Origin of the sequence: Rhizobium sp. rho-13.1, assembly GCF_007000305.1 — a bacterium.
In the GTDB taxonomy this organism is placed as follows: Bacteria; Pseudomonadota; Alphaproteobacteria; order Rhizobiales; family Rhizobiaceae; genus Rhizobium; species Rhizobium rhododendri.
This window is the reverse complement of sequence record NZ_SCFL01000010.1, coordinates 57,270-114,940: the sequence shown is the minus strand read 5'-3', so window position 1 is coordinate 114,940 and position 57,671 is coordinate 57,270. Positions and strand designations below refer to the sequence as shown.

The 57,671-nt window shown below is 61.0% G+C and carries 45 protein-coding genes (1 of these 45 only partly in view); 24 read left to right on the top strand and 21 right to left on the bottom strand.

The window, feature by feature from the left end; all coding sequences use genetic code 11:
* The 9 genes from EQW76_RS20510 to EQW76_RS20470 all read left to right on the top strand — a co-directional run.
* Positions 1 to 500: the 3' portion of a PspA/IM30 family protein gene (locus EQW76_RS20510; RefSeq protein WP_143123149.1), read on the top strand. 187 nt of this gene lie to the left of the window's left edge; 500 of the gene's 687 nt are visible here — the last part of the coding sequence; its start codon lies off the left edge, out of view; its stop codon occupies positions 498 to 500.
* A gap of 30 nt (positions 501 to 530) precedes the next feature.
* Complete coding sequence (locus EQW76_RS20505) at positions 531 to 812, top strand: YiaA/YiaB family inner membrane protein (protein WP_142830901.1); 282 nt, start codon at positions 531 to 533, stop codon at positions 810 to 812.
* A gap of 92 nt (positions 813 to 904) precedes the next feature.
* Positions 905 to 4,300, top strand: coding sequence for an acyl-[ACP]--phospholipid O-acyltransferase (locus EQW76_RS20500; RefSeq protein WP_143123148.1), 3,396 nt, complete (start codon positions 905 to 907; stop codon positions 4,298 to 4,300).
* A gap of 350 nt (positions 4,301 to 4,650) precedes the next feature.
* Positions 4,651 to 5,514, top strand: coding sequence for an ABC transporter substrate-binding protein (locus EQW76_RS20495; RefSeq protein WP_161990976.1), 864 nt, complete (start codon positions 4,651 to 4,653; stop codon positions 5,512 to 5,514).
* 64 nt (positions 5,515 to 5,578) lie between these two features.
* Positions 5,579 to 7,195, top strand: a complete 1,617-nt coding sequence (locus tag EQW76_RS20490; protein ID WP_143123147.1) for an ABC transporter permease subunit — start codon at positions 5,579 to 5,581, stop codon at positions 7,193 to 7,195.
* A gap of 46 nt (positions 7,196 to 7,241) precedes the next feature.
* Positions 7,242 to 8,483, top strand: a complete 1,242-nt coding sequence (locus tag EQW76_RS20485; protein WP_143123146.1) for an acetamidase/formamidase family protein — start codon at positions 7,242 to 7,244, stop codon at positions 8,481 to 8,483.
* A gap of 98 nt (positions 8,484 to 8,581) precedes the next feature.
* A complete protein-coding gene (locus EQW76_RS20480) occupies positions 8,582 to 10,879 on the top strand; it encodes an acetamidase/formamidase family protein (protein ID WP_143123145.1) in 2,298 nt (765 codons plus the stop codon).
* A gap of 34 nt (positions 10,880 to 10,913) precedes the next feature.
* Positions 10,914 to 11,300, top strand: coding sequence for a RidA family protein (locus EQW76_RS20475; RefSeq protein ID WP_143123144.1), 387 nt, complete (start codon positions 10,914 to 10,916; stop codon positions 11,298 to 11,300).
* 160 nt (positions 11,301 to 11,460) lie between these two features.
* The gene (locus EQW76_RS20470) at positions 11,461 to 12,228 is read left to right on the top strand and encodes a transporter substrate-binding domain-containing protein (protein ID WP_143123143.1); all 768 of its coding nucleotides are present in this window, start codon (positions 11,461 to 11,463) and stop codon (positions 12,226 to 12,228) included.
* 38 nt (positions 12,229 to 12,266) lie between these two features.
* On the opposite strand, the gene EQW76_RS20465 is transcribed toward EQW76_RS20470, so the two are convergent.
* The 3 genes from EQW76_RS20465 to EQW76_RS20455 all read right to left on the bottom strand — a co-directional run bounded on the left by EQW76_RS20465 (position 12,267) and on the right by EQW76_RS20455 (position 16,902).
* Positions 12,267 to 13,655: a dipeptidase gene (locus tag EQW76_RS20465; protein WP_202617189.1), complete on the bottom strand. Its 1,389-nt coding sequence runs from the start codon at positions 13,653 to 13,655 to the stop codon at positions 12,267 to 12,269.
* A gap of 56 nt (positions 13,656 to 13,711) precedes the next feature.
* Complete coding sequence (locus tag EQW76_RS20460; protein WP_143123142.1) at positions 13,712 to 16,126, bottom strand: FAD-dependent oxidoreductase; 2,415 nt, start codon at positions 16,124 to 16,126, stop codon at positions 13,712 to 13,714.
* A 119-nt stretch (positions 16,127 to 16,245) separates the two neighbouring features.
* Positions 16,246 to 16,902, bottom strand: coding sequence for a TetR/AcrR family transcriptional regulator (locus EQW76_RS20455; protein WP_142830917.1), 657 nt, complete (start codon positions 16,900 to 16,902; stop codon positions 16,246 to 16,248).
* A gap of 171 nt (positions 16,903 to 17,073) precedes the next feature.
* Between EQW76_RS20455 and EQW76_RS20450 the strand changes: the two genes are divergently transcribed.
* The 7 genes from EQW76_RS20450 (at position 17,074) to ugpC (EQW76_RS20420) (ending at position 24,937) form a co-directional block, all read left to right on the top strand.
* The gene (locus EQW76_RS20450) at positions 17,074 to 18,666 is read left to right on the top strand and encodes an ABC transporter substrate-binding protein (RefSeq protein WP_143123141.1); all 1,593 of its coding nucleotides are present in this window, start codon (positions 17,074 to 17,076) and stop codon (positions 18,664 to 18,666) included.
* 184 nt (positions 18,667 to 18,850) lie between these two features.
* Positions 18,851 to 19,546 (top strand): FadR/GntR family transcriptional regulator, encoded by a 696-nt coding sequence (locus tag EQW76_RS20445; protein ID WP_143123140.1) that lies wholly within the window; start codon positions 18,851 to 18,853, stop codon positions 19,544 to 19,546.
* Positions 19,543 to 20,709: a PLP-dependent transferase gene (locus EQW76_RS20440; protein WP_143123139.1), complete on the top strand. Its 1,167-nt coding sequence runs from the start codon at positions 19,543 to 19,545 to the stop codon at positions 20,707 to 20,709. Before EQW76_RS20445 ends, EQW76_RS20440 begins: the two co-directional genes overlap by 4 nt.
* Before the next feature lie 40 nt (positions 20,710 to 20,749).
* The gene (locus tag EQW76_RS20435) at positions 20,750 to 22,009 is read left to right on the top strand and encodes a sugar ABC transporter substrate-binding protein (RefSeq protein WP_143123138.1); all 1,260 of its coding nucleotides are present in this window, start codon (positions 20,750 to 20,752) and stop codon (positions 22,007 to 22,009) included.
* Between the two features lie 93 nt (positions 22,010 to 22,102).
* Complete coding sequence (locus EQW76_RS20430; RefSeq protein WP_142830927.1) at positions 22,103 to 23,038, top strand: sugar ABC transporter permease; 936 nt, start codon at positions 22,103 to 22,105, stop codon at positions 23,036 to 23,038.
* A 4-nt stretch (positions 23,039 to 23,042) separates the two neighbouring features.
* Complete coding sequence (locus tag EQW76_RS20425; RefSeq protein ID WP_143123137.1) at positions 23,043 to 23,873, top strand: carbohydrate ABC transporter permease; 831 nt, start codon at positions 23,043 to 23,045, stop codon at positions 23,871 to 23,873.
* A gap of 5 nt (positions 23,874 to 23,878) precedes the next feature.
* Positions 23,879 to 24,937 carry a sn-glycerol-3-phosphate ABC transporter ATP-binding protein UgpC gene (gene ugpC / locus EQW76_RS20420; RefSeq protein WP_143123136.1) on the top strand — a complete coding sequence of 353 codons (1,059 nt, stop codon included), beginning with the start codon at positions 23,879 to 23,881 and terminating at the stop codon, positions 24,935 to 24,937.
* Positions 24,938 to 24,983: 46 nt separating this feature from the next.
* Here ugpC (EQW76_RS20420) and ugpC (EQW76_RS20415) read toward each other — a convergent pair whose 3' ends face one another.
* From ugpC (EQW76_RS20415) to EQW76_RS20400, 4 genes are all read right to left on the bottom strand, one after another.
* A complete protein-coding gene (gene ugpC, locus EQW76_RS20415) occupies positions 24,984 to 26,054 on the bottom strand; it encodes a sn-glycerol-3-phosphate ABC transporter ATP-binding protein UgpC (RefSeq protein ID WP_142830933.1) in 1,071 nt (356 codons plus the stop codon).
* A gap of 25 nt (positions 26,055 to 26,079) precedes the next feature.
* Positions 26,080 to 26,928 carry a carbohydrate ABC transporter permease gene (locus EQW76_RS20410; RefSeq protein ID WP_142830934.1) on the bottom strand — a complete coding sequence of 283 codons (849 nt, stop codon included), beginning with the start codon at positions 26,926 to 26,928 and terminating at the stop codon, positions 26,080 to 26,082.
* Complete coding sequence (locus tag EQW76_RS20405; protein WP_143123135.1) at positions 26,921 to 27,859, bottom strand: sugar ABC transporter permease; 939 nt, start codon at positions 27,857 to 27,859, stop codon at positions 26,921 to 26,923. The genes EQW76_RS20410 and EQW76_RS20405 overlap by 8 nt, the downstream gene beginning before the upstream one ends.
* A 72-nt stretch (positions 27,860 to 27,931) precedes the next feature.
* Complete coding sequence (locus tag EQW76_RS20400) at positions 27,932 to 29,245, bottom strand: extracellular solute-binding protein (RefSeq protein WP_202617188.1); 1,314 nt, start codon at positions 29,243 to 29,245, stop codon at positions 27,932 to 27,934.
* Positions 29,246 to 29,448: 203 nt separating this feature from the next.
* On the opposite strand from EQW76_RS20400, the gene EQW76_RS20395 reads away from it, so the two are divergent.
* Genes EQW76_RS20395 through EQW76_RS20385 form a run of 3 tightly spaced genes read left to right on the top strand, consistent with a single transcriptional unit; the run spans position 29,449 to position 32,451 of the window.
* Positions 29,449 to 30,654, top strand: coding sequence for an ROK family transcriptional regulator (locus tag EQW76_RS20395; RefSeq protein ID WP_142830937.1), 1,206 nt, complete (start codon positions 29,449 to 29,451; stop codon positions 30,652 to 30,654).
* A 37-nt stretch (positions 30,655 to 30,691) separates the two neighbouring features.
* The gene (locus EQW76_RS20390; RefSeq protein ID WP_143123134.1) at positions 30,692 to 31,792 is read left to right on the top strand and encodes a Gfo/Idh/MocA family oxidoreductase; all 1,101 of its coding nucleotides are present in this window, start codon (positions 30,692 to 30,694) and stop codon (positions 31,790 to 31,792) included.
* A gap of 17 nt (positions 31,793 to 31,809) precedes the next feature.
* A complete protein-coding gene (locus EQW76_RS20385; RefSeq protein ID WP_142830939.1) occupies positions 31,810 to 32,451 on the top strand; it encodes a ThuA domain-containing protein in 642 nt (213 codons plus the stop codon).
* Between the two features lie 135 nt (positions 32,452 to 32,586).
* On the opposite strand, the gene EQW76_RS20380 is transcribed toward EQW76_RS20385, so the two are convergent.
* The 9 genes from EQW76_RS20380 to fdhA all read right to left on the bottom strand — a co-directional run bounded on the left by EQW76_RS20380 (position 32,587) and on the right by fdhA (position 45,138).
* The gene (locus EQW76_RS20380; RefSeq protein WP_143123133.1) at positions 32,587 to 33,810 is read right to left on the bottom strand and encodes an MFS transporter; all 1,224 of its coding nucleotides are present in this window, start codon (positions 33,808 to 33,810) and stop codon (positions 32,587 to 32,589) included.
* A 186-nt stretch (positions 33,811 to 33,996) separates the two neighbouring features.
* Positions 33,997 to 35,010, bottom strand: coding sequence for a ribosome small subunit-dependent GTPase A (gene rsgA, locus EQW76_RS20375; protein WP_244615393.1), 1,014 nt, complete (start codon positions 35,008 to 35,010; stop codon positions 33,997 to 33,999).
* Between the two features lie 121 nt (positions 35,011 to 35,131).
* Positions 35,132 to 35,794, bottom strand: coding sequence for a DUF2161 family putative PD-(D/E)XK-type phosphodiesterase (locus tag EQW76_RS20370; RefSeq protein ID WP_143123131.1), 663 nt, complete (start codon positions 35,792 to 35,794; stop codon positions 35,132 to 35,134).
* 97 nt (positions 35,795 to 35,891) lie between these two features.
* Positions 35,892 to 37,520: a Na+/H+ antiporter gene (locus tag EQW76_RS20365; RefSeq protein ID WP_143123130.1), complete on the bottom strand. Its 1,629-nt coding sequence runs from the start codon at positions 37,518 to 37,520 to the stop codon at positions 35,892 to 35,894.
* A 131-nt stretch (positions 37,521 to 37,651) separates the two neighbouring features.
* Positions 37,652 to 39,625, bottom strand: a complete 1,974-nt coding sequence (locus EQW76_RS20360; RefSeq protein ID WP_143123129.1) for a heavy metal translocating P-type ATPase — start codon at positions 39,623 to 39,625, stop codon at positions 37,652 to 37,654.
* The gene (locus EQW76_RS20355) at positions 39,622 to 40,662 is read right to left on the bottom strand and encodes an SPFH domain-containing protein (RefSeq protein ID WP_143123128.1); all 1,041 of its coding nucleotides are present in this window, start codon (positions 40,660 to 40,662) and stop codon (positions 39,622 to 39,624) included. Before EQW76_RS20355 ends, EQW76_RS20360 begins: the two co-directional genes overlap by 4 nt.
* 1 nt (position 40,663) lies before the next feature.
* Complete coding sequence (locus EQW76_RS20350; protein WP_143123127.1) at positions 40,664 to 41,689, bottom strand: SPFH domain-containing protein; 1,026 nt, start codon at positions 41,687 to 41,689, stop codon at positions 40,664 to 40,666.
* Positions 41,686 to 43,704 (bottom strand): protease modulator HflK, encoded by a 2,019-nt coding sequence (locus tag EQW76_RS20345; RefSeq protein WP_143123126.1) that lies wholly within the window; start codon positions 43,702 to 43,704, stop codon positions 41,686 to 41,688. The genes EQW76_RS20350 and EQW76_RS20345 overlap by 4 nt, the downstream gene beginning before the upstream one ends.
* Before the next feature lie 249 nt (positions 43,705 to 43,953).
* A complete protein-coding gene (gene fdhA, locus EQW76_RS20340; protein ID WP_142830947.1) occupies positions 43,954 to 45,138 on the bottom strand; it encodes a formaldehyde dehydrogenase, glutathione-independent in 1,185 nt (394 codons plus the stop codon).
* A gap of 282 nt (positions 45,139 to 45,420) precedes the next feature.
* Between fdhA and EQW76_RS20335 the strand changes: the two genes are divergently transcribed.
* Positions 45,421 to 46,602 (top strand): acetate/propionate family kinase, encoded by a 1,182-nt coding sequence (locus EQW76_RS20335; RefSeq protein ID WP_143123125.1) that lies wholly within the window; start codon positions 45,421 to 45,423, stop codon positions 46,600 to 46,602.
* A gap of 128 nt (positions 46,603 to 46,730) precedes the next feature.
* Positions 46,731 to 49,103 carry a phosphoketolase family protein gene (locus EQW76_RS20330; RefSeq protein ID WP_143123124.1) on the top strand — a complete coding sequence of 791 codons (2,373 nt, stop codon included), beginning with the start codon at positions 46,731 to 46,733 and terminating at the stop codon, positions 49,101 to 49,103.
* Positions 49,104 to 49,140: 37 nt separating this feature from the next.
* Here EQW76_RS20330 and EQW76_RS20325 read toward each other — a convergent pair whose 3' ends face one another.
* Positions 49,141 to 49,872 (bottom strand): response regulator, encoded by a 732-nt coding sequence (locus tag EQW76_RS20325; protein ID WP_143123123.1) that lies wholly within the window; start codon positions 49,870 to 49,872, stop codon positions 49,141 to 49,143.
* 133 nt (positions 49,873 to 50,005) lie between these two features.
* On the opposite strand from EQW76_RS20325, the gene EQW76_RS20320 reads away from it, so the two are divergent.
* From EQW76_RS20320 to EQW76_RS20310, 3 genes are all read left to right on the top strand, one after another.
* Complete coding sequence (locus EQW76_RS20320) at positions 50,006 to 50,746, top strand: helix-turn-helix domain-containing protein (protein WP_224128394.1); 741 nt, start codon at positions 50,006 to 50,008, stop codon at positions 50,744 to 50,746.
* 16 nt (positions 50,747 to 50,762) lie between these two features.
* On the top strand, positions 50,763 to 52,679 hold the full coding sequence (locus EQW76_RS20315; protein WP_143123122.1) for a PAS domain-containing sensor histidine kinase: 1,917 nt from the start codon (positions 50,763 to 50,765) through the stop codon (positions 52,677 to 52,679).
* A gap of 94 nt (positions 52,680 to 52,773) precedes the next feature.
* The gene (locus EQW76_RS20310; protein WP_143123121.1) at positions 52,774 to 53,328 is read left to right on the top strand and encodes a hypothetical protein; all 555 of its coding nucleotides are present in this window, start codon (positions 52,774 to 52,776) and stop codon (positions 53,326 to 53,328) included.
* 28 nt (positions 53,329 to 53,356) lie between these two features.
* Here the strand turns inward: EQW76_RS20310 and hemN are convergent, their stop codons facing one another.
* Genes hemN through EQW76_RS20290 form a run of 4 tightly spaced genes read right to left on the bottom strand, consistent with a single transcriptional unit; the run spans position 53,357 to position 57,587 of the window.
* A complete protein-coding gene (gene hemN, locus EQW76_RS20305) occupies positions 53,357 to 54,700 on the bottom strand; it encodes an oxygen-independent coproporphyrinogen III oxidase (RefSeq protein WP_143123120.1) in 1,344 nt (447 codons plus the stop codon).
* Positions 54,697 to 54,837 (bottom strand): cytochrome bd-I oxidase subunit CydX, encoded by a 141-nt coding sequence (gene cydX, locus EQW76_RS20300; protein WP_143123119.1) that lies wholly within the window; start codon positions 54,835 to 54,837, stop codon positions 54,697 to 54,699. The genes hemN and cydX overlap by 4 nt, the downstream gene beginning before the upstream one ends.
* Before the next feature lie 12 nt (positions 54,838 to 54,849).
* The gene (cydB, locus tag EQW76_RS20295) at positions 54,850 to 55,998 is read right to left on the bottom strand and encodes a cytochrome d ubiquinol oxidase subunit II (RefSeq protein ID WP_143123118.1); all 1,149 of its coding nucleotides are present in this window, start codon (positions 55,996 to 55,998) and stop codon (positions 54,850 to 54,852) included.
* A 23-nt stretch (positions 55,999 to 56,021) separates the two neighbouring features.
* Positions 56,022 to 57,587 (bottom strand): cytochrome ubiquinol oxidase subunit I, encoded by a 1,566-nt coding sequence (locus tag EQW76_RS20290; RefSeq protein ID WP_202617192.1) that lies wholly within the window; start codon positions 57,585 to 57,587, stop codon positions 56,022 to 56,024.
* Positions 57,588 to 57,671 lie beyond the last annotated feature (84 nt).

Genomic DNA, 57,671 nt, shown 5'->3' with positions numbered 1-57,671 from the left:
TTGTCGTCTCGCGGATCGCCGATCTCGAGGCGCGGACCATGGCGGCTCTTGAAACGGGGCATGATGTGCTGGCCCGGGAAGCGGCCGAGGCGATCATCCAGCTGGAAGCGGACAGGGATACATCAGAAAAGGCCGAAGCCCAGTTCACAGCTTCTATCGGCAAATTAAAGAGCCTGGTCCGGGCGGCAGAAGCGAGGTTGCAGGAACTGCAGCGCGGCCAGCGCATCACACGTGCGACAGGCCAAGTGCAAAAACTCAATAGCCTGATCCATGGTGTCGGCTCAGCCTCGCTCGACGAGGCCGAACAGACGCTGGCCCGGCTCAGCGAGCGCCAGATGCGGAATGACATCGCCACCTCGGTCCTGCGGGAATTGGATGGCACGAGAAACACCGCTTCTGTCCTCGAAAAACTCGCGGATGCGGGTTGCGGCGCGCCGCTGCGTGTTTCCGCTGACGAGGTACTGGGCCGCCTGCGCACTCGCATGAACTCCGCCGCTTAAATCAACATCAACTGACAAAGGACGACGACAATGAACGACAGTTTCCAGAAGCACTCGTCAAGCTGGATCAGCTTTTCTTATGTCTCATTCGCTTCTGCTGCCATCATGCTGGCGGTCGGGCTTTACATGATGCCCCTCGATCTCTGGGGGAAGGGATACCTGACGATGGGTATCGTCATGCTGGTCCAGACAACCGTCAACATCACCAAGACCCTCCGCGACAATTCCGAAGCTGAAAAGCTGATCCGCAAGGTCGAGGATGCCCGCACCGAGAAGCTCCTGGTCAATTTCAACCGGTCTGGCGAGAACTAGTTTCGTTAACTACACGACAGAGTTGTTAGGTGCGGAAACCGTTGCGTAACAACTCTGTGGCCCTCTCTCCACTCATCTCCAGGAGTACCGACATGCAACGCAATCTGATGACCTCAAGGAAATTCGCGCCACTTTTCTGGACGCAATTCCTGACCGCGTTCAACGACAATTTTCTCAAGCAGACGCTGGTTTTCGTGATCCTCGTGCAGATGGCGGCAGAGGGGGCCTCGCTGGTCACCCTGGCCGGCGGCATCTTCATCGTGCCGTTCCTGCTGCTTTCCGCCATTGCCGGCGAACTGGCGGATAAATACGACAAGGCGAAAATGGCGGAGCTTCTGAAACGCTGGGAGATTGCCGTCGCTGCCATCTCGGTCGTCGGCATTGCGTTCTCCTCGATCTCGATCCTGATGATCGCCCTTCTCGGCTTCGGCATCATCTCAGCTCTGTTCGGGCCCATCAAGTACGGCATTCTGCCCGATCATCTTCATCGCAACGATTTGCCCAAGGCCAACGCCTGGATCGAGGGCGGCACCTTTATCGCCATCCTGACCGGCACCATCGTTGCGGCGCTCGCCTTTACCAAGGGCGATAATGTCTGGGTGTTCGGGCCGATGATGATGGGCCTGTCGTTGCTTTGCTGGTTTTGCGCCCGCCTCATCCCGCCAACAGGGGCAAAGGCGCCGGATCTGGTTGTCGACCGGAATGTCCTGCGCTCGAGCATCCGCCTGATCAACGAACTGCGCGCCGATACACGGATCTGGCGCTCCGCCCTGATGAACTGCTGGTTCTGGTTTGTCGGCGCCTTCGTCATGTCGATGCTGCCGGTCATGATCAAGGAGATCCTCGGCGGGTCGGAAATTATCATTCCGGTCTATCTCGGCGTCTTTGCAATCTCCATTGCCATCGGCTCCGCTATTGCCGGCTGGATGTCGGCCGGCCGCGTGGTCCTTTTGCCGGCTCCGATCGGCACGCTGATCATCGCTCTGTTCGGCCTCGATCTCGCATGGAACCTCTGGGGCCTCACCTCCATAACCCAGGCCGAGACGATTTCCGCATTCTTCGCCGGGCCGAACACCATCCGCGTGGCCATCGATCTTGCCGGCATGGCAATCGGCGGTGCCTTCCTCGCTGTTCCGACCTTTGCCGCCATGCAGAGCTGGGCAGACGAACATCGCCGTGCCCGCGTCATAGGGGCTGCAAATGTGCTGTCCGCGCTGTTCATCGTCGTCGGGCTTGGACTCGTTGCCCTCCTGCAGGTGGTCGGCATGTCGATCCCGGCCATCATCCTGACGCTGTCGATCATCAACGCCGGCGTTGCCTGGGTGATGCTTAGAACGCTGCCCACCAACGCTTTTCGGGATTTGATCTCAATCCTCTTCCGTGCCTTCATGCGCCTTGAGGTCGAAGGGCTGGAGAACATCAAGAAGGCTGGACCCGCGCCGATCATCGCCTTGAACCATGTTAGCCTGCTCGACGGCGCCCTGGCGCTTGCCATCACCGAGGAGGAACCTGTCTTTGCTATCGATACCAATATTGCCCAAGTGTGGTGGGTGAAGCCATTCCTCAAAATGTGCAAGTTCCTGCCGCTCGACCCGACCAAGCCAATGGCGACGCGGTCGCTCATCAAGGTCGTTCAGGACGGCAACCCGATCGGCATTTTCCCCGAAGGTCGGCTGACCGTTACCGGTAGCCTGATGAAGGTCTATGACGGCGCCGCCATGGTGGCCGACAAGACCGGGGCGATGATCGTGCCCGTGCGCATCGATGGCCTCGAAAAAAGCTACGCCTCCTACATGAAGGACAACCACGTCCGCCGCCGTCTCTTCCCGAAGGTCAAGGTGACCATTCTGGAGCCGGTAAAGCTTGAAGTCGCCGCTGATCTCAAAGGCAAGAAACGCCGCGTTGCTGCTGGTGCGGCGCTCTATCAGATCATGTCGACGCTGATTTTTCGCACGACGAATACGGATGCTACGCTTATCGAACGCGTCATCCAGACAGCAATCACCATGGGCGGAAAGACGCTGGCGGTCGAGGATCCGATAGCTGGAAAGCTTTCCTATTCCAAGCTTTTGACGGGGGCTGCCGTTCTCGGTGCGCGCTTCAAGACCATGTTTCCGAATGAAACTACGCTGGGCATCATGCTGCCCAACGCCAACGGCACGGCAGCCACCCTGCTCGGCGTCATGTCAGCGGGCAAGGTTCCGGCCATGCTGAACTTTACAGCGGGTGCGGCTAATGTCTTGTCCGCCTGCAAGGCTGCGGAGGTCAAGCACGTGCTCTGTTCGCGGGCCTTCGTAACCCAGGGCAAGCTCGGCGCCCTCGTCGAGGAAATGCAGCGCGAGGTGAAGTTCGTCTGGCTGGACGAACTCCGCACGACGATTTCAACCTTCGAAAAAATCCGTGGGCTGTTCAACAAATATCGCCCGCTCGTCCGTCGTTCGCCAGAAGACCACGCCGTTATCCTGTTCACGTCGGGCTCTGAGGGCTCGCCGAAGGGCGTGGTCCTCACTCACCGCAATATCCTGTCGAACGCAGCACAGGCAGCAGCGCGCATCGACTTCCACCCGGGCGACAAGGTTTTCAATGTCTTGCCTATGTTCCACTCGTTCGGGCTGACGGCGGGAACCGTGCTGCCGCTGATTTCCGGCGTACCGGTGTTCTTCTACCCGTCGCCGCTGCACTACAGGATCGTGCCGGAACTGGTCTACGTCTCCAACGCCACGATCATCTTCGGCACCGATACCTTTCTCAACGGCTATGCCAGAACGGCGCATCCCTACGATTTCCGGTCCATTCGCTATATCTTCTCCGGGGCAGAACCGGTGAAGCCTTCGACCCGCGAGACGTATACCGAGAAGTTCGGGCTCCGGATTCTCGAAGGCTACGGCGTCACCGAGACTGCACCGGTGATTTCGCTGAACACCCCGATGTACAATCGCTCCGGAACGGTCGGTAAAATCCTCCCCGGCATGGAATGGAAACTGGAGCCTGTTCCCGGCATCGACGAGGGAGGCCGTCTTCACGTGCGCGGCGCCAATGTCATGGCCGGCTATCTCAGGGCTGAAAACCCCGGTGTCCTCGAGCCCCTGAAGGACGGCTGGCACGATACCGGCGATATCGTCACCATCGACGACGACGGTTTCGTCAGGATCCGCGGCCGCGCCAAGCGCTTTGCAAAGATCGCCGGCGAAATGGTTTCCCTGGCGGCTGTCGAAGCACTGGCCGGAGAATTGTGGCCCACCGCGCTTTCCGTTGTCTCGGCGCTGCCGGACGAGAAGAAAGGAGAACGGCTGGTCTTGCTGACAGATGCGCCTGCCGCCAGCCGATCGGCCTTCTCGGCGTTCGCGAAGTCCAAAGGAGCAATGGACATGATGGTTCCGGCCGAAGTCACCATCGGCGTGGTCCCGGTGCTGGGCTCCGGAAAAGTCGATTTCGTGTCCGCGCGGAAGCTTGCCGAGCAGAGGTCACAGCCTCAGCAGGTCGCTTAGCTGCTCATTCGTCCCTCCAGTGAAGACGCGGGGCAGGTCTCACTCCTGTCCCGCACATCCTGCCCGCTGATTTGAAGCCGCAAATTCGAAGAGCGTAAAACGGCGTCAGGACGGCTAATTAGCGGCCATGCATCGCCTAAATAATATGCGCAACATGAGAGGCGCGATTTTTTAGGCATAAATCTACAATAAATCGTGTGGCTTGCGACAATCGCTCCCATCGGCAACATCGCTAAGCTTCCCTCCGTCGAGTGCAGAACACTGCACCACTCACAAGAACGGAGCGGGAAATGATGAAGCTGAAAAATGGGAGCCGCAAGGCACTGAAGCCATGGCTGGGCCTGTGCATCATGGCGCAGTTGTTTGTAGCGACGGTGACCGGCGCAACGCTGGTTTCAATGGGAGGTGCCGAGGCGGCTTCCGCGACGCCTGCCGCCTGCGCCGATCTGCAAGCCAAATACCCGGCCCTGAAAGGCAAGACGCTCGTCAATGCCATCAATCCGCATACGCCCGGCTACGAGACGATCGACCCGAACAATCCGGACGCCTATATCGGCTTCGACGTCGATTTTGGCGAAGCCATCGGTGATTGCCTCGGCTTCAAGCTGACTTACAAGCCGGTGACCTTTGCCGCGTTGCTGACCACGGTCCAGGCCGGCCAGGCTGATATCGTCATCTCCGACATCTACGCAACGAAGGACCGCGCCAAGGCCGCCGACTTCGTGACTTACCTGAAGGTCGTCGACGGCGTGCTCGTCGCCAAGGACAATCCGAAGAAGATCACCGGCATCAATATCTCGCTGTGCGGCGCGGTCGCGGCTGAAAACACCGGTTATGTCGAGGTGCCGCTCATCCAGGCGCTGGAAGCAGAATGCAAGGCTGCCGGCAAGCCGGCGCCTGAAATCCAGCTCTACGACAATAACGACAATTGCATCCAGGCGATCCTCGCCGGCCGTGCCGATACTTACATCAACGACGCCAACACCGTCGATGGCGCGGTCAAGGCCTATCCGGACAAGCTCAGCAAGGCCACCGCAGTGACGCTGCCCTATTCGGTCGGCATCGCTGTGCCGCGCAACAATGTCGCATTTCGCGATGCAGTCGTTGCGGCCGTGACGGAGATCCAGAAGTCGGGCCTGCAGCTGGAGCTGATGAAGAAGTGGAGCCTGCCGGCAGACCAGATCGAAGCGCCTTCGCTCATTCTGGCCGACTAATGCACCTTCTCCCGGCCGGGCTCATTGGCCCGGCCGCTTTTCCCTGGACATTGCGAAGGCCATCATGGATCTTTTCCTCCACTATCTCAGCCAGCCCTACCTCATGACCGGGATCGTCTACACCCTCCTGATCACGGTTTTCGGTCTCGCCGGCGGCTTGGTCATGGGCCTTCTTCTGGCCGGCATGCAATTGAGCCGGTTTCGCGCCCTTTCGCTGCTTTCCCGCACCTACGCCATCATTTTCCGCGGCACGCCGCTCATTCTGCAGATGATCTTCTGCTACAACGTTTTGCCGATGATCGGCATCAAGCTGACGGCCATCGAGGCAGCCAGCCTTGCCCTTGCTCTCAATGAAGCGCCGTTTATCGCCGAAATCATCAGGGCCAATGTCATCGGCGTCGATCGCGGCCAGGTGAGTGCCGCGCAGGCCTTGGGCATGACGCCAGGTGCCATCATGTGGCGCGTGATTGCGCCGCAGGCGATGCGATCAATGGTGCCGGCGCTCGGCAACGAAGCCGTCAGCGCGCTGAAGAATTCGTCGCTTGCCTCTGTCGTCTCCGTGCAAGAACTGACGCTTCGAAGCACACAGCTGGCGTCTGCAACGTTCGACTTCTTTTCGATCTTCTGCGCCTCCGGGCTGATGTACCTCATACTGACCGGCGCGATTGCGATCATCCAGATTGTCGTCGAAATGCTTCTGGATCTCGATCGCCCCAAACCCAAGGAACAGATAGCACGGTTTTTCCGCGCGCTATCCCCGGGCCGCGCTGTGATAGCCACCACCGCGACGCCGGCTGCTGTGGGCACGGATATTCCGGCAGCGGAACGCGATCCGTTGCCGCCGGCCTCGCCGAAAGTGACGGCGGCGGCGCGCGGCATCGATCGACAGGCCCGCGCCGCACGGCTGGCCGGAAACCAGGTCGCGGTGGACGTGCGCGGCCTGCACAAGGCCTATGGCCCGAATGTTGTTCTCGACGGCATCAATCTGACAGTCAAGGCCGGCGAAGTCGTGGCCCTGCTCGGACCAAGCGGCTCCGGCAAGAGCACCTTGCTCCGCTGCATCAACCGTCTCGAAGGCTGGGAGGAGGGCTCCATCGAGGTCGGGGGAAGGTCTCTGGCGTTGAATGAAAGCGGCAGGACCCTGTCGCCACGGGCAATCGCGCAGATGCGTGCCAGTGTCGGTGTCGGCATGGTGTTCCAGCAGTTCAATTTGTTCGCCCATCTCACGGCCAGGGAGAATGTCGCCGATCCGCTGCAATGGGTTCAGCGGCTTTCACGCCTCGACGCAAATCGTCGGGCCGAAGCGCTGCTGCAGAGAGTGGGTCTGTCACACCGAGCCGATGCCCTGCCGCGCCATCTGTCCGGCGGCCAGCAACAGCGTGTCGCCATTGCCCGCGCCGTTGCTCCCGGTCCGACCGTCCTTCTGCTGGACGAACCGACTTCGGCACTCGATCCGGAACTGGTCAACGAAGTGCTCGAAGTCATTCGCCGCCTTGCTGTCGAAGACGGCCTGGCGATGATCATCTCCACCCATCAGCTCCGTTTTGCTGCCGAAGTCGCAGATCGCGTTGTCTTTCTCTCCGGCGGCTCCATCGTCGAGGAAGGACCGGCCGAGGAAATACTGAACAGGCCCCGGCATCCGCTGACGGCGCGCTTCCTTAGTAAGATGGAAGGCGAGTGAACCTGCGGTTCCTGCCTTCCAGTCTGTATTCTCAAAGAGGTCTTCCATGACGAACCATCATTTGCCAGCGACGTCTTCCACCGTCCACTGGGGCTATTTCAGCAAGACGCTTGCCCCCGTGCTGACGCTGAAATCCCATGACCGCGCCACCATCGAAACCATCACCCACCATGCCAATGACGACTATGATCGCATGATTGCCGGAGATGCTGAGGCAGAAGAGATTTTTCGCTGGACGAGCGAGGAGAAGACCATGGGCCGTCGTGGCGCCGGCGCTACCGAGGGTCCGTTCACCCATGGCGCCGGCGAAGGCCTCGGCGTGCATCTGCTGACGGGTCCGATTGCCATTGAGGGTGCAGAGCCCGGCGATGTGATCGAAGTCCGGATCCTGAATGCCTATCCACGACCCAGCGCCAACCCCGCCTATGAAGGCCGCTATTTCGGCTCCAACCCCTCGGCAAACTGGGGCTTTCAGTACAATGATTTGGTCGAGGAGCCGAAGCAGCGGGAAGTGGTGACGATCTACGAGCTCGATATGAAGGAGCCCGCCACCGTCTCGGCCGTATACTCCTACCTTTGGACGCCGCAGACCGATCCGGATGGCATTGTCCATGCGACGATCGATTATCCTGGCGTCAGGGTGGACCACAATACCGTTGTCAAGAAAGACGGGGTTCTCGCAGGTATCAAGGTGCCGGCCCGCCTGCATTTCGGCACGATGGGGCTGGCTCCGGCCGAAGCCGATTTCGTCAGCACGATCCCGCCGAACTATACCGGCGGCAACATGGACGATTGGCGGATTACCTCAGGCGCTCGGATGTATTATCCGGTCGCGGTGCCCGGCGGCCTGTTCTCCGTCGGTGATGCCCATGCCTCACAAGGCGATAGCGAGTTGAGCGGCACCGCGGTCGAGATATCGCTGACGGGAGAGTTCGAGTTCATCCTGCATAAAAAGGCAGACCTGCCCGGCACCGTGCTCGAGGGGCTGAACCATCCGCTGCTGGAGAATGACGACGTCTGGTCGGTCTACGGTTTCAGCTACGCCAACTATCTGTCCGAGCTCGGTCCCGATCACCAACAGGAAATTTTAAAGCGGTCCAGCCTCGATCTCGCCATGCGCGATGCCTTTCACAAGCTCCGCCGCTTCCTGATGACGGCGCATAATCTGTCGGAGGACGAGGCAATTTCGCTAATGTCGGTGGCTGCGGATTTCTCGGTGACGCAGGTCGTCGATGCCAATTGGGGGGTCACCGGTTCGATCCGGAAATGCGTGTTCGCCAGCAAATGACGAGCAGGCTGGCATTCTCTTCTTCGCATGTGCAATATGGATCCGAAGGGATCCAGGCGGGGGCTGTTGCAGACCCTGCCGCCACTGCAGATCAAGGGATGACCATTAGGCAATTTCTCAGCGAAGCCTATCCGACACGCTCTCGTAAAGGGGCGTGGCAGGATATCCTGTCCGAGTTCGGCCTTAGATCCGATGCTGCCGATCAGGGGCTGGAAAGCTTTGCCACTGCCTCGCTGAGGGGCGATCGTCAGTCGTTGCTCCTGGCGCGCCTGACCGCCGGCGACCAGACGTTGTCACCGCTCGTCCGGCGACCCGGCGGCCCGATTGCACTGATCTCCCTCGACGAAAGCCTTGAGATGCGGCTCGGCAGCGAGACGCTGTTGATCGAGGCTGGTTGTCTGGTGATCGTGCCGGCTGTCGGCGAGTGGCAGCTATGCCTTCGCAAGAGCGCCCGGATGATCGTTCTTTCCATTGCGGACAGCCTGTTTCCCGGCCACAAGGCCGGCCTGCAGACCTTGAAGGCGCCGCGGCATTACGTGGCCACAGGGATTGCGGCAATCTTCATAAAGACTGTCGAGACGGCCGCTGGCGAGATGGATAGCGTCTCGGAGTTGGAATGGCGATCGCTCGAAGGCGCCCTTGCGGATCTGTTTGTCGCCATCGTGCTGCAGGCCGAGACACATGACGCCGCCGCAAGCCCCGGTTCCGCGGCGCTATTTCATCGCGTCACGCTGGGTATCGAGCGCCATCATCACGAGCCGGAATTGACCGCACTGCGCATTGCGCGCCTCGAAGGCATTTCGGAACGCTACCTGCAAAAGCTGTTCTTGCAGAACGGCGAAAGCGTCAGCAACTATATTCGTGAACGCCGTCTCCAGCGTGCGAGGGCAGCGCTCGTCGCCCCCGGCGAGATACGTCTGCCGATTGCCGAAATCGCCTATAGCTGCGGTTTCGGAGATGCAGCCAATTTCAACCGTCTGTTCAAGGAGCGCTTCGGCCTGCCGCCGGGCGCATTTCGCAGCCGGCACCTGGAGAAGCTGGCTGCCAACACGAATGCAGAGCAGCGTGGCTGGCCGTTGAGCGCGCTGGTCGCCAAGCGGCTCCAGCAACGATCTATCGACACGGGCGATGCATTTGCCGATAGCGATGGCAGCGAGGCCGAGGCAGGCTCATCGGTCCATCACGTTCTCGCCGCCTCTGCGACCGTGCACTGGGGCTATTTCAGCCGGGCGCTGCCGCCTGTCCTCGAGATCCGCTCGGGCGATACCGTTGAAATCCAGACGTTGACGCAGCACGCCTCCGACGCGCCGGAACTGATGATCCACGGGGATGCGGGGGCCGAGGACGTGTTTTACTGGACTGCCCAGAAAAAGTCCGTAGATCGCCGGGGTGCGGGTCCGATCGACGCCTCGATTTACGGCCGCGGTGCGGGCGAAGGCTTCGGGGTCCATATCTGCACGGGGCCGATCTATGTGAAGGACGCGGAGCCGGGCGACGTCATCGAGGTCCGCATCAATTCGATTTCGCCACGACCGTCCAACAGCCCCGGCTATGAAGGACGAGCTTTCGGCAGCAGCGTCGCTGCCTGGTGGGGTTACCATTATAACGAGTTCATTCAGGAGCCCAAAGCGCGTGAAAATATCACGATCTACGAAGTCTTCGCAGACGAAGGCTATGCCGAGGCGCTGTATTCCTATCGCTGGCAGCCGCAGGCCGATCCCTTCGGGGTCGTTCACCGAACCTATGATTATCCGGGCGTTCCGGTCGATCGAAGCTCGGTCGAGATTTGCTCGCCTGTTCTGGAGGGCGTCCGCATCCCGCTCAGGCCGCATTTCGGCGTAATCGCAGTGGCACCACGCGAAGCGGAGCTGGTCGATTCCGTGCCACCCTCCTATTTCGGCGGCAATCTCGACAATTGGCGGCTCGGCCAAGGATCCGCCGTCTACCTGCCGGTATCGGTGCCGGGTGCGCTGTTGTCGATCGGCGATCCCCATGCGGCGCAGGGCGATGGCGAACTCGGCGGGACAGCCATCGAGTGCTCGATGACCGGCGACGTCACCGTCATCCTGCACAAGAAGGGCGAGCTCTTTGTGGAGTTGAGCTATCCCTTGCTCGAAACGCCGACGGAATGGATTTTGATCGGTTTCAGCCACCCGAACTACCTCGCGGAATTCGGCAAGAAGGGACAGGGAGAGGTCTACGCAAACTCTTCGCTCGATCTGGCGATGAAGGACGCGTTCCGAAAAGCCCGGCGTTTTCTCATGGAAAGCAAGGGACTTACGGAAGACGAGGCGATCGCTCTGATGTCTGCAGCGGTCGATTTTGGCGTGACACAGGTCGTCGACGGCAACTGGGCTGTCCATGCAATCATCAGGAAATCCCTCTTCAAGGTATAAATTTCAAAGTCTTCAAGGATAAAGGAAATCGATCATGCAGTTCCACATGATAGCCGGCGGCCCCAAGCCCGTTGCACCGTTTAGCCATGCCGTCGAAGTCGATGGCACGGTGTACGTAACAGGGCAGATGCCCGACACGCCGGAAACGCCCGGCCAGCTACCGGAGGGCATCGAGGCCCAGACACGCAACGTCATGGCAAATCTGCTCACCGTCCTCTCCGGCCTCGGTCTCGGTCTGGAGCACATTGCGATGGCGCGCATCTACCTGACGCATTTTGACGACGACTATGCCGCCATGAACGAGGTTTATCGCAGCTATTTTCCAGATGGCCGCCTTCCCGCCAGAACATGCGTCGGCGTGACCGGCCTCGCCTACAACGCCCGCATCGAGATCGACCTCGTCGCCAAGCGGCCGTCTTGATGGGATAGCGCAGGCGGGTGGGGTAGGGGGCTACCTACATGTGATGCAACAGGGTGACAGACCATTCCATTCATTGATTGGAATGAATCTTGCGTCCCTATCCCTCATAAGGTGCCGAACTCTTTGATCGAGCACCAAAATTGATGGGAAGAGATATTTTATGAAGTTTTCGATTGCGATGGCTTTTGTCGGCCTGATGGCGGCGGCGCCTGTTTGCCATGCGCAGGATGGTGCATTGGCTGCCATCAGGCAGGCTGGTATGCTCAAGGTAGGTACGACGGGCGACTATAAGCCGTTCAGCTACAAGGGTGCGGATGGCGCGCTGGTCGGTGCCGATATTTCCATGGCAAAGGACCTGGCGGCAAGCCTCGGCGTCAAGGTGGAATTCGTGACGACCACCTGGAAAACCATGCTGGACGACTTCAAGGCGGGCCAGTTCGACGTTGCGGTGGGCGGCATTACCGTCAATCCGGCACGCGCCGAAGTGGGTGACTTTTCATTGCCAAACGTCAGCGACGGCAAGCGACCCATCGCTCGTTGCGCCGACAAGGACAAATACACGACGATCGAAGCCATCGACCAGCCTTCGGTGAGGGTGATCGTCAATGCCGGCGGCACCAATGACAAATTCGCCCATGAGCACTTTACCAAAGCCGCGATTGACGTTCTTCCCGACAACAAAATGATTTTCGACGAGATTGCTGCCGGCAAGGCCGATGTCATGGTAACGGACGGAATTGAAGCCGACCTGCAATCGAAATTACACAGCGGCGTCCTTTGCCCGGCGGCAGTCAAGGAGCCTTTCACGCACTTTCAAAACGCCTATTTGTTGCGCAAAGATCCTGAGTTGAAGGCGGCTGTCGATGCTTTTGTAAACAAGGAACTGGCGAGCGGAGCATGGAAGCAGAAACTCGACGCCGCCATGTAGGGAGAGGCGATGCAAGTTCGCCCCCACGTTTGCCTGTTTTACGAAGAAGATCGGGTCCAGTTCTGGGCTTTCTCAAAAAGCCGCCCATAGACTTGCTGGCCTCGGCGAAAGACGTCGAGGCGGAAGAATTCATTAGGGGCATGCAGGTTCTCGTCGCCGTGGGAAAAGCCGAGCATGACCGCATGTAGCCCAAGAATATCGATAAATGGCGAGAATGCCGGGATCGAGCCACCGGCCCAGATACGGTAGGGGGCCTTACCATAGACTTCCTCGAGCACATCCCCTGCCAGTACGCTTGCCGGGTGGTTGTCCGGAATGCTGAATGCACGGGCTTCCCGCTCGGTCGCGGAGAACTCCACGGCAACCCCCGGCGGGCAATGGGCTTCGACATGCTTGCGGATCGCCTGCATAAGTTTCTCCGACGATTGTGCATGAACGATCCGGCAGGTGAGCTTGGCACTGGCCGAGGCAGGCAGGACGGTCTTTGCGCCTTCGCCCTGCCAGCCGGATGTCAGGCCATTCACATCCAGCATAGGCCGTGCACCGATGCGCTCCAGCACGGAGTAGCCGGGCTCCCCGTGGGTCGAAGGGGCGCCCGTTGCGTCGAGATAGTCATGCTCGTCGTAGGGCAACAAGGCTATGGCGTTCCGCATTTCCTGCGTCAGGGGAACGACGTCATCGTAGAAACCTTCGATCGTCACCAGCCCATCCGGTGATTTCATCGTTGCCAGGATCTGCGCCAGTGCCATGGCCGGGTTGGCTATCCCGCCGCCGTGCAAGCCAGAGTGCTGGTCTGCCTTCGGCCCGGTGACCTTAATTTCAAAAGCCAGCGTTCCCTTCATCGCCTGCATGATCTGCGGCTGGTCCGGTGCCCATTGCAGGCCGTCGGCCGAAAACGCCATGTCGGCCTCAAGACGCGCAGCGTTCTCCGCGATGAATGCCCGCAGCGAAGCCGAGCCGACCTCTTCCTCGCCTTCGAACAGGAATTTCACATTCACTGGCAGGGTGTTGGTGGTCTTCAGCATGGCTTCGACCGCGAGGATCGGGGTCAGCATGCCACCCTTGTCGTCGGATACGCCACGTCCCCAAAGCTTGCCGTCTCTCAGCGTCGGCTCGAAGGGAGGGTTGTCCCAGAGATCCAGCGGTTCGGCAGGCTGTACGTCGAAATGACCGTAGATCAATACTGTCGGCTTTCCCGGACCCGCATCCAGCCATTCGCCATAGACGACGGGGTGCCCTTTGGTCGGCATCACCTCGGCCTTTTCGACACCTGCCGCCTTGAGGCGGGAGACGACCCATTCGGCGGCGCGATAGACATCGCCCTTGTTTTCCGGCTTGGCCGAAACGGACGGAATGCGCACGAACTCCGTGAGTTCGTCGATAAAACGAGACTGCTCTTGATCGAGGTAGGACGACCAGTCCATCATTTTTTGCTCCACCTTCACATATGCCTGTCATTCGCTCGTTAGCCGGGGAGTGTGCATCAGCTGCGCATCGCGCGCCCGGCTGGATCGTAAGGCGAGTTGGGGATGATCCGCGCCGCGCGGGGCTGCCCGACGACGTGGACCACAAGCTTCATGCCTTCGGCTGCAAACTGCCGATCGACGAGGGCAAGGGCGATGCTCTTTCCAAGTGTATGGACGTAGCCGCCGGAGGTGATGTAGCCGATCAGGCTGTCTTCCTTCCAGACCGGTTCGTAGCCGCTGGCATCGGCATCGGTCGCGTCGACTTCGAGCGTGACGAGCACCCTGGCAGCTCCACCGGCGTTACGTTCCGCCAGCGCCGCCTCCCGGCCGACGAAATCACCCTTGTCGAACGCTATGAAGCGTTCCAGCCCGGTCATTGAAGGCGTGTAGGCCTGGGTAAATTCGCGCGACCAGATGCCAAAGCTTTTTTCCAGACGCAGGGCATTTGTCGCCGCGTAGCCGATCTCGCGAAGGCCGGCATCTTTGCCAGCGTCCAGCAGGATGCGGCGGAGCGTGGCGTGTTCGAAGGCCCGGCAGTTGATCTCGTAGCCCAGTTCGCCGGTAATCGAGAGCCTTGCCACCCGGGCCCGAATAAGGCCGATATCGATTGTATCGCAGCCCATGAAAGGCAGCGCGGAGCCCGCTATATTTTGATGGGTGAGACTTTGCAGGATCTCCCGGGAGGCGGGACCGGATAGTGCGAAACCGGTGAAGTCGTCCGAGATGTCATCTACGGTCACGTCGCAGGAAAGATGGCTCTCGAACCAGCGCATGTGCCACTGCCTGAGGTAATAGGAGCCCATGATCCACCAGCTGCCATCGCCCCAGTTGAACAGCGTCAGGTCGCCCTTCAGCTCGCCGCCTTCCGAGAGCATCGGTGCAAGCCTTGCCTGCCCCTGTTTGGGCAGGCGACATGCGAAGGTCCTGTCGAGCCAGCCCTGCGCGCCCGGACCCGATACGCGGTAGCGCGAGAAAGCAGACGTATCCAGGAGCCCCGCTTTCTGACGGACCGCTGCGACTTCGGCGCCGATGATAGTATCTGCGTTGGAGCGCTTGAGGCTTGGCTTTTCGACGAAGTCGGGGTCGGCGAAATAAAGCGGGATTTCAAGGCCCCAGCTGGTGCCCCAGCGGGCGCCGGCCGCAGTCATCGCGTCGAACGCGGGTGGCGTGCGCAACGGTCTTCCGGCCGGCAATTGCTCGTTCGGATAGCTCATGACGAAGCGGCGCGAGTAGAACTGTCCTGTCGTCTGGCGAATATATTCGCGGTTGGAGGCGAAATCGCCGTACCGGGCGATATCCATGCCAAAAATGTCGGCCTCGGGCTCGCCGTGCACCATCCACTCGGCCAGCGACTTGCCGACGCCGCCGCCCTGCAGGAAGCCCGCCATCACACCGCAGGCAACCCAGTAGTTCGGCACGCCGCGCACCGGCCCGACAAGCGGGTTGCCGTCCGGAGAAAAGGTGAAGGCGCCGTTGACCCATCGCTTGATGCCTGCCGTCTGCAGGCACGGGAAACGCTCGAAGCCGAGTGTCAGCTCGCTGGCAATGCGGTCCGTATCCTCCTGAATAAGCTCAATGCCGAAATCCCATGGCGCGCCATCCATGTTCCAGTGCCGGTAGTCGGTCTCGTATATCCCCAGCAGCAGGCCTTTCTGCTCCTGTCGCATGTAGGTGAAGCCTTCGAGATCGACGATCATCGGCAGTTCGTGGTCGAGAGCCGCAATTTCCGGGATAGACTCCGTGACCAGATAGTGATGCTCCATCGGCGTCACCGGCAGGTCGATGCCAGCCATGCGGCCGATCTGCTTGGCCCAGAGGCCGCCCGCATTCACCACATGCTCGGCGATCACGGTTCCTTTTTCCGTGACAACGTTCCAGGATTTGTCGGGACGCTGCGTCAGTTCCAGCACTCGGTTGTGCTCGATGATCGTGGCGCCGCGTTTTTTGGCGCTGCGTGCATAGGCATGCACAACGCCCGACGGGTCGATATGCCCCTCGCGCCCGGCATACAGGCCACCCAGCACGCCATCGATACTGACGATCGGGCAAAGCTTCTTGATCTCTTCGGGACCGACCAGGTGGACGTCGGATATGCCCATGGTCTGGAAGACGCGGTACGTGGATTGCAGCCATTCCCAGCGTTCGGGAGCGGACGCAATGGAGATGCCGCCGGTCATGTGCATGCCGATATTCTGGCCCGATTCAGCCTCTATCTCCGACAGAAGGTCGATCGTGTAGGATTGCAGCGCAGCGATATTGGGATCGGCATTGAGGGCGTGAAAGCCACCCGCCGCATGCCAGCTCGATCCCGCCGTCAGTACGTTCCGCTCGAAGAGCGCCACATCCGTCCAGCCGAGTTTCGCCAGATGATAGGCCACAGAGGCGCCGACAACCCCGCCACCAATAATGGCAACTCGGTAATGGCTTTTCATGGGTCCGGTCCTTTCCATGCTGGCGGGCTACGTTCTCTATTTCCAACCTGCCAATAATGGACACTAATGTCTATGACTTTTCAAGGCTCGGATCTCTCTCTGCCTAGCCGCTCGGCTGCTCAGACGTCCGGGTGAAAGCGACGAGCGAACCGCCTGAAGGCCTCCATCTCATCCTCCGTCACATGCTGTCCGCTGAACGCCAGAACGTAGGATTCCACATAGGTAAACCTGACCTTCATGCTCTCCGGTACATCGAGCGCATAGTGACCGATCTGCGTGAAATAGAGGACCCGTGCCCTAACGAGAGCTTCCTTGGCGGGGTAGCCGTGGCGAATGAACATCTTCTGTAAAGCGTCTACGCGCTGATCGTCTGCCTGTACCACCACGGCGTTCACGGACGAGGAACGCTTAGCCCAAAACCGCACCGCCATATCGAGCTGGAAGTCGAAAAGGCTGGCGTCCACCCAGCATTCGAAGACGTTGAGGATTGCCTGCGTTATCGTGTCTGCCGGTCGCATGGCACGCTCGATGATCGGGCCCGTGTTCTTGCGGAGCCACAAATCGAGCATCTGGGCGTGAAGGTCCTTGGTGTTCTTGAAGAAGAAATAGAAGCTCGAGCGGGACACGCCGAGTGTCTTGGCAATGATCTGAACCTTGACGCGATCTATCCCGTCGCTGATCAGCGCCTGGATGGACAGGTCGAGCCACTCCTCCTTTGTCGTGCGGCCAACCCTCTCTGGGGCATCGGCCTTTACCCTGGTGTTGCTGCTACTCATGCCTGCACCCGTAGATTTATCTTCGCTCATTATCAAATAGCCCATGCGCCGGATAAAGTTCTGGCGAAATGCAGGATTGACGAGCCGTTATAATGGACATTAGTGTCTATGGAAGCTGCTCGTCTAGAGATGATCCGTCCGTTGTGCACTTTATCGAAAAGGGGATGCCGAATGACGTCGAAGTTTGGAAATGAGAACCGGGACCCCCTTTCGACGGTTCAGTCTGCCGAAGGCGTGACTAGGCGTACCGTCTTGCAGGGTTCGCTCGCAGGCGCCGCATTGATGTTTGCAGGCAGCGGCGCATTTGCACAGGCTGCAACACCCAAGAGCGGCGGCCATCTGAAGATCGCCATGAACGGCGGCGCGTCGACCGATGCGCTCGACCCCGCAAGCTACATCAGCGCCCTGCAATTTGTGCTGGCCCGCAGCTGGGGCGATACCCTGGTCGAGACCGACCCGGCGACCGGCAAGGCCGTTCCGGCTCTGGCTGAATCATGGGAGACGACCGATGGCGGAACGACCTGGTCGTTCAAGATCCGGAAGAACGTGCGCTTTCATAATGGCGATGCGCTGAAAGTCGAGGACGTCGTCGAGACGCTGCGCCGCCACAGCGACAAAGCCTCCAAATCAGGCGCGCTCGGCTACCTCGCCAGCATCAAGTCCGTAGAGGCTTCGGGCGAGAATGTCGTCGTGACGCTGACCGAGCAAAACCGCGACCTGCCGCTGATCTTCAGCGTCTACAACCTCGTCATCCAGCCGAACGGTGGCAGGGGCGATCCGAATGCCGGTATCGGCACCGGTCCCTTCAAGATCGTTCGCAACAATCCCGGCGTCCAAATCCTGCTTGAGAAGAACAAGGACGACTGGCATCCCAACCGTGGCTGGGTCGACAGTGTCGAGATCCTGGCGATTGCCGACGTATCGGCGCGAACGGCCGCTCTGGCCTCGGGGCAGGTTCATTTCATCAATGCAATCAACCCCAATACGATCCCACTGCTGGGGCGAATGAAGAATATCACCATTCACAACACGCCCGGGCGCAGCCACTATACGATGCCCATGCTGGTCGACCAGAAACCGTTCGACAACGTCGATCTTCGCCTTGCCCTGAAATACGCCATCGATCGCCAGTTTCTGCTGAAGCAGGTCCTTGGTGGATACGGGACGCTCGGCAACGACTTTCCTGTGAATGCTGCCTTCGACATGTTTCCTGGCGACATTCCGCAGCGTGAATTCGATCCGGAGAAGGCTGCCTTCCACTACAAGAAGTCCGGTTTCGACGGGGCCGTTCCAATCTATGCTGCCGACGTCATGCAGGGCGGCGTCGATATGGCGGTCATCCTGCGGGATGGCGCGGCGAAGGCCGGCATCAAGGTCGCCGTCAACCGCGTTCCGACGGACGGCTACTGGAGCGGCGTCTGGCGCAACAAGCCTTTCTGCGTCTCGTTTTTCGGAACGCGCCTGACGCAGGACCTGATCTATTCGCTCGAATTCTATTCGAAATCAGCAAGCAACGAGTCGAAGTTCGACAATGCGAAATTCGACACGCTGCTGCTGGCCGCACGGGCCGAAGCAGACGAAGCGAAGCGCAAGGAGATGTACCGTGATATGGCACTCCTCGTGCGCGACGAGTCGGGTTCGATCATTCCCGTGTTCAACAACTACCTGAATGCGTCGAGCCCCGCCCTGAAGGGCTTCGTACCGGACGTCGGTAACGATCTCAGCAACGGATACATCGCATCACGCGTCTGGCTGGAGAGCTGAGGCAATCGGCGTGATCGTTGTCTGATCGATTATCGCGCCGACCGTTCATCCCGCAATACTTCCGCGTTCGCCTCTCAGCGGACGACGAATTTCTATTGCTGTGGCTTTCCGCGGGTCGCACGAAAAAAAGATTGACCTGATAGCAGATGTCAGACCAATCTATCGGCAACGAGGGAACGAACGTTTGCTGACACCATTGCCTACTCAGGATCGGACGCGCCAGGTCATCGATGCGTTGTCCGATTTCATAGAGAAAACCAACCTCCAATCCGGCGACCAACTGCCGACCGAGCGCGAGATGATGGGTGCCTTGTCCGTCGGTCGCTCGACCATTCGCGAGGTCATGACCCACTTCCAGGCGCTTGGGGTCGTAGAGACGCGCAAGGGGAGTGGCACCTACCTGCTGAAGCCGGTTTCCAAGGCAACGATCCATATGCCGCTGTCAATGGACACCACGCATTTGCGCGACGTCCTGTTGCAGACACTCGAGGTTCGGCGCGGTATCGAATGCGAAGCTGGGATGGTGGCTGCCAGGAAGCGCACTCCGGAAGATCTTGCGATCATCGAGGAAAAGCTCGACGAGATGGAGCGCGTCCACATCGCCAAGGGCGCCTCCGGCCCCGAAGACCTGGCGTTTCACCTCGCCGTCTATGACGCCACCCACAATCCACTATTCAAGCAGTTGCTGGAGCAGATGCGTGGCACCTTCGAGCGCTTCTGGACCCATCCTTTCGACCGGGAAGACTTTGCGCGTCGGTCGTTTCCGTTCCACCGCACCCTGTTCAACGCGATCGTGGCACAGGATCCGGAGGCAGCGCGCCTCGAAACATTGAAGATTCTCGACGTCGTCGAGGAAGACATCAAGGAAATGTCAAAATGACCGCAGAGCTCGGGCCATTCGATCTCGCATCACTGATTACCGCTCATGACGAAGGCAATTATGCCGAAGCGGTGGTGCCTCCGATCTTCCAGACATCGCTTTTCACCTTCTCCGATTACGACGATATGATCGCCTCCTATCGCGGCGAAAAGGTCCGGCCCATCTACACCCGCGGCCTGAACCCGACGGTCCGGATGTTCGAGGAGATGCTGGCCAAGCTCGAGGCGGCCGAGGATGCGCTCGGATTTGCCAGCGGCATGTCGGCGATCTCGTCAGCCGTGCTCACATTCGTCGAACCGGGCGACCGGATCGTCGCCGTCAAGCATATCTACCCCGATGCCTTTCGCCTGTTCGGCACGATCCTCAAGCGCATGAAGGTCGAGGTGACCTATGTCGATGGTCGCGACGAGGAGGCCGTCGCAAAGGCGCTTCCGGGCGCCAAGGTATTCTACATGGAAAGCCCGACCAGCTGGGTGATGGAAGCCCACGACGTCGGCGCCCTTGCAACGCTCGCCAGGCAGCACGGTGTCGTTTCGATGATCGACAACAGCTGGGCCAGCCCCTTTTTCCAGCAGCCGCTGACGCTGGGCGTCGATCTGGTCATTCATTCCGCCTCCAAATATCTCGGCGGCCATAGCGATGTCGTCGCTGGCGTTGTCGCGGGCTCGAAGGCGCTGATCGCAAGGATAAAGGCCGAGGCCTACCCCTATCTCGGCGGCAAGCTTTCGCCTTTCGATGCCTGGTTGCTCATCCGCGGCATGCGCACATTACCGCTGCGCATGAAGGCGCACGAAGCCGCAGCCATGACGATCGCCAGACGGCTGCAGAACCTCGACGTCGTCGAGGAGGTCTGCCATCCCGGCCTTGCCAACCGATTGCCGGCAGGCCTCAACGGCACGTCCGGCCTGTTCTCTTTCATTTTCCGCGAGGGCGTCGATATCCGGGCCTTCTCCGACCATCTCAGGCTTTTCAAGCTGGGCGTGAGCTGGGGTGGCCACGAGAGCCTCATCGTGCCCGGCCAAGTCGTCCTGCAGCAGAAGGCCCAGCCCAATTCCGCGCACACCTTCGGGATCAGCGCGCGGTCCGTCCGCCTGCATGTCGGTCTCGAAGGAACCGAGGCCTTGTGGAGAGATATCGAGGAAGCAATCGCTGCAGCCTCGTAGGAACCATCAACAGGAAGAAAAACCGAAAAGGGGGAATAGCATGAAAAGACTGATAACAGCGGCACTCTTTACCGCGATGATGGCGGGAACCGCGTTCGCCGATACGACACTCAAGCTCGTCGAAGTCATCACCAGCCCCGAGCGTACCGAGACGCTCAAATCGCTCGTTGGCAAGTTCGAAGCGGCCAACCCCGGTACAAAGGTCGATATCATTTCGCTGCCCTGGAACGAAGCCTTCCAGAAATTCGCAACGATGGTCTCGGCCGGCGATACGCCCGATGTCATGGAGATGCCGGATACCTGGCTGTCGCTCTATGGCAATAACGGTATGCTCGAAAGCCTCGAGCCCTATCTGGCGAAATGGGAGCACACCAAGGAACTGACGCCACGTGCGCTGGAACTCGGCCGGGACGTCAAGAACACCGCCTACATGCTACCCTACGGCTTCTACCTGCGCGCGATGTTCTACAACAAGAAGCTGTTGGCACAGGCCGGCATTTCCGAGCCACCGAAGACCATGGACGATTTCGTCAAAGCCTCCGCGGCGGTCTCGAAGATCCCCGGAAAATACGGCTACTGCATGCGCGGCGGCCCCGGCGGCCTTAATGGCTGGATGATCTTTGCGGCCTCCATGGCGGGCGACAACACGTATTTCAAGCCGGACGGCACGTCGACCATGAACGACGAAGGCTGGGCCAAGGGCATTGAGTGGATGGTCGATCTCTACAAGAAGGGATATGCGCCAAAGGATAGCGTCAACTGGGGCTTCAATGAGGTCGTAGCCGGCTTCTATTCGGGCACCTGCGCCTTCCTCGACCAGGATCCGGATGCACTGATCGCCGTTGCCGAGCGCATGAGCAAGGACGATTTCGGCGTCGCGCCCTTGCCGAAGGGACCGTCCGGCAAGTCTTTCCCGACGATCGGCTATGCTGGCTGGTCGATGTTTGCGACAACCCAGAACAAGGACCTGTCCTGGAAGCTGATCGCCACCCTCGAGGGCCAGGAAGGCAACCTCGAATGGAACAAGAAGATCGGTGCGCTGCCGGCCTATACATCGGCAGAGAAGGATCCGTTCTATGCCGGTGACCAGTTCAAGGGCTGGTTCGAGGAACTGGCCGACAAGAACACGGTGCCGACTGTCATGCCGACCTATCTGGAGGAATTTGCCTTCTTCAAGGATTCGCTGGCCATCAAGACCTCGCAGCAGGCTTTGCTGGGCGATATCTCCGCCAAGGATCTTGCCGATCAATGGGCCGACTATCTGACCAAGGCGCAGCAGAAATTTCTCTCCAAGAAATAGGGCTTGATGCGGCGACGGAGCAATCCGTCGCCGTTTTCGCACACACTGTTGCCAGCCGCATTGCCGCTGCAAACCTGAACGGACCTTTGGCCGATGACCATGACCGCCTATACCGATGACAGGCGTCGAGACCGCAGGCCCTGGAAAAAGCGGCTCGCCGATGCCTCGGAACCCTATCTCTACAGTGCACCGGCACTGATCCTGATCGTCGCCGTCATGCTGGTGCCGCTGGTGATTGGCGTCTCTTATGCCTTCCGGGATGTCCAGCTGCTGAAACCGTTTTCCGGCGGCTTCATCGGCCTCGATCACTTTCGCGATCTTTCCAAAGATGCAGCCTTTTACGGCGCGCTGAGAAACACCCTGTGGTGGACCGGCGCCTCGGTCGTCCTGCAATTTGCCTTCGGGCTGATCCTTGCCCTGCTGCTGGACAAGCCATTCTGGGGGCGTGGCCTCGTCCAGGCCCTGGTGTTCCTGCCCTGGGCCGTGCCCTCCTTTCTGGCCGGTCTCAACTGGGCCTGGCTCTTCAATCCGGTGATCGGACCGATCCCGCATTGGCTGTTCGCACTCGGCCTGATGGATCAGCCCGACAACATCCTGTCCAACCCGCATTATGCGATGTGGGGGCCGATCGTTGCCAATGTCTGGTGGGGGATTCCGTTTTTCGCGATCACGCTTCTGGCCGCGCTGCAGGCAATCCCGCGCGATCTCTACGAGGCGGCCTCCATCGATGGGGCCAGCTGGTTCCAGCGGTTCCAATCGATCACGCTTCCATTCCTGGCACCGACCATCGCCATCACCGTCCTGCTGCGAACGGTCTGGGTCTCCAATTTCGCTGACCTCATCGTCGTCATGACCGGCGGTGGCCCTGCTGATCGTACGCAGATCGTCGCCAGCTACATCTTCACCCAGGCCTTCAAGCGGCTGGATTTTGGTTATGCGTCGGCCATCGCGCTGGTGCTGCTGGTGCTGTTGCTCGCCTATTCGATGGTGATCATTCTGCTCCGGCAGACATTGCTGAACAAGGACTAGGCCCATGAGACGATCTATCCTGCCCATCATCGCCCATCGGCTCGCTATCCTCGTCTACATCGTATTCGCCCTCTTTCCGCTGTTCTGGCTGTTGAAAGTTTCGCTGACGCCGAACGACCTCCTCTATACCGAGGGGGTGCGGATGTGGCCTTCGCGCACGACCTGGGAGCACTACGCGTTCGTGCTGGAGCACAGCGATTTTCCGACGTTCTTCAAAAACAGCGTGATCGTCTCGGCCTCTACCGCCATTGCCGTGACGATCTGCGCGTCATTGGCCGGCTATGCGCTGTCCCGCTTCGATTTTCGGGGCAAATACTGGATCGTGGCGCTCATGCTGCTGACGCAGATGTTTCCGCTGGTCATGCTGGTGGCGCCGATCTTCAAGATCCTCTCGCCTCTGCACCTGACAAACAGCCTGACCGGCCTGGTGATTGTCTACACGGCGTTCAACGTGCCCTTTGCGACCTTCCTGATGCAGTCATTCTTTGACGGCATTCCGAAGGAACTAGAAGAAGCCGCGATGATCGACGGCGCAACGCAATTCATCGCCTTCCGGCAGATCATCCTGCCGCTGACCTTGCCCGGCATTGCGGCAACGCTCGGCTTCGTTTTCACCGCAGCCTGGAGCGAGCTGCTCTTTGCCCTGATGCTGATCAACGGCAACCAGGCGGCCACCTTCCCGGTCGGGCTCTTGACCTTCGTTTCCAAATTCTCGGTCGATTTCGGTCAGATGATGGCGGCGGGCGTCATGGCACTCATTCCGGCCGGGCTGTTCTTCCTGCTCATTCAACGTTACCTCGTCCAGGGCCTGACGGCCGGCGCGGTCAAGGGATAGTCACCATGGCATCGATCGATATCCAGAACGTCAGGAAGGCCTACGGCCATGTGCAGGTGCTGCACGACGTAGACCTGCAGATCGAGGACGGCGAATTCATCGTGTTGGTCGGTCCCTCCGGATGCGGAAAGTCCACGCTGCTGCGCATGATCGCCGGTCTCGAGGACGTCACCGGTGGTGAAATCCGGATCGCCGGTCGCCGGGTCAACGAATTGCACCCGAAGGACCGCGACATCGCCATGGTGTTCCAGTCCTATGCTCTCTACCCGCACATGAATGTCGCCGGCAACATGAGCTACAGCCTGAAAATCCGGAAGATCGCCAAGGAGAAGATCGCCGCGGCGGTGTCGCTGGCGTCTTCCAAGCTGGGTCTCGATCCGCTCCTCGAGCGGCGCCCCAAGGCACTGTCCGGCGGACAGAGGCAGCGTGTCGCCATGGGTCGGGCAATCGTGCGGGAGCCAAAGGCGTTTCTCTTCGACGAACCGCTCTCCAACCTCGATGCGCGTCTGCGCGAACAGATGCGTGCCGAAATCAAGAAACTGCATGCCGATCTGGAAGCGACTTCGATTTACGTCACCCATGACCAGATCGAGGCGATGACGCTGGCGGACCGGATCGTCGCCATGCATGGAGGCGTTGTCCAGCAGGTCGGAAGCCCGCTCGAACTCTATGACCGCCCCGCCAATCTTTTCGTCGCAGGTTTTATCGGCTCTCCCGGCATGAATTTTCTCGAGGCCAGCTACGACGGGCACCAGATGATCCTCGGGGATGGCACTCCAGTTCCGCTTGCCTCAACACCAATCGTCACGACCGGCGAAAAGGCAACGCTCGGCATCCGCCCGGAACACGTGGTCGTGACACGGAATGGATCTGGTATCAGTGCCGACGTGGACCTGATAGAGCCGACCGGTTTCGGTATTATCCTCCACCTGAAGCTGCACGGCCTGCCATTCAAGATCTTCACACTCGATCGCGAAACCATGTCGATGGGCCCGAAAGTCTCCGTCGCCTTCCCGACCCAGCATCTGCATGTGTTTGACGGCGAAGGAAACAGAGCGACCTGATCGGCTGTTATGCCGGAATCCGAGAAGGCGCTGCTGTGTCAACGACTTAAAGCGCGATCCCGCTGATGCGATCGAAGACGTAAACCTGGTCAGGGTTGATGTTGACGTTGAGCGCGGCGCCGTAGCTGACAGGGAACTCGCCATCCACAACGGCTGTCATTTGTTGGCCGGCAATCTCGAACAACACATGTGTCTGCGCACCGGTTGGTTCAACAAGCAGGGTCCGACCGCTGAGTGGTGATCCCTTTCCTGCCGGGTTCAAGTTCTCTGGACGCAAGCCGATCGTAACCTCCTGTCCCGACGTGACCCGCCTCTCGGCGGCAATGCGCAGCGCAGTCCCGTCCTTCAGCCGGACAACTGGCTCGCCCGCCAGACCCTCCACCACGCCGTCGAGCACATTCATGGCAGGCGAGCCAATAAAGCCCGCGACGAACAGGTTGGCGGGGGTTCGGTAAAGTTCCAGGGGCGTGCCGTGCTGCTCTATCCTGCCCTGGTTGAGCACGACGATCCGGTCGGCAAGCGTCATGGCTTCGATCTGGTCATGGGTGACGTAGATGGACGTCGTCTGGACCTTCTGGTGGAGCGTCTTGATCTCGGCACGCATCTGGACACGGAGTTTGGCGTCGAGATTGGACAGGGGCTCGTCGAAGAGGAAGACGGAGGGATTTCGCACGACGGCCCTGCCCATGGCCACCCGCTGGCGCTGGCCTCCGGAGAGCTGGGCCGGTTTCCTCTCAAGAAGCGCGGTCAGATCCAGCATCCGTGCCGCCTCGTTGACGCGCTGGTCGATCACAGTCTTCGGCTGCCCTGACAATTTGAGATTGAATGCCATGTTCTGCGCCACTGTCATGTGCGGATAGAGCGCGTATGACTGGAACACCATGGCAATGTTGCGCTCGCGGGGCGTCAGCGCGTTGACGATGTCGCCACCGATCAGCACATCGCCGCCGGTAACCTCCTCCAGCCCGGCGATCATCCTCAGCAATGTCGACTTGCCACAACCGGATGGACCGACCAGAGCGATGAATTCCCCGTCGCTGATCGAGAGCGAGATGTCATGAATGACATCGAGCGCACCATAGGATTTGCGGAGGTTCTGAAGTTCGACGGATGCCATGCTTTGGATGCTCCAGTTGCGCCTGTCAGGACTTCACCGCACCGGCTGTCAGGCCAGCGATGATGTGTTTTTGCGCGAGGAAGAAGACGATGATGGTCGGCAGGATGGTCAGCGTGATGAAGGCCAGCACCAGCTGCCACTGTGTCCCGAACTCGCCGCGATAGACCATGATCCCGAGTGGCCAGGGATAGATCGATTCCGAGTTCAGCATGATCAGCGGCAGGATGTAGCTATTCCAGCTGCCGACGAAGGAAATGATGCTGACAGTGGCGATGATCGGTCGCGAAAGCGGAAGGGTGATGTACCAGAAGAAGCGCATGTAGCCGCAGCCGTCGACCAGCGCTGCCTGGAACAATTCCTCCGGCAGGTTTTTGAAATAATTCCGCAGGAGCAGGATGCTCATTCCAAGTCCGAACGCGACCTGCGGCAGAACGACGCCCCAATAGGTATTGAGAAGGCCAAGATCGCGGATGCGGATGAACAGCGGCAGTATGGCTGTTGCCGCCGGGAACATCAGGCCGATCAGGAAGTAATTCAGCAGAAAATCCGAGCCGAAGAAGCGCACGTGGGCAAAGGTGAAGGCGGCCATCGCCGAGACGCTGACGGTCAGGAACACCGTCAGCAGGGCGATGATCAGCGAATTCATCATCTGTCGCCAGTAGCGATCGCCAAACAGGATGTCGGTGTAGTTTTCGACATGCCATTCCGCTGGCAGGCCGAAAGGATTGACCCTGAGATCGCCGAGCGACTTGAAGCCGCCGAGCGCGGTTGTCAGCAGTGGCACGAGGACGATGGCTGCGATGATGGTCAGCGACAGGTACAGGTAGGCCCTGGTGCCGGGGCTGACGCGAATGGATGTGGCCATATCAGTCATTGCGCATAAATATCCGTTTGTAACCGAAGGCGAGGGTGACGCAGATCACGAACAGCACCACCCCGACGGCGCTGCCGAGGCCGACCTGCATCCTGGTGACGCCGAAATTGAAGAGGAAAGTCACCATCGTCTGGGTCGAGTTGAACGGTCCGCCACCGGTCAGCGGCATGATCAGGTCAAACAGTTGCAGCGAGCCGACGATCGCGAAGAAGACGGAAAGACGCAGTGTGGAGGCAAGCAGGGGTAGCGTAACATAACGGAATTTCTGCCAGCCCGTAGCACCGTCGATCTCGGCGGCTTCCAGAATGCTCTTGTCGAGCGATTGCAGCCCGGCGATGAACAACATCATGTGAAAGCCGAAATACTTCCAGACGATGACCGCCAGGACGGCGTAGATCGCCAGGTCCTTGTCGGCGAGCACATAGGGCGTCGCAACGCCGAACAGATGCGCCAGCGACGCGAACAGGCCATAGTCGCCATCGTAGACAAAGCGCCAGATCAGGCCGGCGGCCACCTCGGCGAGCACGTAGGGCAGAAAGAAAATCAGCCGGAACATCACCACGCCGGCAATCCTGTTGGCGAGCATCGTCGACAGCCAGATCGCCAACGGAATCTGCACGATGATCGAGACGACAATGATCAACGCGTTGTTTTTCAGAGATGTCAGAAAGGCCTGGTTGTTGAACAGGACCTGGAAATTCCGCAGGCCGACAAAATCCGTCGGTGCGCCGTAGCCACTCCATTTATAGAGGCTGTACCAAGCCGCTTCTCCCATCGGCAGGATGACAGAGATCGTGAAAAGCAGCAGGGCAGGTGGCAGGAAGATGAGCAGCACCGGCAGGCGGCCGTGGTTTGCCGAGCTCTTTCGCCGGACAACAGGCTTGGGCCGTGCCGCCGCACTGACGGTCGATGTGACGCTGATATCAGTCATAGGGATTGCCTGTCTCGAGATTCGAGGTTGCGGCCGGCGGCGGGCAACGCGTGCTGCCGCCGGACACAGGCTTCAGAGTTGATCCTGCTCGAAAGCCTCCTGGATCTGCGCAGCTCCATCCTTCGGCGTCAGCTGGCCGGAGACAATGCCAACGGAAACATCGTTGACTACACGCCCGACGGACGGTCCCAGATCCTGGTCGAAGAAGTTCTGGTGCCAGGTGGTATGGGCCAGTTGTTCGGCGGACTGCCTCATCAGCGGATTGGTGACCCCATCCTCGGCGCCGACCGCCACGGGAATGATCATACCGGCCTTCGCCATCGCCCGCTGGTTGTCGGCATTGTTGAGATAGGCTAGGAAATCCAGCGCTTCCGGGGGCGCTTTTTTCGACACCGCCCAGGCATTCAGTCCCCCGAGCGTATCCGTCGCGGCACCAGCACCCCCCGTTACTGCCGGAAACGCAAAGCGACCAATATTGTCGCTGGCGAGGCCTTTGCCGTCGCCGGCATTGGTGCGCTGGTTGGATTCGGTATTCTCGAAGCCAAGGATCATCGCCGCCTTGCCGTCGGCAAATACGCCGAGGGTCTGCGGCCATGTCGCGCCGAGATACCCCGGCTGGAACGGTTCGAGTTTGCCGAGGTCGGCAAGCTGCTCGCCGGCCTTGATGACGGCGGGATCGTTGAAGCCTTCACCCTGTCCGGTCTTGGCGGCGTCGAACACCTTCTGGCCGCCGTCGCGCATGACGAGGTAGCTCCAGTAGAAGTGAATCGGCCACTTTTCGCCGCCACCCCCGGCGATCGGCACGATACCGGCAGCCTTGATCTTCTTGACCGCTGCCAGATAGTCTTCCCAACTCTTGATGGCGGTCGCGTCGACGCCGGCTTTGGCGAACAGCGCCTTGTTGTAATAGAACGAGACCGTGCCGAGCTTGAAGGGTACGGCGCTGATTTTGCCGTCGAAGGTCAGGCCCTCGACGGCAGCAGGATTGAAGCTCTTCAGCCACGCGCCGTCATTGGCCTTCATTGCAGTGGTCAGATCCAGCAGAGCGCCAGTTGCCATCTGCTGCTTCAGGACGCCGCCACCCCAGCTATAGAAAAAATCCGGGGCGTCGCTCGATTGCAGCAGCGTCGGCAGCTTGGCCTTGAATGCTTCGTTTTCCAGAAACTGCATCTGGATTTTGACGCCGGGATGCTGGGTCTCATAGGTATCGGCTATCTTGCGCCAGATGGCGACATAGCCAGGATCAAGCTCAAGGTGCAGCCACTTGACGGTGGTATCGGCCATCGCACTGGCCGCACCGAGCATCATGGCAAGTCCGGTGGTAGCGACAAGCATAGCTGTCCGCTTACCGCGAAGGGCTTTCGCCCCGACGATCTGAAACATCATTTCTCCTCCCAAGGGAATGACAAGTCCTCACTATTTTTCCCTTATGCGGATTAAGTCATCGGAAAATTGCACAGTTGTCAATCGCTAAACTTGTTTTTTAGGCAGCAAGGCTTGACAGTCTTCAACGTGGGGTCTCTATTTAATTCATGATCCGGCCTAAATTCCACGGCGGGATAGTTGGTCCAACAGGTTGCTTTGTCTCAATGAAAACTGCCGACCCAGAGCTGATGCGGGCGATCAACCGTTTCAGTATCCTTGATACGATCCGGCGCGCGGGGCCAATCGCGCGGATCGAAATCAGCGAACTCACGCAATTGTCGACGACGACGGTGTCGGCCATCACGGCAGCCCTGCTGGACGATGGTCTGATCCTGGCGCGACACGAGGGCGATCTTCGCAATCCCGCAGCGCGAGGTCGCCCGAGGGTGGCGCTGGAGCTCAATCCGGCTGCCGCGCGCGTCGTGGGCGCAAAGATTGCTGCCGATCGGATGATCTTCGTGGTGACTGATTTTTGCGGCGAGGTGCTGTCGAGACAGACGATGGCGCTGCGCGTCGATCGGCAGCCGATCAGCGTCATTGCCGACCTTATCGATGACGGGGTCCGTCGTTGCGTTATCGATGCGGATCTGTCGATCCATGATATCGATCTCGTCTGCCTCGGTTTGCCCGGGCTGATCGAACACCGCACCGGGCATGTCCGCACCAGCCCGATTTTTCGCGAAACCGGCGTCGATTTCGCCCGGGAAATGTCCGAGCGGCTGGGCATTACCACGATCGTCGAGAGCGATGCCCATGCGATAACTCTGGCGCATCACTGGTTTGGACACGCCCGCGAGCTCGATGACGTCGTCGTGGTTTCGCTGGAGAAAACTCTTGGTCTCGGCGTCCTGCATGGTGGCCAGCTGTTTCGTGGCGCTGGCGGTCTTAGTCATAACCTCGGAGATCTCGTCATTGGCATGGGATCGGAAGGGGCCATCCGTCTCTCCAGCCAGGCGGGGGAAAACGCCATCTTCGGTGCACATTCGAGTGGCGGACGCTTTGCCGAAGCCGTCCGGCTTGGGCGCGGCATGGCGCACGCGCAAACACTCATTGCTGGCGAGGACAATGGACTGATCGTCGCTGCCACCCGCGCCGGCGAGGCCTGCGGCATGGCCGTCGCCAATATCGTCACGTTGTTCGCACCGCCCCGCGTCATCGTCGTCGGATCGACACTTGCGCTGGGAGCGCCGTTTCTCGATAGCCTGCGTCATGCCTATGCGGCGGCTATTCCGCCTTCCATCCGGGGCGTCGCCGAACTTGTTTTCGACCAATCGACCGATGAGACCTGGGCACAGGGAGCAGCGGTCGTGGCCCTTCGCGAACTCTACGAATCGCCCTGGAGCACGACAGGGCCCGCGCCGGCGCACTAACCCACAAAAATTCGAACCGGTCTTGGAGGAGGCAGTTATGGAAAAAGTTGGAATCGGCATTATCGGCTGCGGGAATATATCCGGCGCCTACCTGAAAGCCATGAGATCGTTCCCCATTCTCGATATCAAAGGCGTGGCGGACCTCAATCGCGACCTGGCGGAGGCAAAGGCTGCGGAATTCGGCCTGAAAGCGGTCGACATCGCAGAGCTTTTCGCCGATCCGGCGGTTGAGATCATCGTCAACCTGACCATCCCGAAGGCCCATGTGGCTGTCGCCCTGCAAGCGCTCGATGCGGGAAAACACACCTATTCGGAAAAACCGCTCGGCATCAACTTCAATGAGGGCAAACGCCTTGCCGATGCTGCCGCGGCGAAGGGGCTGAGGATCGGTGCTGCGCCGGACACATTCCTCGGCGGCGGCCACCAGACGGCGCGTGCCATCATCGATGAGGGCGCCATCGGGCAGCCGGTCGGTGGTACCGCGACCTTCATGTGCCCCGGCCACGAGCGCTGGCATCCAAACCCGGATTTCTATTACGAGGTCGGCGGCGGCCCCATGCTCGATATGGGACCCTATTATATCACCGATCTTGTCAATCTGCTCGGTCCGGTCTCGCAGGTGGCCGGCTTCGCCACGACCCCGCGCAAGGAGCGCATCATCACCAGCGCGCCGCGCAACGGCCAGCATATCCCCGTGCATGTCGCGACCCATGTCGCCGGCGTCATGGCTTTCGCAAATGGTGCCATCGTACAGATCGGCATGAGCTTCGATGTCGCTGGCCACAAACATGTTCCGATCGAAATCTACGGGACGGAAGGCACGCTTCTCGTGCCCGATCCGAACCACTTCGGCGGATCGGTGGAATATCTGAAGAAGGGCGGCGAGTTCGAGACCCGCGAGGTTACAGGACCTTATGCAGACGGCAACTACCGCTCGCTCGGGGTTGCTGACATGGCACATGCCATTCGCTCGAACCGACCGCATCGCGCCAGCGGAAGCCTGGCGCTGCATGTGCTTGAGGTGATGGAAGCCTTCCAGACCGCGTCCGATACCGGCCGTACGGTCAGCATCGCCACTGAGACCGGGCGTCCCGCTCCCCTGTCCGAATCCCTTGTGGACGGGCTGATCGGGCAATGAAACAGGAGAACAGTACAATGCGCGAAGCACTTATCGTTTGGGGCGGCTGGAGCGGTCACGAGCCGCAGGAATGCGCCCATATCGTCCGCGACATTCTCGAAGAGGATGGTTTCAAGGTCTATCTGGAAAACAGCACGGAAGCGTTTGCCGATCCATCCATCCACGACCTGAGCCTGATCGTGCCGATCGTCACGATGTCGAAGATCGAGAAGGAGGAGGTAAAGAACCTGGCCGCTGCTGTCGAGAGCGGTGTTGGTATCGCCGGTTATCACGGCGGTGCCGGCGACAGCTTTCGCGATAGCGTCGACTACCAGTTCATCATCGGCGGCCAGTGGGTGGCCCATCCCGGTAACATCATCGATTACACCGTCAATATCACCAAGCCGGACGATCCGATCATGGAGGGGATCGAGGACTTTCCTTACACCTCCGAGCAATACTACATGCATGTCGACCCATCGAACGAGGTGTTGGCAACGACTACCTTTACCGGCGAGCATGCCTACTGGATCAACGGTGTCGTTATGCCGGTCGCCTGGAAACGCCACTATGGCAAAGGCCGGGTCTTCTATTCGTCGCTCGGGCACCAGGCCAAGGAGTTTTCGGTGTCGCAGATGAGAACGATTTTCCATCGCGGCATGAATTGGGCGGCAAGGTGATTGGCGGACTGAATGCTGCCCTATGACGCTCGGGCGAGCGCCATAGGGAAAGTTGAACAGGGCGCACAGCGCGAATAAGGGAACCGGGTTTTACGGTCAATCTCATCCAATCCGTCAAATGCCGGCACTAAACTCCTACGCCTGCCTTGCGCGGTGGCGGCGACCTTTGCCTATATCTGGCAGGAAGACGGTGAGAAGCCCTAGGAGCGGCAGGTAGGAGCAGATGCTATAGACGTAGGCGATGCCCTTGTGGTCGGCGACAATGCCGAGCCCGGCAGCGCCGATCCCGCCGATGCCGAAGGCAAAGCCGAAAAATAGTCCGGCGATCGTACCCACCCTGCCTGGCACCAGTTCCTGCGCAAAGACGATGATCGCTGAAAATGCCGAGGCGAGGATGACGCCGATGATGACGGTGAGCACCACCGTGACCTCATAGTTGGCATAGGGGAGTGCGAGGGTGAACGGCAAGGTGCCGAGGATGGAGAACCAGATCACGAACTTGGTGCCGAACCAATCGACGGCAGGGCCGCCGGCAACGGTGCCGACCGCAACAGCCCCGAGGAACACGAACAGCAGAATCTGCGCATGCTGGACCGACAAGCCAAAGCGGTCGATCATGTAGAAAGTGTAGTAGCTCGACAGACTGCTCATGTAGATGAATTTGGAAAAGACAAGGAATACGAGCACGATAATCGACTTGACGATGGTTGCGCGCGGCAGGGCCACGACGGCCGCGACCACCTTTCGCTTGGCGTTGGCAATGCGGTGGCGGGAATACCAGACGCCGACCCGCCACAGGACGATCATGCCGAGCAGGGCGACCAGCGAAAACCATGCAACGCTGACCTGTCCGCGCGGCAGGACGATGAAGGCTGCCAGCAGCGGTCCCATGGCCGAGCCAAAATTGCCGCCGACCTGAAACAGCGATTGCGCCAGCCCGTGACGTCCGCCGGAGGCAAGCCGCGCGACGCGCGAGGATTCGGGGTGGAACACGGCAGAACCCAGCCCGACCACGCCGGCGCCGACGAGCAGTACCCAGTAGGCATGGGCAAACGCCAGCAGCAGCAGACCGATAAGTGTAAAGCCCATGCCGACCGTCAGCGAATATGGCAGCGGCCGCTTGTCGGTATAGATGCCGATGAGCGGCTGCAGCAGCGACGCCGTTACCTGGAAGACCAGGCCGAGGAAGCCGATCTGGGTGAAATCGAGCCCGTAGCTATCCTTGATCATCGGATAGAGTGCCGGGATGAGAGACTGCATGGTATCGTTGAGCATATGGCAGAAGCTGACCGCCATGATGATGCCGAAAACCGTTTCCTCGGCAGTCGGCGTTGCTGTGCTCGCGGTTGTGTCGGTCATGTCAGCCTCCCGTTTGTCCACTTGAGGTTGATCAAGTAGCGCCGGGTCGGGACTGGCTCAAGCCGGGTTGGGCTTCTATCCGTCGCATCCGCGCAATTCCTGCAAAAGTGCCTGCCGATTTGGTGTCCGGAATGCGTAAAAACAAAGGGATAGAGGCTTTCACGTCTCCGTGAAAACAAAATTGCCCTAGTATTTCTTTTTGCGACCCGGAACCTTGTTGCCGCGCGGCCCCGTCTGCACCGGGGTGTTCTGGACATTTTCCTCGGAAAGCTTGCGCCAGCGATCCAGCCGTTCGGCCGAAAGCGTGCCTTCCTTGACCGCCTTCTGGACAGCGCAACCGGGCTCGTGCGCGTGGGTGCAATCGCGGAACCGGCAGAAGGGTGCCAGATCTGTAATCTCGGCGAACAGCGTTTCGATGCCGAAGGAGGCGTCGCTGACATAGAGCGTCCGCATGCCGGGCGTATCGATCACCCAACCGCCGCCGGCGATAGCGTGCAGCGAGCGAGAAGTGGTGGTGTGACGGCCCTTGGCATCCTGCTCGCGAATACCGCCGGTCTCCTGGGTCTGCTCGCGATCAGGCCCCGCCAGCGTATTGACGAGGGTCGACTTGCCAACGCCTGAAGAACCAACCAGCGCCACCGTGCGGCCAGCTCCGCACCACGGTGCCAGTGCACCCACTGCATCCGGAGAGCGGCCGTTGAGCACGACGACGGCGAGATCGCGCTGCAGCGCCTGCGCCTGCTGCCTGTAGCTTTCGGCGTCGTCGACGGTGTCGGCCTTGGTGAGCAAGATCACCGGCTCGGTGCCCGCCTGGTTGGCAAGCGCCAGGTAGCGCTCGAGCCGCGAAGGATTGAAGTCGGCATTGCAGGATGTGACGATGAACAGGGTGTCGACATTGGCGGCGGCCAGCTGGTTGTCCTTGCCTTCCGTGCGGCGCTGCAGCAGCGCCTTGCGGTCCAGGCGGCGGACGACGAGATCGGTCTCGCGTTCCGCTAGCACCCAGTCGCCGACGGCGAACTCGCCGGTATTAGCGTGCGGCCCAAGAATGAGCTGCTCCGGCCCATGCTCCGATATGCCAGCGAGACGGGTGCGGTGAACGCCGGAAATGCGGCGCGGTTCCAGACCGGCGTCGGCATCCTCGATTTGCGATTGGAAAAACTCAGACCAGCCGAGTGCTGCAAGCGATGCTGTATCCGTCACAGGTTGCCCCCGGGGCTTGGCGTTGCAGTCATCGGCCAGCTCCTCTTCGATACGGGCATGGACGCTGATAGCAGACCGGTCGCCGAAAGGGCAATCACTTTGGCGGATGCATTGTCCAGAACTAATCGACGACCGTGACTTGCGGCCATTGTTTCAGCGCCTGCCTGCCGCCCTCGGTCAGGGCGTAGACGCCTTTTTCCACCCGTTCGAACCAGCCGTAGACGTTGCGCAGCAGGATCGTTCCTGCCTGCGGTGCTACCAGTTTCATATCCTTCGGGCGAAGAGGCCCGGCCTCGAGCGCTGCAGCGATGGCAAGCGCCTGCTGGCGGTAGGCGGTCATGACGGGAATTTTGGTCGAGCCGCCGAGCATGGGATCGCCGCGCCGCCGCTGGTGCTCCCGGACGAGCCGCGAGCGCCGCTTGGAATTGGTTCGAGGCATCGGCGTTACCGACTGGACGATGACGCTGACCACGCCTGCATCCGAGACGCCCAGCATGCCGAAGCCCAGTCGCCGGCAGAGATCGCGATAGCGACTGTCGGATTCGCGACCTTTGCCCCTGGCCGAAATACGGGCCGCAATCCACACCTCGTCGCAGACGGACGCCCGGTCGACTGCTTGCAGGACGAGTTCGAGGTTGAACGTCAGCTTCAGTTCGCAGATGACGACGATGCCGGGGTCGTCGTCGCTGAGCCCCACCATATCGCAGCCGCCGATCTCGCCCTTGACCCGGTAACCGGCACTTTCCAGAAAGGCCTTCACGGGAAGATAAAGCGTTTTTTCCAAGCTGGGTCCGACCTAGGTGATTCTGTCTCTCTTCTTTTGCAATGCCGTGGCCGGCTTCGCAATGCCTGCAGCGCCGATGCCGCCTTGCGAGGTGCTGCTAGCTGAGATAGCGCGCTTCGAGCAGATCCAACTCCTGGACCAGTTTCCGGCCAGTCGCGCTGCCGAGCTCGCGGGCGCGGACCTTGCGGAAAATCTCGCTGCGTTCGGCCCGGACTGCCGCCAGCCGCAACTGCATTTCGATCTTGGCGATCTCGCGCGACGTCGAGCCCTCATCTTCGGCACCCGTATGGATTTCTAGCCGCCGCCGATAGAATTCGGTGACCCGCGCTGCGGCCTCGACATAGAGGTCGGTGTCGTCCTTGCCCTTGGCAAGCTTGTGCTGGACCTCCTCGACTTCCTTCATGGCGACCTGCGCCGCAGCGATCCGGGCTGCGTCCTCATCCTCTTCCCGCTTGGTTTCCTTCGGTAGCTCCAGGTTGCGCAGTAGTGGCGGTAGGAACACGGTGGCGGCGATCAGCGAAAAGACGATGACCCCCATGGCGAGGAATATCGCAAGGTCGCGTCCCGGAAAAATCGATCCGTCGTTCATGGTCAAGGGCAGGGTCAGCACGCCGGCCAGCGTCAGTGCGCCTCGCACGCCGGCGACAGAAAAGGCCGCGACAATGCGCGAACTCGTCGAATCGTGTCGCCGCTTGTCCCGAAGCAGCGTCAGTTGCAGCGACACCCAGACCCAGACGAAACGCAGGCTGGCAAGACTGACCGTCAGCGCGAGGACATAGGCCAGCAGCCACCACGGGTTTTCGTGGCCGGTCAGCTTTACCGTCTGGTCGGCGCGCGACAGGATGCCCGGCAGTTGCTCGCCGAGAAGGACGAAGATGGTGCCGTTCAAGGCAAAGGCGATCATGTCCCAAACGGCACTGCGGCGAACGCGGGTGATGGCCATGGCCCGGCCCGAATTCTCCGCGATGCTCATCGTTACCCCGGCAGAGACAGCCGCGAGGATCCCGGAGCACTTCAGATGCTCCGCCAGCAGATAGGCGGCAAACGGCATAAGCAGGCTCACCAGGATCTGCGAGCCGCTCTCCTCGCCGTAGCGCTGCGAAAGGCGCGTACTGACCGCGTTGATCGTCCAGGTGACCGCGATGCCGATCACCAGCCCGCCAATCGCTACCCAGAGAAAATTCAACGTTGCGTCATAGAGCGAAAACGTGCCGGTCAGGGCGGCAGCGATGGCAAAGCGCAGGCAGACGAGGCCGGATGCGTCGTTGAGAAGCGATTCGCCCTCGAGGATATGCATCATCCGCGGCGGGATCTTCACGCGCTTGGCAATGGCCGATACGGCAATCGGGTCGGTCGGAGAAACAACGGCTGCGAGCGCGAAGCAGACGGCCAGTGGCATGGCAGGTATCAGCCAGTGGACAAAAAGTCCGACGCCAAGAACCGCAAAGACGACCAGCCCGAGCGCCAGTTCAAGAACGATGTTCCGGTCCCGTATCAATTCCTCGCGCGGAATGCGCCATCCGTCGAGAAACAGCAGCGGCGGCAGGAACAGCAGAAAGAAGATATCCGGTTCCAGCGTGACGCTGAGATTTGCCGACAGGCCGATCGCTGCGCCAAGCACGATCTGGATAAGCGGCAAAGGCAGTGTTATCGGGATAACCCGCGACACCAGGCCGCTGACGACGATGGCCAGCAACAAAACGAGGGCTGTGGTGATGACGTCCAAGAGATGCTCGTCCTTCGGTTCTGCACAGTTCACGTCGGGACGAACAAAAACAACGAATGTAACTGCATTGCAATTCGCCTGCGCTGAAATTCTGCAACTAATTCATCAGCACCGTGCCGCTGGCCGCGAGATCAGGCTGCCTCTATGGCCGCCAGCGGCTCGTCGTACCGCATCAGCCGGGCGGCGTTGCCGAGCACCAGCAGGGTGCTGACATTGTGCAGGATGGCCGCCACCAGGGCGCCCTCCGTGCCAAGAAGGCCGAGGGCTGCAAGGATGACGATGGTGACGGTCCAGCCAAGGCCGATGACGACATTGGTCTGCAAGGTCTGGCGGCAAAGGCGGCTGAGGCGGACAGACGTGCCGAGCCTGCGCAGATCACTGCCGATCAGGATGATATCCGCCGAGGCAAGCGCGATGTCCGATCCGCCGACCCCCATCGCCACGCCAACGACGCCAGCCTTCAGTGCAAGCGAATCGTTGATGCCATCGCCGACGACCATCGGCCGGAAACCGCTGCTGATTTCGCGCGACACCCGCATTAGCTTGTCTTCCGGCAGTGCCTGCGCCGCAACATCGGTGATGCCGACTTCGGCTGCCAGGGTGTCTGCCACCGACCGAAGGTCGCCTGTCAGCAGCAATTGCCGGGCTAGGCCAAGGTCACGCAGATCGGCCATCGCCACGGAGGCCTCCGGCTTAATGCTGTCCGACAGCAGCAGCCAGCAGGCAAAGCGTCCATCGAGCGACAGGCCGGCTATCGGGCCGTCGTGATCGGGCGGCGAGGGTGCCGCGACCGAAAGTCGGGTAAACAATTCCGCCCGGCCGAGTGCCGCTTCACCGCCTTCGGTCATCGCTACGACACCAAGCCCCTGGACCTCGCGCAGGCCGGTCAGCGGTAGGTAGCTCGCCTGCGGCACGAGCGAGGCGAGGGCGCGACTGACAGGGTGGCTGCTGGCAGCGCCGAGCGAGGCGGCAAGAGCCAGCAGGGCCGGTCGTTCCGCGTCGCTAACGGCATTCATCTGCTGCAGACGCAGTTGCCCGTAGGTCAGTGTTCCCGTCTTGTCGATTACCACCGATGTCAGTTCGGCCAGTTCCTCGAGGAAGGCGGAGCCGCGAATGAGGATGCCGTGCCTTGCCGCCACCGCAATGCCGGCAACGGCCGTGGCCGGAGCGGACAGAACGAGGGCGCAAGGGCAGGCAGCAACCAGCACGGCAAGCATGATCTGGTCGTCATAGGTGAGGAACCAGGCAAGGGCAGCAATCATCAGCACAAGTGAAAGATACTGGTAGGCATAGCGCTCGAGCAGCCTTGTGATTGGCGGCTTGGCATTTTCGGCGCGTTGCATCAGGGCGATGACCTTGCCGAGGGTCGACTGCTCGCCGGTGCGCGTCACCTCGATGCGCAGCAATCCATCGAGATTGATTGCGCCGCCGAAAATGTCCATGCCGAGACTGACTTCGACAGGCACCGCTTCGCCGGTGATCGGCGCGGTGTCGAGACTGGCCTGGCCCTCGACGACGCGGCCATCCGCCGGAACGCGGTCGCCGGCCCTGACTTCCACGATGTCGCCGGGCTTCAGCGACGCATTGTCGATCTCCTCGATGTTGCCATCGGAAGTTACCCGGCGGGCGAGGCTGCGGGTCAGCTGCGCCAGGGCGTCCATCGCCTCCTTCGATCCGATGACACTTCGCTCCTCCAGCACATGGCCGAAGATCATGATGATCGGCAGCAATGCTGCGGTCAGAAGGTCGCCCGTGGCCCAGGCGGCGAGCATCGCCAGCGCGATCAGCTGGTCTGTGATGCCGTGCAGGCTCGGATGGCGCAGGCTGTGCCACGCCGAACGGATGACAGGCACGGAGACAATGATCGATGCCGCCGCAAACAACAGCTGGCCGATGCCGGCCTCGTCGGGCAGGAGCCAGCGCCAGCCGAGGCCGAGCACCAGCAGCCCGACGGCCACCATGGCCAGCAGCAGCTGGAAACCGGCGCTCTTCTTTTCGTTCGCTGTCAGCAGGCCGGTGCCGAAGACATGGCTGTGCGCGTGCGAATGCCCGTGGCCGTGATGGGACCCGTGACCATGATGGGAATGTCCGGATGCCTCGCTCATTTTTCTACCCCCTGCAGAATGAGCCGGGCATCGTCGCGCGGATCGATGGTGACGACGGAGCCCGCCTGCGACAGGATGGTTGCGATCCTTGCGCGGTAGAGGCGCTGCAGCAGGCCTGGGTCGCTGTTGCTGCCTTGCGTGGTCGCAAGACCGGTGATCGTGGCTGTGTCGGTGCGGGCCTTGCCGACGCGCTCGGTTGCCCGCGCCTGGGCCAGCTTGACGACGAGATCGGCGGCCTGCGCAGCCGCCTGGTTCTGCTTTGCAGCATCGTTACGGGCGGCAGCGATGGCCTGCTCCGCCTGCTGGCTGGCGGTCAGTACGCCGTCGAAGGCTGCAACGGCTGAAGCTGGCAATGACGACTGGACGTCTGCTCGTTCAACCTCGATGCCAAGCCCGAGGCCCTGCGTTGCCAGCGCGCGAAGGCCGTCGTTGATGCCGATGACCAAGTCGGCCCGCAGCCGTTCGCGCCTCTCGGCAACCCCGCTGTCGGCGGCGACGAGCTCGGGCCTCGCCACCAGGATGCTGTCGAGATCGCGGGAGGCGCAGACCATCACCGCGCTGCGTGTCGCAAGCCGGTCCAGCGCCGGTATCACATGAGCGCCCTGCAGGACGTAGGCCACGGGATCGGTGACGCGATAGAAAACACGGACGTCGAGATGAACGGCGCTGCCATCGGCGGTCAGCAGATAGCCCGATCCGGCCTCCGCATCGCTCTGGAGACCTGTATTGGAAGTCACGAGGTCGGCTGTCGGTGACCTCAGCAGACCTTCGACCTTGCGCTCAATCACCTGAGCAGCATCGGGTACCAGCAAAACCCGCTCGAAAGGCTGTGGCCAGGCGAGCGTCAGGCCAGCGTTCTGGACGCGGTTCAAGGCGCCGAAACGCATCACGACAGCGCGGCTCTGGGGCGGGATCTGGCGGATATTCGACGTCGCCCAGGAGATCGCGGCCACCAGCATGATGCCGAACATCGCCATGAAGGCGAGCCGCACGGCCTGTATATGCGGCGCCGCTTTGCTTTGTCGCATGCCGGACATGTCACTTCTTCCCGGGGTCTGGCGAAGTCGGCGGCGGGGCTGGCGGAGCCGAGAGCGGCGGTCCGTCTATCAGGGCCCGGAACGGCGCAGCATCGGTGCGCAGGATCAGCCGCGTGTTGGCGTTGACGATCGTTGCCAGCGTATCCAGTGATCGGAGCATCTCGTAGAGTTCGGGCGCGGTCTTGTAGGCCGCCCCGTAAATCTCGGCAGCCTCGACACGGGACCTGGCTTCGATACCGGCTGCCTTGACCGATGCGTCGGCCTGCAGCACCCGCGCGTCCCGTTCGGCTGCAGAGCGGATTTCCGCCGCCTGTCGCTTGCCAACCGCAGCCCGCTCTGTCGCAATCGTTTCACGCTCGGCGCGCATCCGGTCGACGGTCGCATCCAGCGTCACCGATGGCAGCGTCAGGCGCTCGATACCGACCTCGACAACGCGGACGCCATAAGTATCAAGCAATGATTGGGCAATCTGGTCCTTCAGCCGCGATTCCAGAGCCGAAATCTGTAGCTTTGAAGGATCCGGGTTTATCAGCGCCGAGAGGTCGTAGTTGGCAGCCACGGTTTCGAGCGAGGAACCGAGAAACGTGCGGATCTGGGCTGCAGCCTGGTCGGGCTGGTTTTCCACCGAGCGCACGAAGCGCTTTACGTCTTCCGCATCCGGCGGGACCTGCCAGATCGCGTAGACCTCGGCAATCACACGCAACCCGTCCCTGGTGCCGACATCCTGCAGCCCGCTCGACGTGGACTTGGCGCGCAGGTCGACATCGATCGTCGTTTCGAAGGGCAGAGGATAGCGCAACGCCAAACCCGGCTCGATCAGGACGCGGGTCGGATTTCCGAAGCGCGTGATGATCGTGGCTGCGCCGGAGCGAACCTGGACGACGCAGGCCGCAGCGACGACGATCAGCGCCAGTCCGACGGCGAGCACGACCCGATACCACCGGAAGGGCATCGCCTCGCTGCCGTGCTCATGATGGTCGTGGTGATGATTGTGATCGTGATCTTCGTGCTGATGCACATGGGTCATGGCTCGACCTCGTCGTTTCCTGCGGGGGCGCTGGCCTTGGGGGCTGCGTCCGGGTCAATCGGCATCGTCATGCTTCTGAGATCGATGGTCGGCGCCATCGCTCCGCCGATGCGATGGTCGAGGATGAGCGCCTTGGCCTGGCCCAGCCCCGCTGTCAGCTGGGTGAAATAGGCCTCGTCGAGGAAGACCCGGCCAACGTTGCGGTAAGCGGTCTGCTCGGCCTCGAACCGCAGCCTGGCGACGTCTGCGGCAGCAACGCTTTCACGCGCCGTGGCTGTTGCCTTGTCGCGCCCGAGGCTGACGATGCGCTGCGCCTCATTGGCCGAGTGGGCGGCAAAACCGCGCTCGCGGGCGACCAGCGCCTGTGCGGTGATCTCGGCGGCCTGGACGGCGTGGTAGGCATTTGCGGCGCCTGCCGGCGGGTGAATGGCTTCGACCACCACCGCCAGCACTTCTATGCCGCTCTGAAGACGATCGAGGTCAGTCCGGATGGCAGCGGCAATTTCGTCCGCCATCTCCAGCCGGCCTGAGCCCAGCACATCGTCGAGGGTCCGGACGGCGAAATCATGCACCAGCACGCGACTGGCCGTCGCCTCCATCAGCGCCGGGATATCGGCCGTGTGATAGGTGGCGTCGAGGGCTGCCCGGTCGGACAGACCGATGCGGTAGACGAAGCGCACGTCCATATTGACGATCTGGAAGCTCTGCTTGCCCTCGGACCGGCTGGCGATAATCTGCGACTTCTCGCTGACATGGGTTCCATCCCACAGCCTGTTGGCACCGCTCGGTGCGGGTCCCTCGGCATCGGGCGCCGATAAATCGCTGCCGTCGCTGACGAAGGAGGTTGCGATTTCGTGGACAATGCCGTTTTCGACAGAGACGGTCCGTCCGAAGGGCCAGGGTAGCCCGACATGCAGGCCGGAATGGATGACCGCGATGGGTCTTCCGAAACGCTCGTAGATGCCGCGCCCGCTCATCGGCACCGCAGTGACGCCGCTGAGAAGCCAGCCGACGACAGCAATGGCCAGCGCGACGGCGGGGAAAGTCCTGCCGATGAAGGTCAATGCCCAGATCTGCCGCAGATCGATGCCATGCCGGCTGCGCAATTCCGCCTGCAACGCTGTCAGCGGGCGTGGCGGCCAGCGCAAGATGCCGGCAAATAGGCTCTCGGCAAGCAATTGCGGCGGCCGTTCATCGCTCTGCGGGCCGAACATCGCAACGACGGCGCGCACGAGAAACTCCAGTCCCACCAGTATCGACAGGCAGGCAAGCAGGGCCGGCACCTTGACGGCCCAGAGATAGCCGGAGCCCACCAGCAGCAGGGAAAATGCCGAAAGCGACAGTGTGACGATCGGCAGCCGCGCGAGGAGCATCAGCGATTGGGCTTCGGGCCATTCGTCGGCATCGGCGGCGGCAAAGCCGCGCTCGACCACCAGCAGTCCGAAGGCGAGAACCAGGCAGAGGCCGCTGATCGTGTAGGCCATGGGGCCGAGGAAAAACGGCTGGGCGACCCAGGAAAGAGTGTCGAAGGCAACGAGCATCGAAAGAATAGCAAGGGCTGCAAGCGATGCTGCGCGTGCACCGAGGCGGTGTATGGAGGAGGCGGCGAGCATGGCGATCTTGCCGCTGAGACGCTCGATACGATCCTGCGACGGGCCGTCGCCGGGCTCTGTCGTCTTCCATGGTCGTAGTAGCAGGCCGCGCAGATGCTGCGACCACGCCGGTGCTGCCAGGCTCGAAAGCCCGGCCTTTCGCCGACGCCAATCGGCCACCTCGATGGCGGATCGCAGCCCGGTCGCAAACAGCATCAGGGCTGCGGCGTTACAGCCAAAGAAGGTCGGCCAGATCGATGCGGGGGCAAATGCGCCGGTTGCCCAACTGGCAATGAGCAAGACGGCCGCAGCGAGCCATACCCGCCCGCCATGCGTCGAGAGGGCACGGGCCTGGATTGCAGCGCGCTGATATCGCGGGGATGTGTCCGGATCGCTGTCCGGGTTGCCGAAGGACTTGTTCATCTGCACTGTTCGAGCACGACGCCGCGTGTATCTGAATACATTAGACCGGCAGGATGACCCGATCGGCGGCCAGATTATTAGGCGCCTTCCGACCCCGATGCTAGACCCTGTCGCGTGCAGCGCTTCAATTTCGCGGCAGTAAGGTGGGTGCGAAGCCACATTCCCCCATGGCGGGTGCAAAGGATAAACAGTTCGCCCGACAAACGGGACATGCGCGCGATTTTTGCCCGCATGTCCCTCACATGCCGATCAGGCGGCAAGCATGCCGTGGGGATCGAGCACGAATTTCTGTGCCGCCCCCTGATCGAAACTCTCGTAGCCCTGCGCTGCTTCTTCCAGCGAAATGATCTTTGCGTTGACGATATCGGCGATGGGCAGTCGGTCGTGCAGGATCGCCTGCATCAGCTGCCTGTTATACTTGATGACGGGTGTCTGGCCTGTGTGGAAGGACTGCGCCTTCGCCCAGCCCAGTCCGAACCGCATCGACAGGTTGCCGAGCTTGGCGGCGCTATCGACGGCGCCGGGGTCTTCCGTGACGTAAAGCCCGGGGATGCCGATGGAGCCTGCAGCGCGGGTGATTTCCATCATCTGGTTAAGGACGATGGCCGGCTGTTCGCCACCGGCATGCCCGCGCGCTTCGAAACCGACGGCGTCGATCGCGCTGTCGACCTCGTTGCTGCCGGTCACCTCGGCGATCATGTCGCCCAGCCTGTCGCTGGCCGACAGATCGATCGGCTCGAAGCCGACCTTGGCGGCATGCGCCAGCCTCTCCTTGTTGAAATCGCCGATCATCACGACGGCGGCGCCGAGAATACGCGCAGAGGCTGCGGCTGCGAGGCCAACCGGTCCGGCGCCGGCGACATAGACGGTCGAGCCGACCCCGACGCCCGCCTTGACGGCACCGTGAAATCCGGTCGGCAGAATGTCGGATAACATGGTGAGATCGCGGATCTTGGCCATGGCCTTGTCACGGTCCGGAAATTTCAGAAGGTTGAAGTCGGCATAGGGGATCGTCACGTAACGGGCCTGCCCGCCGATCCAGCCTCCCATGTCGACATAGCCGTAAGCGCCGCCGGCGCGCGCCGGATTGACGGTCAGGCAGACGCCGGTGTCCTGGGCCTTGCAGCACCGGCAGCGACCGCAGGCGACATTGAACGGTACCGAGACGATGTCGCCGATCTCGAGCATTTCGACATCGATGCCCTTCTCGATGATCTCGCCGGTGATTTCATGGCCGAGAACCAGGCCAGGCAGGGCGGTCGTGCGACCGCGTACCATATGCTGGTCGGAGCCGCAGATATTGGTCGAGATGACTTTCAGGATGACGCCGTGCTCGATCCGCCGACCGTTCGGGGCCTCGAGTTTGGGATCGTCGATATCCCGGACCTCGACCTTGCCGGGGTTCAGATAGACCACGCCTCTGTTCTTGCTCATGATGATCTCCTCCATTGTTTGCCTGATCGACTCCTCTCGATGCAGGCAAGTGATCGTAGCGCGATTTTCGTCCGTTGGGTTGCCAATGTTCGAGGTCGCGTGGACATTATTCCATCGAACAGCGCTCCACGGGTCACCGGCCTGCGACGTCGGGTGTCTCGCACAGGGCAAGGCGCGCAATTTTCCGATATACCGATATGCGCGATCTCTCACCGCGCAGGCCTTTCATCTGCTACCGTCACGACAGCATCGGCCTTGGGTCGACAATGGAGCATGTCGAACATGGCGTCACCCAGTATTCTCCTCACGTTCAACGCGGGCTCGTCGTCCGTCAAGATCGGCATTTTCGAGATCGAAGACGCAACCGCCAGGATGATCGGCAAGGCCGTCATCGACCTCAGGGCAAAACCGCTGGTGTTCCAGGTCAGCCAGGGTCCCGAGCCCTTCGAGGCCGAAATGGAAAGCACGGTGACGGCCGATCTGCACGAAGTCATCGACGAAGCTTTTAAAATCCTGGCCGGCCATTTCGAGATGGATGCCATGGTTGCCGCCGGCCACCGCGTCGTGCATGGCGGAGACAGGTTCGTCGAAGCCGTCAAGCTCGACGACAGCGTCATCGATGCCATCGAGGCATTGACCCCGCTGGCACCGCTGCACCAGCCGGAGGCACTGCGCTTCATCCGCGCTGTCCGGCATCTGCGCCCAGACCTGGCGCAATCGGCCTCGTTCGACACGGCCTTCCACGGGACGCAGGACGAGCTTGTGCGACGCCTCGCCATTCCGCGCGCGCTGCATGACGAGGGCATCAAGCGTTACGGGTTCCACGGTCTCTCCTACAAATTCGTGGCCGCGGAACTTTCCCGTCGGGCCGAAAAGTCGGTCGGCAAAACCGTGATCGCCCATCTCGGCAGTGGCGCGAGCCTCTGCGCGCTGGAAGATGGGGTCAGCCGAGATTGCAGCATGGGCTTTTCCACCCTCGACGGCATACCCATGGCAACCCGGCCCGGATGGCTGGACGCTGGAGTCGTGCTGCATCTGATCGGCCAGAAGAAGATGGCCTATGCCGAGGTTGAGGATCTGCTTTATCATCGATCCGGCCTGCTCGGTGTGTCTGGCACCAGTGCCGATACGCGGGCGCTGCTGGCGGACGACCGGCCGCAGGCAGCCGAGGCCATCGATCTCTTTGCGCTGAGGATCGCCGGCGAGATCGGCAGGATGGCCTCGACGCTCGGCGGTGTCGATACGCTGGTGTTCACGGCCGGCATCGGCGAGCATCAAGCGGCCATCCGGGAAAAAATCGTCACGCGTCTTGCCTGGCTCGGAGCGCAGATCGATGCGTCGGCCAATGCCGAGAACGTCTTCGTCATAAGCAAAGCCGAAAGCCGGATCGCAATCCATGTCGTCGCCACCAACGAGGAGCAGGTGATCGCCGACGAAGCCCTGTCGATTATCGGCCGAATTTGATCCATGTCAGATTATTGACGTCCGGTTGCGTTAGTATCGCGGACGAAGCCTAGCCGTGTGGGCCCGGCAGTTGCACCGCTTCGGTCGACATTATCAGGCCATGTGTACAATCGACATGAGGGATCACGATGGACGGGAACACAAAGTCGGTAGCAATGCCGCTCAGTGCCGAAGAACTTCACTGCATGGATGCCTGGTGGCGGGCGGCGAACTACCTCAACATCGGTCAGATCTACCTGTCCGCAAATCCCCTGCTGCGCGAAGAGCTGACCGTAGACCATATCAAGCCGCGGCTGCTCGGCCACTGGGGAACGTCGCCCGGCCTCAACCTGATCTATGTCCACCTCAATCGGCTGATCAAGAAATACGATCTGGACACGATCTATATGGCAGGCCCCGGCCATGGGGGCCCTGCCTTGATCGCCAACGTCTGGCTGGAAGGCAGCTATACGGAGTTCTATCCTGACATTACCCGCGACGAAGCAGGCATGCTGCGGCTCTTCCGGCAGTTCTCGACGCCCGGGGGCGTTCCGAGCCATGTCAGCGTCCCGACGCCCGGCTCGATCCACGAGGGCGGTGAACTCGGCTATGTGCTGGTGCACGCTTTTGGCGCCGTCATGGACAATCCGGACCTGCTGGTCGTCGCCGTCGTCGGCGATGGCGAAGCCGAGACCGGGCCGCTTGCGGGCAGCTGGAAGAGCATCGATTTCATCAATCCCACCCGTGACGGCGCGGTGCTGCCGATCCTGCATCTCAACGGCTACAAGATTTCCGGCCCGACGGTCTGGGCCAGGCACAGCGACGAGGACCTGACCAAATTCTTCGAGGGCCAGGGTTACAAGCCCTATTTCGTCGAGGGCGATGTGCCCGAAAAAGTCCACCAGGCATTTGCGTCGGTGCTCGAAACTGCAGTGCTGGAGATCCGCGAGATCCAGTCGAAGGCACGCAGCGGTGCCTCGCATGGGCGACCGCAATGGCCGGTGATCGTCTTGCGGACGCCAAAAGGCTGGACGGGACCGAAGGTTGTCGACGGCCTGCAGATCGAAGGCACGTTCCGCGCCCATCAGGTGCCCGTTTCGGACGTCCTGACCAAGCCGGAGCATCTTCAAATCCTCGATGATTGGCTTCGCAGCTACAAGCCGGAGGAGCTTTTCGATGACGCGGGATGCTTCCGCGCGGAATTTGCCGATCTTGCACCTGCCGGCAATCGCCGCATGGGCTCCAACCCCAACGCCAATGGCGGCCTGCTGACGGTGCCGTTGAAACTACGGGATTTCGAGAACTATCAGTTCAAGTTCGAGGAGCGTGCCCGCCAACGCATCGGCTCTACCAGCGTTCTCGGCAACTATCTGCGCGATATCTACGAGGACAACCCGCATAATTTCCGGCTGTTCTGCCCCGACGAGACCAATTCGAACCGGCTCGGCGCCATCTTCGACGTTTCCGACCGATGCCTGGTCAGCGAGATCCTGCCCGGTGACGATCACGTGTCGCATGATGGGCGGGTGATGGAAGTACTCAGCGAGCACTGCTGCCACGGCTGGCTGGAGGGCTACACGCTGACCGGCCGTCACGGCCTGTTTGCGACTTACGAGGCCTTCGCCATGATCGTCGATTCCATGTCGATGCAGCACGGCAAGTGGCTCGAACACGCAAAGCGGGTGCCATGGCGCGCCGACGTTCCGTCGCTCAATTACTTGCTGACCTCCACCTGCTGGCGCAACGATCATAACGGTTTCAGCCATCAGGGGCCCGGCTTCATCGATACCGTCATCCACCGCAAGCCGACCGTAGCGCGCGTCTATCTGCCGGCCGATGCCAATTGCCTGCTGTCGGTTGCCGATCATTGCCTCAGAAGCGTCAACTACCTGAACCTGATCGTCATCGACAAGCAGCCGCAGTTGCAATGGCTGACGATAGACGAAGCCAAGGTCCATTGTGCCAAGGGCGCCAGCGTCTGGGACATGTACAGCAACCAGCCGGACGAACCGGATGTCGTGCTGGCCTGCGCCGGCGACATCCCGACGCAGGAGACGATAGCCGCTGCCTGGATGCTCCGGAAGCACGCGCCCGGCCTCAAGGTGCGTGTTGTCAACGTGGTCGACCTGATGCGGCTGTCACCGGCTGACCGCCATCCCCATGGCATGACGGATGCCGATTTCACCGACATCTTCACGCAGACGGCGCCGGTCATTTTCACCTTCCACGGCTACCCCGGCGTCATCCACGATCTGCTGCATGGACGTGACGCCCATGATCGCTTCCACGTTCGCGGTTATCTCGAGGAGGGAACGACGACGACGCCATTCGACATGGTGGTTCTGAACAGGATCAGCAGGCTGCATCTCTGCCTGGATGTCCTGCGCTATGTGCCGGGCGCGCTGATCGAGCATGGAGAAATTGCGACCCTCTGCACCGAGATGCTAAAAGAGCACGATCGCTATATCCGCGCGCACTTCGACGACCTGCCCGAGATCAAGGATTGGGTCTGGTCGGACTAGCAGTCATCAAGATAATGGCAGCGAATGACCGTCGCCCTCATTCGCTGCTGTCGTCGCGGCCGCTGAACACGTAGCCGATGCCCCGCACCGACTTGATAATTTCCGGCTTTTTCGGATCGCGCTCGATCTTCTTGCGCAGACGGGCGATTTGGGCGTCGATCGTCCGGTCGAAGGCTTCGAGATTGCGGCCCCGGGTCATGTCCATGAGGGCCTGTCGCGTCAGGACCCGTCGGGGGCTTCTCGCCAGAACCGCGAGCATGTCGAACTCACCCGTCGTCAACTCGATGTTAGCATGGTCGCTCGAGGACAGGACGCGCCGGTCGATGTCCAGTGTAAAGCCGTCGAAACGGATCAGCTCCCTCACCTCTACCGGGGCTGCCGGCATTGCACGACGGCGGCGCAGGATCGTCCGGACGCGGGCAAGGACTTCCCGCAGGTGAAAGGGTTTTGCGATGTAATCGTCGGCACCGATCTCCAGTCCGACGATCCGGTCGATGACATCGTCCCGGCCGGTCAGCATGATGATCGGAATGTCGGAGCCGGCCCGGATATCCCGCGCCAGCGTCAGTCCATCGTCGCCGGGCAGCACGAGGTCGAGAAGTATGGCGTCGAATGCCATCGTCGTCATGGCCCGCTTCATCGATTTGCCGTCATGGGCAACGGTGACCCCGTAGCCTTCTTCCTCGAAATACCGCTGCAGCATCTGGCAAATTCGTGGGTCGTCATCGACGACAAGGATATGAATTTTCGAAATCAAATCACCAGGCATGGCGTCGCCGATCGTAAACGCGGGGCGGCTGTTACAGTCCGTTACAATTTGGCACTGTTTATCACAGCGGCATCGTTCCTACGTAACGGGCGACGGGTCAATTGCTCTGGTGAAATGAACAGAGGTTTGACCCATGTTTTCGGAAAGTGCTCATCATCTTTCGACCAACGTAGTCCGAATGACGCCGGGCGGCCCCTCGACGCTCTCTTGCGCCTTCCAGTGGCGGCCCCAGGAAATGCTCGATGCCGGCGATGCCCTGTTCTGGGAGGGTGACAAGGCAAGCCACATTTTCGAGGTGACCGAGGGTCTGTTTCGGGTCTGCAAGATCATTGCCGATGGCCGTCGCATCATTACCGGCTTTCTCTTCCCCGGCGACATCATCGGCCTCTCGTTTCGCAATCTCTATCTGTATACGGCAGAGGCCGTGACATCGGCGAGGGTACGCCGCTGCTCGCGGCTCCATTTCCAGCAGGCAATCAACGAGGACGCCGGACTGCAGCCGAAGCTGTTTGCGAAGTTGTGCGAAGAAATGGCGGCAGCGCAGGATCACATGGTTCTGCTCGGTCGGAAATCCGCCGAGGAGCGCCTTTGCAGCTTTTTCCTGATGCTGGCCCGCCGGCACGAGCGCGCTGCAGAGTCCAGAATGACAGTCGACCTGCCCATGAGCCGCCAGGACATAGCCGACTTCCTGGGCCTGACGATCGAGACCGTTTCGCGCAACATCACCAGACTGACGATAGCAGGCGTCATCAGTCCGGTTGGCAGGCACAGCATTGAAGTGAGGTTGAACAGGCTTTCCTTGCTTGCGGGAGATTGCGATGCAGACAATAACAACACACCGGACGACAAGAGACGCCAGTTGGCCAATTGCTGACCGTCGGGATAGAGGCATGATAGACAGTTTCACGGCACATCGCGGTTCCGACGATCTGGGAAAAGGCGAGATCGAGCGCATCCTCGACGGCGCAACCATCATCGTCCACGGACTGGATGGGGTCGTTACCCGCTGGACCGGCGGATGCGAGGAGCTATACGGCTGGAAGCGCGAGGAGGCGCTCGGCCGGCTTGTCCATGAACTGCTGGCGACGGAATTCGCAGTCCCGGCCGACGAGGTGCAACGTGACCTGCTCGCCAACGGCGTGTGGACCGGCGAAGTCAGGCAGAGGCGCAAGGACGGACAGGTGCTTCATGTCGCAAGTCGCTGCGTGATCGCCGTGCGGCAGGGCGACGGCACGCGCGTCATTTTCCAGACTAACAACGACGTTACGGCCCTGCGCCATGCGCAGGGCGAGCTTGCAAGCCGGGAGGTCCATCTCAGCTCCATTCTGGAGACGGTGCCGGAGGCCATGGTGGTCATCGACGACGTCGGGAAGATCACATCTTTCAGCGCCGCTGCCGAGCGCCTTTTCGGCTATGGAGCAGCAGAGATCTGCGGGCGGAACGTTCGCGACCTCATGCCGCAGCCCGATCGCAACGCCCATGACGGATATCTGTCTCACTATATGACCACCGGCGAGCGGCGCATCATCGGCTACGGGCGCGTCGTCACCGGCCAGCGCAAGGACGGAACGCTGTTTCCGATGGAGCTCTCCGTTGGCGAGGCCATTTCGAACGGCGAGCGGATTTTTACCGGGTTCATCCGCGACCTGACCAGCCGGCACCGGATTGAGGAAGAATTGCGCCAGGCGCAGAAGATGGAAGCCGTCGGGCAGCTGACAGGCGGCCTTGCCCACGATTTCAACAATCTGCTGACTGTGATCAGCGGCAATCTCGAAATGCTGGAAGCCAAGCTGCACGACGAGGGGCAGCTGTCGCTGTTGCGCGAGGCGCAGTATGCAGCCGAGGACGGCGCGAAGCTCACGGCGCAACTGCTTGCCTTCGGTCGAAGGCAGCCGTTGCATCCAAAGCCCGCCGACATCGGCAAGCTGGTCGGCAGCTTTTCCGACCTCTTGCGAAGGACGCTCGGCGAAACCGTCGAACTGCGCACCGTCGTCTCCGGGTCTTCCAATCTGGCGCGGGTCGATACATCGCAGCTGCAGAATGCGCTTTTGAACCTGACATTGAACGCCCGGGATGCAATGAGCGAAGGCGGGCGGCTGACGATCGAGATCAGTCGCGTCCGGCTGGATGTAGACTACGTCACACGCTATCCCCATGTTCGCACAGGCGATTACGTGCTGATCTCGGTGGCTGACACCGGCGAGGGAATGCCAGAAGATATCCGCAAGCATGCATTCGAGCCGTTTTTCACGACCAAGGCCATGGGTGCAGGGACGGGTCTCGGCCTTAGCATGGTCTATGGTTTCGCCAAGCAGTCGGGCGGGCATGTAGAGCTTGAGAGTATCGAGGGGTCCGGCACCAATGTGCGGATATTCCTTCCCGTATTGCGCGATGCGCAGCCTCCCGAGATGGCCGTCGCGGCCGAGGTCGGGGATGGCCCGCGCGGCAGCGAACTTATCCTGGTCGCCGAAGACGATCCGCGTGTGCGCCGCATCGTCGTGGCGCGGCTGGAGGAGGCCGGTTACCGGGTTCTGGAGGCTGCAAACGGCCCGGATGCGCTCACCCTGTTCGAAAAGACGCCCGATATCGCACTGATCCTGACCGATATCGCCATGCCGGGTGGCATGACGGGCGACGAGCTGGCGGAGCGCGCGCGCCTGCTGCGGCCCGACGTCAGGATCCTGTTCACCTCCGGCTATGCGTCGCCGCAAATCGCCGAGGGCGAAATGTCGAACGACGCCAGCTGGCTGAAGAAGCCCTACACGGCACGCGAACTTGCGGTGCGACTGCGGGAATTGCTCGACTGATACCGGCGGGGTGCTGGACGGACGTTTTCGGTGCGAATTGACAAAACGTTGACCCCTTTGCGCTAGCCTGCCCGAAACCACGCTGGAGCCGGACATGTCGATGCGCCTTTACCGTTATGCCGTCATGATCGCGTCGCTTGTGTTTCCGGGCCTCGCCGCCGCTGAGACCCAGTGGACGGCGCAACTCAACCAGTGGTCCGTCGGCTTCGACGCCGGAACGGATGCGCCTTACTGTCGGCTTCTCTGGGACAGTCACCTCGGCAAGACCGTGGAATTCCGCGCAAGCCGCGATACGACGCGCTGGCTCGTCTCCAGGGATGGCTGGTCCATCCCCGCAGGAACTAAGACCACCGTCACCATTGTCGATGGCACCCGACGCATCGTCGCGCCTGCCGCCTTTTTCGATGCCAGGACGCTGCAGGTCTGGACCAAGGATGGCAAGACCAGCGACGGTCCCATCAGGCGGCTGGTCACCGATGCGTTTCAGGGCAGGCCCGACGTGCAGCTGACGTTTTCCGGAAATGAGCCGGACTGGACCGTGCCAATGTCGCGCGTGCAGACGCTTTATCCGGAGTTCGTCCAGTGCATGGGCCGCCTGAGCGGCCAAACCCCTCAGACCGCAGAGACAGCGTCAGCCCAGCCATTCTGACGAGAGACCCGCATGCTGTGCCCGGACCTCAGACTGCAAGACTGAAGCGGCTGGTCGTGTCCCATCGGTGGCGGTCGAAGATCGCTGCCGCGACACGAACGACAGCGCGTCCTGCTGCGGTCATTGCCACAACACCCTCCTGCACAACGACCAGTCCGTCGTCGATCATTGGCTGAAGTGCGGTGAATTCGTCCGCGAAATCCTTTCCGCCAGCGACCTTGCCAAGGTCGACGCGAAAATTGCACATCAGGGATTCGATGATTTGCGCCCGTGCCTGGTCATCGGTGTCCATCAGGCAGCCACGGATGCTGGCCAGCTTTTTCTCTCCCACCGTTTGACAATAGCGCGGATTGTCCGCCATGTTCTGGACGTATCCATCCGGAAGCCTCGATATCGCCGAGGCGCCGAAGCCGAGAAGCATCGGGCAGTCGTCATCGGTATAGCCCTGGAAGTTGCGGTGCAGCCGCTGCCCGTGGCACGCGATGGCAAGGCTGTCATCCGGCCTGGCGAAATGGTCGAGCCCGACTGCCTCATAGCCATGCCGCAGGAGTTCCGAGAAGACGGTTGCCGCTTGCTCGATGCGCTCGGCCGAAGTGGGGAGGGCGCTGCCGTCTATCTGGCGCTGGTTGGCCCGGCGGTCCGGCATATGGGCGTAACCATAGCATGCGATGCGATCCGGACGCAGTTCGGCGACTGCCTGACAGGTCCGCGTCAACGAGGATACCGTCTGCTTCGGGAGGCCGTAGATAAGGTCGAAATTCAGTCGGTCGATTCCAGCGGTCCGCAGATGGGCGACGGCGGACTGCACGGTTTCGATCGGCTGGATGCGCCCGATCGCGGCCTGCACCTGCGGGGCGGTGTCCTGGACACCGAGGCTGGCCCTGTTGATGCCCATCGCACGAAGGTCGGCAGCCAGCGCTTGGTCGACATAGCGTGGGTCGAGTTCGATCGCGTGTTCGCCGGCCTTTTCGAATGTGAAGTGGCTGTGCAGGACGTCCAGCACGGATTTCATGCCGGACGCGCCGAGAATGCTCGGTGTGCCGCCGCCCCAGTGCAACCGGACAACACTGGGTCTGCCGCCGAGATGACCGGCGACCGTCTCGATTTCCGTCTCCAGCGCCTGCCTGTAGGCGTCGATGACATCCTCGCGGCGGGTGAGCTTGGTATGGCAGCCGCAATAGAAACAAAGCTCGCGGCAATAGGGGACGTGCAGGTAGACGGATACTCGTTGACCGGCACCCACGCGCCCGAGCCAGCGGGCGTGGTGATCCGGAGTGACGGCCGCTGAAAATTCCGCAGCCGTCGGATAGGATGTGTAGCGCGGCACGGCAAGGGCTGCATAGCGCCGTACGATATCGTCGCCGCTGCTCATTTTACGTCGCGGTCCCGGTCAGGCTTGACGGGGACGAGCGCGAGCTGACGATCCTCGCGCATCTCGAACCACATTGCATTGAGGATCGCGAAGGAACAGGCCAGCCCGACGCCGAGGATCCAGGTGAAATACCACATATCGTTGTCTCCTTAGTAGGCGTTGGGGTTGCGGCCGAGCGAGGCTGTCGTCACCGTGCCACGCATGACGCGGAAGACGAAGCCCGTGTAGATGAGAATGATCGGCAGGAAGATAATCGTGGCGATCAGCATGATGAACAGCGTCAGGTGGCTCGACGATGCATCCCAGACCGTCAGGCTGGCTGCCGGATGGATGGAGCTTGGCAGCAGGAAGGGAAAAAGCGACAGGCCGGCCGTCGAAATGATGCCGATGATGGCGATTGTCGTGCCCAGCAATGCTGTTTTCAAGGCTCCACCGGAAAGGCAGACGAGTGCCAGCAGGGAGCCGAGGAAGCCAAGGGCGGGGGCCGCAATCATCCAGGGATGAGTGCCGTAGTTGCTGAGCCAGCCGCCCGAGACGAGGACGACCGTCTTCGACAGCGGATTGGAAGGGCCAAGCGCATCCTGGACGCTGGATACGACATAGCCATCCATACCAATGCCAACCCAGAGACCGCCCATAGCAAACAGCACAATGCTTGCCAGCGCAGCCGCACGACCATAGAGGCGCGCCCGCTCTGCAACCTGGCCCTCTGTCCTCAGCGTGATGAGCGCTGCGCCATGGGCAACCAGCATGGAGACACTAAGCAGGCCAGCGAGCAGCGCGAAGGGACGCAGCAGCCCGAAGAAGTTGCCGGTGTAGCTGGCGCGCAGGGTTCCGTCGAGGTCGAAGGGGACGCCGAGCAGGACATTGCCTACGGCCACGCCGAAGATCAGCGCCGGCACAAAGCCGCCGATGAACAGAGCCCAGTCCCAGGTTGCCCGCCATGTCGGATCTTTCATCTTGCCGCGGAACTTGAAGGCGACCGGACGCAGGATGAGTGCCAGAAGAATAGCGATCATGGCGAGATAGAAGCCGGAGAAGGAGACGGCATAGAGGGCCGGCCAGGCGGCGAAGATGGCGCCGCCACCCAGCACCAACCAGACCTGGTTGCCTTCCCAGGTCGGGCCGAGAAGGTTGATGACGACGCGCCGCTCTTCGTCCGTGCGAGCAACGAAGGGGAGCAGGGCGCCGACGCCGAGATCGTTGCCGCCCATGATGGCAAAGCCCATCAACAGGATGCCGAGCAGGGCCCACCAGATCATTCGCAGTATTTCATAGTCGAGGGGAATCGTGTTCATCATCGTTCTCTCTGCGCTTGAGGTTAGGCGGCCGCGCTTTTAGGCATCTGAATTGGTTCGGCGGATCCGTCGAGCATGGCGTAGTCCCCGGGGCCGGCCTTGATGGTCTTCAGCATCAGAATGATCATGACGACCAGAAGGGCGGTATAGAGGACCAGGAAGAAGCCGAGGCTGATCAGCATGTCGATCACGCTGAGACCCGAGGCGGCATAGAATGTCGGCAGCACACCCTCGATAGCCCAGGGCTGACGGCCATATTCCGCCACCAGCCAGCCGGATTCGATGGCGAGCCACGGGACCGGCATGCTCCAGAGCGCTATCCTGAGCAGCGTCCTGTTGTTTCCAAGCTTGTGGAGGCTGCTGAGCACAAAAGCGGTGGCGAAGAACACGATCATGTAGAGGCCGAGCGCCACCATGATGCGGAACGTCCAGAACAGCGTGCCGACGTCGGGGATGGTATCGCGGGCGGCCTGGTCGATCTCATCGGGCGTGGCGTTGACGATGTCCTCGCGGTAGCGTTTGAGCAGCAGGGCATAGCCGAGATCCGGCCAGTTCTTGGCAAAGGCTGCCCGTGCGGCCTGGTCCTTCGGATCCTTGCGGATCGCGTCGAGATCGGCGGACGCCAGCAGGCCGTTGCGGATACGCTCTTTGGCATGGTCGACCAGCGGCAGGATGCCCTGGACTTCGGTATTGAGGCTACGCGTCGTCATGAGCCCCAGCACCCAGGGGATCTTGACCTCGAAGCGGTTGCCGTCCTTGCCGGGTATCGCGAACAGGGTGAGGCCGGCCGGTGCAGGCTCGGTGTGCCACATCGCCTCGATGGCGGCGATCTTCATCTTCTGGTGTTCTGTGGCGACATAGCCGCTTTCGTCACCGAGCACGACGACCGATAAGGCCGAGGCGATGCCGAAGCTGGCGGCGACGGCCATGGAGCGCTTGGCAAGGTCGAGGTGGCGGCCGCGCAGCATGAACCAGGCGCTGACAGCCATGACGAACATGGCCCCCGTGGTATAGCCGGCACTGACGGTATGAACGAATTTTGCCTGTGCCACCGGATTGAACAGCACGGCGGCGAAATCGGACACTTCCATGCGCATCGTGTCTGGATTGAAGGTGGAGCCGACCGGGTTCTGCATCCAGCCGTTGGCGATCAGGATCCACAGGGCCGAGAAATTGGCGCCGAGCGCGACCAGCCAGGTGACGACCAGATGGCCGGCCTTCGGCAGACGGTCCCAGCCGAAGAAGAAGAGGCCGATAAAGGTTGCCTCCAGGAAGAAGGCCATCAGCCCCTCGATGGCAAGCGGCGCACCGAAGACGTCGCCGACATAATGGCTGTAATAGCTCCAGTTCATGCCGAACTGGAACTCCATGACTATGCCTGTCGCGACGCCCATTGCAAAGTTGATGCCGAACAGGGTGCCCCAGAAGAGCGTCATGCGCCGCCAGACTTCACGGCCGGTCATCACGTAGACGCTTTCCATGATCGCCATGAGGAAGGACAGTCCCAGCGTCAGCGGGACAAAGAGAAAATGGTAAAGTGCGGTCGCCGCAAATTGCAGGCGTGCCAAATCCACAACGGTGAAGTCGATCATGCGCGCGTTCCTATCAGTGTGCCGGCCGGATGCCGGGCCTGCAGGTTGCTACGCCCAGCCCCGAGGACACGCATTGATTTA

What these genes read in the sequence shown, in the direction of transcription:
- EQW76_RS20505 (WP_142830901.1), top strand. Translation starts at nt 531, where the DNA reads ATGAACGACAGTTTCCAGAAGCACTCGTCAAGCTGGATCAGCTTTTCT.
- EQW76_RS20500 (WP_143123148.1), top strand. Translation starts at nt 905, where the DNA reads ATGCAACGCAATCTGATGACCTCAAGGAAATTCGCGCCACTTTTCTGG.
- EQW76_RS20495 (WP_161990976.1), top strand. Translation starts at nt 4,651, where the DNA reads ATGGCGCAGTTGTTTGTAGCGACGGTGACCGGCGCAACGCTGGTTTCA.
- EQW76_RS20490 (WP_143123147.1), top strand. Translation starts at nt 5,579, where the DNA reads ATGGATCTTTTCCTCCACTATCTCAGCCAGCCCTACCTCATGACCGGG.
- EQW76_RS20485 (WP_143123146.1), top strand. Translation starts at nt 7,242, where the DNA reads ATGACGAACCATCATTTGCCAGCGACGTCTTCCACCGTCCACTGGGGC.
- EQW76_RS20480 (WP_143123145.1), top strand. Translation starts at nt 8,582, where the DNA reads ATGACCATTAGGCAATTTCTCAGCGAAGCCTATCCGACACGCTCTCGT.
- EQW76_RS20475 (WP_143123144.1), top strand. Translation starts at nt 10,914, where the DNA reads ATGCAGTTCCACATGATAGCCGGCGGCCCCAAGCCCGTTGCACCGTTT.
- EQW76_RS20470 (WP_143123143.1), top strand. Translation starts at nt 11,461, where the DNA reads ATGAAGTTTTCGATTGCGATGGCTTTTGTCGGCCTGATGGCGGCGGCG.
- EQW76_RS20465 (WP_202617189.1), bottom strand. Translation starts at nt 13,655, where the DNA reads ATGATGGACTGGTCGTCCTACCTCGATCAAGAGCAGTCTCGTTTTATC.
- EQW76_RS20460 (WP_143123142.1), bottom strand. Translation starts at nt 16,126, where the DNA reads ATGAAAAGCCATTACCGAGTTGCCATTATTGGTGGCGGGGTTGTCGGC.
- EQW76_RS20455 (WP_142830917.1), bottom strand. Translation starts at nt 16,902, where the DNA reads ATGAGTAGCAGCAACACCAGGGTAAAGGCCGATGCCCCAGAGAGGGTT.
- EQW76_RS20450 (WP_143123141.1), top strand. Translation starts at nt 17,074, where the DNA reads ATGACGTCGAAGTTTGGAAATGAGAACCGGGACCCCCTTTCGACGGTT.
- EQW76_RS20440 (WP_143123139.1), top strand. Translation starts at nt 19,543, where the DNA reads ATGACCGCAGAGCTCGGGCCATTCGATCTCGCATCACTGATTACCGCT.
- EQW76_RS20435 (WP_143123138.1), top strand. Translation starts at nt 20,750, where the DNA reads ATGAAAAGACTGATAACAGCGGCACTCTTTACCGCGATGATGGCGGGA.
- EQW76_RS20430 (WP_142830927.1), top strand. Translation starts at nt 22,103, where the DNA reads ATGACCATGACCGCCTATACCGATGACAGGCGTCGAGACCGCAGGCCC.
- EQW76_RS20425 (WP_143123137.1), top strand. Translation starts at nt 23,043, where the DNA reads ATGAGACGATCTATCCTGCCCATCATCGCCCATCGGCTCGCTATCCTC.
- ugpC (WP_143123136.1), top strand. Translation starts at nt 23,879, where the DNA reads ATGGCATCGATCGATATCCAGAACGTCAGGAAGGCCTACGGCCATGTG.
- ugpC (WP_142830933.1), bottom strand. Translation starts at nt 26,054, where the DNA reads ATGGCATCCGTCGAACTTCAGAACCTCCGCAAATCCTATGGTGCGCTC.
- EQW76_RS20410 (WP_142830934.1), bottom strand. Translation starts at nt 26,928, where the DNA reads ATGACTGATATGGCCACATCCATTCGCGTCAGCCCCGGCACCAGGGCC.
- EQW76_RS20405 (WP_143123135.1), bottom strand. Translation starts at nt 27,859, where the DNA reads ATGACTGATATCAGCGTCACATCGACCGTCAGTGCGGCGGCACGGCCC.
- EQW76_RS20400 (WP_202617188.1), bottom strand. Translation starts at nt 29,245, where the DNA reads ATGATGTTTCAGATCGTCGGGGCGAAAGCCCTTCGCGGTAAGCGGACA.
- EQW76_RS20395 (WP_142830937.1), top strand. Translation starts at nt 29,449, where the DNA reads ATGAAAACTGCCGACCCAGAGCTGATGCGGGCGATCAACCGTTTCAGT.
- EQW76_RS20390 (WP_143123134.1), top strand. Translation starts at nt 30,692, where the DNA reads ATGGAAAAAGTTGGAATCGGCATTATCGGCTGCGGGAATATATCCGGC.
- EQW76_RS20385 (WP_142830939.1), top strand. Translation starts at nt 31,810, where the DNA reads ATGCGCGAAGCACTTATCGTTTGGGGCGGCTGGAGCGGTCACGAGCCG.
- EQW76_RS20380 (WP_143123133.1), bottom strand. Translation starts at nt 33,810, where the DNA reads ATGACCGACACAACCGCGAGCACAGCAACGCCGACTGCCGAGGAAACG.
- EQW76_RS20360 (WP_143123129.1), bottom strand. Translation starts at nt 39,625, where the DNA reads ATGAGCGAGGCATCCGGACATTCCCATCATGGTCACGGGTCCCATCAC.
- EQW76_RS20355 (WP_143123128.1), bottom strand. Translation starts at nt 40,662, where the DNA reads ATGTCCGGCATGCGACAAAGCAAAGCGGCGCCGCATATACAGGCCGTG.
- EQW76_RS20350 (WP_143123127.1), bottom strand. Translation starts at nt 41,689, where the DNA reads ATGACCCATGTGCATCAGCACGAAGATCACGATCACAATCATCACCAC.
- EQW76_RS20345 (WP_143123126.1), bottom strand. Translation starts at nt 43,704, where the DNA reads ATGAACAAGTCCTTCGGCAACCCGGACAGCGATCCGGACACATCCCCG.
- fdhA (WP_142830947.1), bottom strand. Translation starts at nt 45,138, where the DNA reads ATGAGCAAGAACAGAGGCGTGGTCTATCTGAACCCCGGCAAGGTCGAG.
- EQW76_RS20335 (WP_143123125.1), top strand. Translation starts at nt 45,421, where the DNA reads ATGGCGTCACCCAGTATTCTCCTCACGTTCAACGCGGGCTCGTCGTCC.
- EQW76_RS20330 (WP_143123124.1), top strand. Translation starts at nt 46,731, where the DNA reads ATGGACGGGAACACAAAGTCGGTAGCAATGCCGCTCAGTGCCGAAGAA.
- EQW76_RS20325 (WP_143123123.1), bottom strand. Translation starts at nt 49,872, where the DNA reads ATGCCTGGTGATTTGATTTCGAAAATTCATATCCTTGTCGTCGATGAC.
- EQW76_RS20320 (WP_224128394.1), top strand. Translation starts at nt 50,006, where the DNA reads ATGTTTTCGGAAAGTGCTCATCATCTTTCGACCAACGTAGTCCGAATG.
- EQW76_RS20315 (WP_143123122.1), top strand. Translation starts at nt 50,763, where the DNA reads ATGATAGACAGTTTCACGGCACATCGCGGTTCCGACGATCTGGGAAAA.
- EQW76_RS20310 (WP_143123121.1), top strand. Translation starts at nt 52,774, where the DNA reads ATGTCGATGCGCCTTTACCGTTATGCCGTCATGATCGCGTCGCTTGTG.
- hemN (WP_143123120.1), bottom strand. Translation starts at nt 54,700, where the DNA reads ATGAGCAGCGGCGACGATATCGTACGGCGCTATGCAGCCCTTGCCGTG.
- cydX (WP_143123119.1), bottom strand. Translation starts at nt 54,837, where the DNA reads ATGTGGTATTTCACCTGGATCCTCGGCGTCGGGCTGGCCTGTTCCTTC.
- cydB (WP_143123118.1), bottom strand. Translation starts at nt 55,998, where the DNA reads ATGAACACGATTCCCCTCGACTATGAAATACTGCGAATGATCTGGTGG.